The 41240-nt window shown below is 70.2% G+C and carries 21 protein-coding genes (1 of these 21 running past the window's edge); 11 read left to right on the forward strand and 10 right to left on the reverse strand.

Translation table 11 applies throughout. The annotated features are described in order from the left end of the window. The 10 genes in view from ACFWMR_RS06775 to ACFWMR_RS06820 are tightly spaced (at most 18 nt apart) and all read right to left on the reverse strand, a layout consistent with a single transcriptional unit that may run on beyond the window. Positions 1-824, reverse strand: partial view of a hypothetical protein gene (locus ACFWMR_RS06775; protein WP_378274417.1) — the 5' portion only. The gene continues 100 nt to the left of window position 1, outside the view; the window shows 824 of its 924 coding nt (coding positions 1-824); it begins with the start codon at positions 822-824; its stop codon lies off the left edge, out of view. Next, on the reverse strand, positions 824-1579 hold the full coding sequence (locus ACFWMR_RS06780; RefSeq protein WP_378377590.1) for a thioesterase II family protein: 756 nt from the start codon (positions 1577-1579) through the stop codon (positions 824-826). Before ACFWMR_RS06780 ends, ACFWMR_RS06775 begins: the two co-directional genes overlap by 1 nt. Before the next feature lie 18 nt (positions 1580-1597). Beyond that, positions 1598-2623, reverse strand: coding sequence for a C45 family autoproteolytic acyltransferase/hydolase (locus ACFWMR_RS06785; RefSeq protein ID WP_378377592.1), 1026 nt, complete (start codon positions 2621-2623; stop codon positions 1598-1600). Beyond that, positions 2620-3237 carry a GNAT family N-acetyltransferase gene (locus ACFWMR_RS06790; protein WP_378377594.1) on the reverse strand — a complete coding sequence of 206 codons (618 nt, stop codon included), beginning with the start codon at positions 3235-3237 and terminating at the stop codon, positions 2620-2622. Before ACFWMR_RS06790 ends, ACFWMR_RS06785 begins: the two co-directional genes overlap by 4 nt. Further along, a complete protein-coding gene (locus ACFWMR_RS06795; protein WP_093938961.1) occupies positions 3234-3500 on the reverse strand; it encodes an acyl carrier protein in 267 nt (88 codons plus the stop codon). Before ACFWMR_RS06795 ends, ACFWMR_RS06790 begins: the two co-directional genes overlap by 4 nt. Further along, entirely contained in the window at positions 3490-5037 is a 1548-nt protein-coding gene (locus tag ACFWMR_RS06800) for an AMP-binding protein (RefSeq protein WP_378377596.1), read from the reverse strand. The genes ACFWMR_RS06795 and ACFWMR_RS06800 overlap by 11 nt, the downstream gene beginning before the upstream one ends. Further along, the gene (locus tag ACFWMR_RS06805; RefSeq protein ID WP_378377598.1) at positions 5037-8330 is read right to left on the reverse strand and encodes a non-ribosomal peptide synthetase; all 3294 of its coding nucleotides are present in this window, start codon (positions 8328-8330) and stop codon (positions 5037-5039) included. The genes ACFWMR_RS06800 and ACFWMR_RS06805 overlap by 1 nt, the downstream gene beginning before the upstream one ends. Continuing rightward, entirely contained in the window at positions 8327-10600 is a 2274-nt protein-coding gene (locus ACFWMR_RS06810; protein ID WP_378274407.1) for a class I tRNA ligase family protein, read from the reverse strand. Before ACFWMR_RS06810 ends, ACFWMR_RS06805 begins: the two co-directional genes overlap by 4 nt. A gap of 2 nt (positions 10601-10602) precedes the next feature. Further along, positions 10603-11697: an NAD(P)/FAD-dependent oxidoreductase gene (locus ACFWMR_RS06815; protein ID WP_378377600.1), complete on the reverse strand. Its 1095-nt coding sequence runs from the start codon at positions 11695-11697 to the stop codon at positions 10603-10605. Further along, entirely contained in the window at positions 11694-13022 is a 1329-nt protein-coding gene (locus tag ACFWMR_RS06820) for a lysine N(6)-hydroxylase/L-ornithine N(5)-oxygenase family protein (RefSeq protein ID WP_378377602.1), read from the reverse strand. The genes ACFWMR_RS06815 and ACFWMR_RS06820 overlap by 4 nt, the downstream gene beginning before the upstream one ends. A 656-nt stretch (positions 13023-13678) precedes the next feature. On the opposite strand from ACFWMR_RS06820, the gene ACFWMR_RS06825 reads away from it, so the two are divergent. From ACFWMR_RS06825 to ACFWMR_RS06875, 11 genes are all read left to right on the forward strand, one after another. Then, positions 13679-15829, forward strand: a complete 2151-nt coding sequence (locus ACFWMR_RS06825; protein WP_378377604.1) for a hypothetical protein — start codon at positions 13679-13681, stop codon at positions 15827-15829. 95 nt (positions 15830-15924) lie between these two features. Continuing rightward, positions 15925-16824 (forward strand): DMT family transporter, encoded by a 900-nt coding sequence (locus tag ACFWMR_RS06830; RefSeq protein WP_378377606.1) that lies wholly within the window; start codon positions 15925-15927, stop codon positions 16822-16824. Next, positions 16821-17831, forward strand: coding sequence for a Glu/Leu/Phe/Val dehydrogenase family protein (locus ACFWMR_RS06835; RefSeq protein ID WP_378377607.1), 1011 nt, complete (start codon positions 16821-16823; stop codon positions 17829-17831). The genes ACFWMR_RS06830 and ACFWMR_RS06835 overlap by 4 nt, the downstream gene beginning before the upstream one ends. Before the next feature lie 119 nt (positions 17832-17950). Further along, positions 17951-18274: a hypothetical protein gene (locus ACFWMR_RS06840; RefSeq protein ID WP_378377609.1), complete on the forward strand. Its 324-nt coding sequence runs from the start codon at positions 17951-17953 to the stop codon at positions 18272-18274. After that, positions 18271-18672, forward strand: coding sequence for a nuclear transport factor 2 family protein (locus tag ACFWMR_RS06845; RefSeq protein WP_378377611.1), 402 nt, complete (start codon positions 18271-18273; stop codon positions 18670-18672). The genes ACFWMR_RS06840 and ACFWMR_RS06845 overlap by 4 nt, the downstream gene beginning before the upstream one ends. Positions 18673-19357: 685 nt before the next feature. Continuing rightward, positions 19358-31477 carry a non-ribosomal peptide synthetase gene (locus tag ACFWMR_RS06850; RefSeq protein WP_378377613.1) on the forward strand — a complete coding sequence of 4040 codons (12120 nt, stop codon included), beginning with the start codon at positions 19358-19360 and terminating at the stop codon, positions 31475-31477. Positions 31478-31495: 18 nt separating this feature from the next. Then, complete coding sequence (locus ACFWMR_RS06855) at positions 31496-37096, forward strand: amino acid adenylation domain-containing protein (protein ID WP_378377615.1); 5601 nt, start codon at positions 31496-31498, stop codon at positions 37094-37096. Further along, complete coding sequence (locus tag ACFWMR_RS06860) at positions 37093-37302, forward strand: MbtH family protein (protein ID WP_093934234.1); 210 nt, start codon at positions 37093-37095, stop codon at positions 37300-37302. The genes ACFWMR_RS06855 and ACFWMR_RS06860 overlap by 4 nt, the downstream gene beginning before the upstream one ends. Positions 37303-37425: 123 nt before the next feature. Then, positions 37426-38565, forward strand: coding sequence for a cytochrome P450 (locus tag ACFWMR_RS06865; protein WP_378377648.1), 1140 nt, complete (start codon positions 37426-37428; stop codon positions 38563-38565). A gap of 25 nt (positions 38566-38590) precedes the next feature. Then, positions 38591-39745, forward strand: a complete 1155-nt coding sequence (locus ACFWMR_RS06870; protein WP_093934235.1) for a cytochrome P450 — start codon at positions 38591-38593, stop codon at positions 39743-39745. Then, a complete protein-coding gene (locus ACFWMR_RS06875; protein WP_378377618.1) occupies positions 39735-40931 on the forward strand; it encodes a cytochrome P450 in 1197 nt (398 codons plus the stop codon). Before ACFWMR_RS06870 ends, ACFWMR_RS06875 begins: the two co-directional genes overlap by 11 nt. Positions 40932-41240 lie beyond the last annotated feature (309 nt).

The raw sequence follows: 41240 nt of genomic DNA on the forward strand, positions 1-41240 counted from the left end.
CGGCCCGCCGTTTCGCGGTCGGCGAGATTGATCAGCGGATCAGCGGCAAAGCAGTGCCCGACGCGGCTGATGTTCGTCGTGTCGAGCTGGCGGGGGCCGAAACCCGCTTGGCGTTCCTTCATCACCAGCAGCGGCAGGAAGATGTTGCTGTGCAGCAAGGCGTCCAGCTCACCGACGTCGATCCCTCTGGCACCGAGGAGTTGCTCGTTGACCCGTTTGGCGAGGTCGGAGCTGATCTCGGACGACCAGTCCAGCGACGCCGTCTCGTGGGCGGACGAGCACCCGAGGACTTCGTAGGCGCCGCCGTCGGCGTCGACCAGGCAGGCGGCGCCACCGTCGCTGAACAGCGCGTAGCCGGTGATCCGGGTGTCTTCGTCGAACACCCGGTCCGCCGTGACGACGAGGACGCGCCGGAACCGTCCGGCGGCGACCAGCGCGGTGGCGACGTCCAGCCCGGACAGCAGGTTGACGCACCGGCCCATGCTCGTGCCGTAGACGGGGATGTCACCGAGGCCGAGCCGGGTCAGCACGCCCCGGATGAAGGTGCCGTGTCCCTCCGGCGGTCCCGGCAGGTAGGTCGAGCAGAGCACCAGGGCCTCGACCGTTCCCGGGTCCGTACCACCGGCGCGCAGGGCTTCCGTGCCCGCGTCGACGGCGAGGTCGTCGAGTCCGCGTTCGGTGCGGAACACGCTCCCCCAGCCCCACAAGGCGGGTTCGAGAGCGAGCCCGTACTGCTCCGCCTTGGCCTCCAGGCCGGGCAGGTCCGCGTGGTCGATCTCCTGCTCGCCCAGAACGTAGCGAGGTTCGCCGAGGTAGACCGGCATCAGATCACCTCCACGTGTGTCTCGGATTCGGCGTGCGCGCTCAGCACCGCCACGACCGGGCCCGGGTCGGGATCGAAGTAGAAATGGCCACCGGGGACGCGGATGTGCTCCGGCGGCCCGGCGCATTCGCTGTCCCACGGGGCGATCTGCGCGGAGCCGACGTGCGGATCCTCGGTGCCGACGATGATCGAGACGCCGATCTCCAGCGGTGGCGCCGTCCGGTAGCGGTAACCCACGGCCAGTTCGAAATCGGCTTTGAGCCCGGGAAGCAGCAGGGCAAGGACGTCCTCGTCCGCGACGGCGTCGGGCGGGAACTGGCCGAAGAACACCAGCGCCTCGGCGAATTCGGCGCCGTCCAGCCCGGCGATGCCGAGCACCCGATCCGACGGCAGCAGCGAGGGGGCGGAGATACCGGACGCGGTCAGATGACCGATCGCGGGCACGTCCCGCAGCCTGCGGGCGACCTCGAAGGCCAGCAACCCGCCGAAACTGTGGCCGAACAGCTGAGCCGGTCGCGGATCCCGCTCGACCTCATCGACGATCGCCTCGGCGATCCGGTCGGCGAGCTCGTCGAACCCTGGCAGTGGTTCGTGCGCGCGGTGCGCCTTGCCCGGAGGACAAACCGCGACGACGTCGGCGTGGCCGTCGAGCAGCGGCTGCCAATCCAGGTAGGTACGCGGGTCTCCACCGGCGTAGGGGAAGCAGAAGACCCTGGCGGGGCGATCACCGCCGCGGGTGAGGAACCAGTCGGGCACCGGGTGTCTCCTCTCGGGTCACAGCGCGAAGGATTCGGTGGACGAGGCGGCCGGGTCGCCGGGGCGCACGTGCAGCTCCCCGCTATCCGGGCGGAGCACCACCGCGGCGACGGTCCGGTCGCGGCGGATGTCGCCGTCGCCCGCGACGCGCACAGGGTCGCGGGACAGCAACGCGAAATGGTCCTCTGTGGACGCTCGTGCCGGCAGCTCGGCCAGCCGCTCCTCGCAGGCGGCGAGCCGCCGGACGGAGAAGTTGCGCGCGAAGACGGTCAGCTCGTCCCGCGGGACGAGGTCCGGATGCAGGAAATGGTTGGTGTGCGCCACTTCCGCTCCCGTGCTCACCCGGAGGTCGTCGTCGGCGATCTCCACCCACGCGGCCGTTTCCCGGTCGCACAGGGTCAGCGACCGTGAGCTGGCGAGCCGCAGGTCACGCACCGCGTCCACGGCTTCGGTGACGCTGTCGCAGGTGTCGAGCAGATGCCGGATCGCGAGGTAGGGCGACGGCCCGTGCCGCCATTTGCCCGCCAGCACCAGATTCAGCCCGACCGCGAGCCCGGCGCTGTTGACGCCGAGGTAGCCGAGCAGGCCACCGAAACTGAGCACCAGCGACCGGCGCGGTCCAGCCCGGACGTCGAGCACCGCGATGTGGTCGTCGAGATCGCCGTTGAGATCGACCGTCTGCGCGAGCACCGGCTCGGATCCCGTCCGGGCGTAGGTCGTGCAGTCGCCCATCGTCGGCAGCTTCCGGTAGCCGAGCACCTCACGCCGCATCTGCAGCAGCACCGCTTCGTCGTGGGAGATGCCGGCACCGTCCGCCAGGCCGCGGATCTCCTCGGCCAGGTCCGGGAGCTGAGCGTCGATCGCTCGGGCGTACTCGGTGAGGTCCGGGCGTAACACGTCGAGGTCCAAAGGGTCGGGTGAGAGCGCGTTGAGCCGGGCGAAGCGGTCGCTGAGGAAGGCCCGCAGTTCCTTCCTCAGCGCCTCGCCGTGAGCGCGGCCGCGAGCGAAGGCGTCCCCGTGGGCACGGACCAAGGGGATGGTCACGAGCCTCGCTCCTTGCCCTTCTTCCCCGCCAGCAGGGTGGCCGACACCTCGGGCCATTCGGCGCGCAGGACGCTGTAGTAGACGGCGTCGCGGCGCCGGTTGCCCGGCATGGGGTTGAAGCTGCGCAGGATGCCCTCCTCGACCGCGCCGATGTTGCGCAGCCCCCGGCGGGCCTGTTCGTTCAGCGCGTCGGTCTTGAACTCGACCCGCTCGGCGCCCAGCCGTTCGAAAGCTTCGCGCAGCATGAGGTACTTGGCCCAGTGGTTGACACCCTTGCCGTGGAACTTCGTCCCGAGCCAGGACCAGCCGATCTCGAGCCGTCCGGCGTCCTGGTTGATGCTGCAGAAGCTCATGCTGCCCGCGATCAGCCCGGACGAGCGGTCGGTGATCACGTACACGACCCGTTCGCCGTTGGCCTGGTCGGCGACGGCCGCGTCGAAGAAGGCGTCGAACTGTTCGTCGGTCTCGATGAGTTGGACGAAGTAGCGCCAGATCGCCGGGTCCAGTGCCTGCGTGCGCAGCGGCTCGCGATCGGTCTCGGCGATCGGCCGCAGCAGCACGTGCTCGTCGGACAGGTCGGTGCGGGCGGCGTCCGCCCAGCGCGGCCTGGTCATCCGGCCACCGCCCCGGCGAGCGCGTCGGTGACGTCGCGGAGCGTCTTCATGGCGGCGACGTCCGGCTCGGTGAACGTCTCCAGCGCGACCCCGGTGTCGTCGCAGGCGGACATCAGGAACATCACCTTCTGCATCGAGGTCAGCCCGTAGCCCTCGGCGAGGTCACGGTCCGGGTCGAAGTCCGCCGGGTCGACCGGCTTGCTCAGCACACGGGACAGGTTGTCCCGCACCGCGTCGTCGATGGTGGACAGGTCAGCAGACATGCACGCTCCCTTGATCGTCGTGGATCTCGTCGTGATAGCGGTCGGCGATACGCGACCGCAGTGGCTTGAACTGTGAGGTGAGCAGCCCGTTGGCGGAGCTGAACGGTTCGTCGGCGACGACCACCTTGCGGATCTGCTCGTCGGCGCCGAACGCCGCGTTGGTGCGGGCGAGCTGTTCGGCGATGGCCGCTTCGTCGGCGGGGAGCGAAGCCGGGGACACCACCGCCACCAGATAACTCTGGGCAGGGCAGAACAACACGCATTCGGCGATGGCGGGACTGGTGCGCATATGGTCTTCGACCGGGCGCACCACCACCTTCCGACCGTTCTCGAGCACGATCACGTCGTCGGCCCGACCCTTGATGTAGAGGAAGCCGTCGTCGTCCACTTCCCCCAGATCACCGGTGCGAACCAGGTCTGGCTCGGGAAACACCCGTTCGGACGCGCCGGGTGGCGCGAACTCGTAGCGGTCGCACACCGGGAACCGGCTGCGGACACTCACGACGCCGTCTTCGCCGATCAGGACTTCCTTGTGCGGGAGCACCTTGCCGACGCTTCCCCGGCGGTGCGCGCCGGGATGGTTCTTGGTCACGACGCAGGTCTCGTTGAGCCCGTATCCTTCGTAGATGGGCAGCCCCGCGTCGGTGAAGAACCGCAGGACGTCTTCGGCCGCCGGCGCGGAGCCGGTCCACAGGTAGCGGACGCGGTCGCCGAACACCCGGCGGGCGCCTTGGGCCAGCGCCTCCGACGGCGGGGTCTCCGGGCCCGTCCTGGCGACCTGTCGCTCGATGAAGGCCTTGGCGGTGGCGAAGAACCCCGGCACCCCCATCACCACGGTGGGCGCGACCCGCCGCAGCGTCGGGAAGGCGGCTTCGTAGGTGCTCAGCGTGACGTCGTGTCCGTAGCGGAACGCCGAGTAGACCCAGTACCGCTGCTGCAGGACCGCCAGCGGAAGGAAGACGAACAGATCGTCGTCGGCGCCGTGCTGGAAGATCTCCTGCACGGCGGCGATCCCGGCGTCGATGCTGCCGACCGACGCGGTCATGCCCTTGGGCTCGCCGGTGCTGCCCGACGTGAGCTTCAGGGTCGTGACGTCCTCCGGCCCGTAAAGCACCGGCTCGGGCGCGACGGCGTCCTCGTCCGTGGCCAGTGCCCGGACGTCCGCCAGCGGCTGGATCCGATCGCCGTCCCCGTCGGCGAAGAGCGCCGTCAGTCCGTACCGGACGGCCAGCGCGGGATCGGCGTCGAACTTCGCCGGGTCGAACCCCACGGTCACCGCGCCGACGCGCAGGGCCGCCAGGTCCAGCAGGACCCACTCCAGGCAGTTGGGCGCGAGCACGCCGACCCGGTCGCCGCGCCGGACACCGAGGTCGACGAGGGCGCGGGCGACCCTGCCAGCCATCTCGTAGACCTCGCGCAGGTCGAACTCCTCGGTCTTGTCGAGCCGCGCGACCCGTAGTCGGTGACCGGGGCCGGGCGCGGCCGCGATGATGGCGTTCAGCAGCCCGTCCGGGATCCTCGTTCCGAGGGCGGTCATCAGCGGACTCCCTTCTTCCTCGGGGCGGCCGCGATCATCGCGGCCATACGGCGCACGGTGTCCAGTTCGGGCAACCGGTCCAAGGTGAAGCCGACGCCGAACCGTTTGCGGACACCGGCGAGGATCCGCGCCGCGACCAGCGAGTCACCGCCGAGGTCGAACAGGGTCGTGGTGGCGGCGGGCACGCCGGACTTGAGCACCTCCGCCCACAGGAGCGCGACCTCGTGCTCCAGTTCGGTGTCCGGTGGCACCTGGGCGGCGGCCGCCTGGCCGGGCTTGTGTTCCTGCAGCTTCGCGCGGTCGACCTTTCCGTTGCGGGTCAAGGGGAACGCGTCATGCCAATAGACCCCGGACGGAACCATGTACTGCGGCAGCACCTCGCGCAGCCGCTCGCCGAGGTCGTGGGCGGTGGGCCGCTCGTCCCCGGCGGGCACGAGATGCGCGACAAGGCGGTCCCCCCGTCCGGCGGACTCGCGCGCCACCACGGCGCGGCGGACCTCGTCCAGTGCGACCAGCCGGGTCTCGACCTCGCCCGCCTCGATACGGTAGCCGTTGACCTTGATCTGGAAGTCCGTGCGGCCGAGGATCTCGATCTCGCCGGTGGGCAGCCAGCGGCCCAGGTCACCGGTGCGGTAGATCCGTTCGCCGCGGACGGGATCGTCGGTGAACCGCTCGGCGGTCCGCTCCTCGTCGCTCCAGTAGCCGCGCGCCAGGCCCGTGCCGGCCGCACAGATCTCCCCGGTGACCCAGTCCGGCAGGTCACGGCCCGCCGCGTCGAGCAAGTAGGCCCGGTTGTTGGCGTTGGGCCTGCCGTAGGGGATCGACTCCGAGCCGTCCTCGTGGGTGCCGACCGGATGCGAGATGTTCCAGATGGTCGTCTCGGTCGGTCCGCCGAGCGAGACCACGTCCAGTCCGGGAAGCGTTGCCCGCAGCGCGGCCGGGAGCGCCGGGGGCAGCCGGTCGCCGCTCATCATGACCAGCCGCAGCGTCTTCAGCGCCTCGGCGCCGTCGGCCTCGGCTTGTTCGAGCAGCAGTCCGACGATGGCGGGTACCGAATTCCACACGGTCACGCCCGTCCGGCCGCACAACCGCAGCCAGTGCCCCGGATCGGCCGCTTGATCGGCGTCGGGCAGCACGACGGCCGCTCCTGCCGACAGCGCGCCGAACACGTCGTAGACGGACAAGTCGAACGAAAACATGCTGATGCCGAAGAACCGGTCGCCGGGACCGACGCCGAACCGTCCGTTGCAGTCGGCGACGACGTTGGCGACCGCGCCGTGGGTGACCATGACGCCCTTGGGCCTGCCGGTGGTGCCGGAGGTGTAGAGCACGTAGGCCAGATCGTCCGGATGGGCGTCGGGCAGGGGCTCCACGGGCGGCACCGATTCGGCGGGACGGGTGAGGTCCAGGTCCAGCACGGCGCGCTCGTCATCGGTGTGGCCGGCGTTGGTGAGGACGAACCTGGTGCCGCCGTCGGCGAGCATGAGCGCACGTCGTTCCCCGGGCAGCCCGGCGTCGACCGGCAGGTACGCCCCGCCCGCGAGCACGACGGCGAGGATCCCGGCGACATGTTCGGGCCCGCGGGTCATCACCAGCCCGACAGGCTCGTCACGACGTACTCCTCGATCCCGCAGCCAGCGCGCCGCCCGCTGGACGTGGGCGAGCAGCTCGCGATAGCTGATCTCGGCCGTTCCGGTGATCACCGCGGGGGCGTCCGGGGTGGACTCAGCCTGCGCCAGGAAGCGTTGCGGTAGAACAGGGGCCGGGATTTCGGTCGCGGTCGCGTTGACTTCCGCGCGGCGGGCGCGCTGGTCTTCCGGGCGCAGGTCGAAGAGCCGGCGCGACCAGGCGTCGGGATCGAGCAGTTCACCGAGCAGCCGCCGGAACCCGTCGACGACGGCGTCGACCAGTCCTTCGGGGAACAGTTCGTCGACACTGTCGAACTGCACCACGAGCCCGCCGTGCTGCTCGTAGGGTGACACGTCCAGCCACACCTGCGGGGTCTGGCTCTCCGTGTACACCTCAGGGCCGAACAGCTCCATCGCCGAACCGTCGGCGCCGTCGTAGCCGATGGCGCTGTTGAAGGTGTAGGGCATCCGGGCGTCCGCGCCGCCGTTCCTGGCCAGCTCGCGCAGGACGTCGATGCCGGAGAAATGCCGGTTGTCCAGGGATTCGCGCAGCGAGGCCTGGATCGCGCGGGCCCGGTCGGCGAACGCCGCGCCGGGGTCCGGTTCCACCCGCACCAGCATGGTCTCGCCGAAGTTCCCCAGCGCGGTGTGGATCCGCGGGTGGATCGGCGGCCGGTTGGCCACGGTGGTGTTGAGCGTGAACCGATCCCCCGCGCCCCAGCAAGTCAGCACTTCGCTGTAGACGGCCAGCAGCAATCCGGACGGTGTCAATCCGTATCCGGCGGCCAGCTCCTTCAGTGAACTCCATTGTGGACTGTCGAGATGGGCGAACCGTGTGGTGAACCGGGCTTCGGTGATCGAAGACGGGCTGGTGCGCAGCGGCAGATCCGGATGCGGCGCGAGGTCGTCCAGGCGAGCCAGCCAGTAGTCACGAGACCGCTTCGCCGGTGCGCGGCCGCGGGCTCGTTCCTGGGCGGAGACGAAGTCGGCGAACGCCGCTTCCTCCCCCGCTTCCGCGGGCTCGCCCAGGTACTCGGCGTGCCACTGCTGGAAGAACAGGAAGATGCTGATCGCGTCGAGGATCAGGCCGTCGTGGTCGATGTGCAGCAGCATCTCCTCGTCGGAGAGCAGGGTGACCGCGACGGCCAGCAACGGTGCCTCGTCGGCGGGCAGGCTGCGGTGGGCCCGCTCGGCACGCACCGATTCCCGGTGCTCGTCCTGCTCCTCGGCGGGTTTGCCGCGCAGGTCGTACCGGAGGATCCGGACGGGTGCGGAACGCTGCTCGATCTGGGTGCCGTCCTCGGTGAACCGGGTGCGCAGGACGCCGTGTCGTGCCACCACGGTGTTCAGCGCGCGTTCCAGCCCGTCGATGTCCCAGCAGCCCGAGATCTCGTGGTAGACGTGGCTGGCGGAGCCGATCTCCACCTGACGGTCACGGCCGATCAGGTAGCCGCGTTGCAACGCCGTCAGCGGCTCGCCGGGCGGGGTGTCCAGGTAGTCGACGAGGTCGGCCTTGTGCGCCTTGACCTTCGCGACCAGATCGGCGTCCATCCGCTCACGCGGGCCCTGCAGTTTCAGGTCGGTTCCCGAGAGGCTCACGGTGAGCCCCCGCGAGCGCAGTTCCCGCACCACCTGGGCGGGGGTTTCCCGTTCGGTCGTCGTCATCGGCCCACCTCCGCGTGCTTGCGCACCACGTCTTCAGGGAGGTCCTTCACGAGAGTGTCGGCGAGTCCGGCGACGTCGCCGCCGTTGAGCAGTGTCTCCAGTGGAACGTCGGCGTCCAGCCGGTCGGTCAGCTGGTACTGCAGCGCGACGGCCTGCATGGACTGCATGCCCAGCTCGGTCAGGGAAAGATGCGCCACCGGCTCGTCGGCGGGCAGCCTGAGCACCTCGCGGACCACCCCGGACAGCCAGGGCAGCAGCGGTGATTCGGCGGCGCTCTCGGGTTTCGCGCCGAAGAAGACACGACCGGCGAGGGTGACGGCGGTTCCCGCGGGCACCAGGTCCACGGTGTGCGGCCAGGTGCGGTCCGCGGGCAGCCCCAAAGCCTCCGCCAGGACACTCGCGAACCGCGGCATGACCGGCGTGCCACAGGTGGCCAGCAGCCGGGCCGCGGCCAGTTCCAGCGCGAGGGCGGTACGCGCCTCGTCGGCCCAGTCCCCGACGTGCGCGGCGGCCGATTCCGCGGCCGCGAACGCGCGCGTGTCCTCGACCAGGCCCAGCAGTTCGGCGGCGGCGGAGTTCAAGGAGAACCCGTCGGCGCCCAGTGACCGGGTCAGTGCGGCGAGCCGCTCGGTGAGCCGGGCCAGGAACGCGGTGTGCTCCGGGGTCCAGACACCCGCGTCAGGAACCTTGCCGCCGTGATCGCGGACGATCCGCTCTCCCAGGCCCGCGAGCCAGCCCTGCCATCGGGTTTCGAGCGTGTCCCGGGTGAAGGCGTCGAACTCGTCGGGGTCGAAGTTGGTGCGCCTGCCCTCCGGGCGGGTCAGCGCCAGGTAGAGCCGGTACGCGTCCACGGTCTCCGGGCCGAGCACGTCACGGCCCCAGACCGCGTGGCGGCGACTGGTGGAGAACTTGCTCTCCTGGAGCAGGTAGAACTCGTTGATGTGGTAGTCGATGTCGGGCGCCCAGTCCGGATGCGCGGCCCGGTAGAGCGCCGGCACGACGATCGGATGGAAGAAACTCCCGTCGGCGCCGAGGAAGTGCACGATCTTCCAGTCCGCGTCCGGCTCGTCGGCACGCCATTCCTCGCCGGTGCGCGCGCCGAGCGCGCCGACCCCGTGCAGGATGCTGTAGGCGTAGTCGATCCACGACCAGATCACCTGCCCGTCCACTGCCGACTCGGCGGGAGGAAGGCCCCAGCCGGCGGGATGGGTCAGCGGGACTTCGACCGGTCCGCGCGACAGGACTCGTGCGGCCAGTTCCTTCACCGACGACGGCACCCGGCCCTTGCGGTGGTGGTCACGCACGTGATCGGCCAGTTCGTGCAGGGAGAGCTGATAACGGCGCACAGTGCCGCGCCGGGGTGCGGCACCGGACTCCGCCGAGACCGGGTCCACCAGGTCGGCGACCGAGTTGGGTTCCTTGCAGCCCTCGCAGATGTTGCCGCCGGTGGTCTCCCCGCACGACGGGCACTTGCCGCTGACGCCGGATTCGAAGAGGTACCTTCCCGATTCCGGGTCGAACAGCGCGTCGGCCTCGGCCAGCCGGACGGAGTCGGACGCGATCAGCGTGCCGAAGAAACCCCGCAGGCCGTCCGGGTAGGTGTCGTCGGCGCTGGTCGCGGTGAATTGGTGGACCTCGATGTCCATGGCCGCGAGGGTCTCGCGGATCCGCCCGCTGTAGTGGGTCGCGGTGTCCAGGGCGGAGCGCCCTTCCTTGGCCCCCGCCGCCTCGACGTAGTTCTGGTAGTCGTCGCTGCCGCAGAGGTGCCAGGCCCGCACCCCGTTCATCCGCTGGAACCGGGTGTAGGCGTCCGCGGCGAAGAAGGGCCCGGCCAGATGTCCCAGATGCAGGTCGCCGTTGGGGGTGGGCGCGGACGAGAACACGAAGACCGGGCGCTCCCCGAAACGGCGGCGCACCGATCGGCCGGCGGCCGCGGTCGCACGGGCGGTGTCGCGCCAGAAGAACGACGCCAGCACGAGATCGGTTTCGCCGGTGTTGGTGACGTAGTGGGTTTCGAACGGGTCGAAGCGCACTACGGCCCCAGCCTCGATCCGGTGTTCGGCGCCGTCGACGACGAGGTCGCCCCCGCCGGCGACCAGCACCCACACCTCGGTCTCGTCGTGTTGATGGGTCAGCGACCGCACGCCGGGGGCCACCCTGCCCCAGGACGCGCCCACGCCCAGGTCACCGGCGGCGCCCGGATCCAGTGCGGCGACGTCGATGCCGAACGCGCGGCTCAGCCCTTCGCCGGTGAACGTACTGATGTCCACGATCAACTTCCTCCCGATTCGAGCAGGTCGGCGGCACGTGCGGCGATGGCGGGCGCGAGCCGGTAGCCGGAGCCGTTCGCCGCGCCGGCGAACACGATCCGACCGTTGCCGAGCGCGCGTACCAAGGGTTCGCCGGTGCCGCTGTAGGCGTCGCAGAAGACCCGGCCGGAGAGGCGGTCCACCGCCATCCCCGGGGCGTGACGCCGCAGGATCTCCCGGGCGTCGTCCAGGTGCCGTCCGGTCAGCCCGGACGACGGCGTGTCCGGATCGACGTCCCATTCCGGACAGGTGTAGCTGAACAGCCAGTGCCCGCGCTCGGGCAACGGCAGCAGGAAGGCGTCCTCGCGTTCGAAGATCACTGCCGCGTCGGTCGGATCCGGCCGCCCGCCCACGTGCAGCGCGACGATCTTCTTCACCCTGGCCGCCAAGGGAGCGACCAGGGAGCGCCACGCGGGAGCTCCCAGCCACGGGCCGGGCGCGAGCACGACCCGTCCCGCGGTCAGTTCCTCACCTGTGCCCAGCCGCAGCCCTACCCCGTCCGCGTCCTCGGACACCGCCTCGACCCGGACGGCCTCGCGGACCTCGATCTCGGTGCGCAGATCGGCGGTCACGGCACGGGTCACGGCGGCTACGTCGGCGTACTGGGCGCCTTGGACGGACCAGGCGATCGATCCCGTCGGCGGGCGCACCCCGTCCGGCAGGTCCTCGGCCGCGGTGAGGTCGGCTACGGGCAGGTAGTCCGAGCGCAGGCGCGGCTCGTCCGCGACGGTCCCCACCACCCGCATGGCCACGGGGTGGATGGGCAGATCGGGGCGGCTGCGCGCCAGCTCGGTGTAGTAGCGCTGGCTGAAGCCAGCCATCTCGCGCACCGCCGGAGTGGCGCCACGCGGGGTGTGCAACCCCGCCGACCGCAGCGAGGCGCCCCCGCCGACCAGATCGCGGTCGATCAGCAGGACCGAGGCGTCCGGTCTCCGGCGGGCGACCTCGCGAGCGGTGAGGCAGCCGATGATGCCGCCGCCGAGCACGGCGATGTCCGCTCTGGCCGAGGCACTCCGCGCCCGGGTGCCGGAGATTCCGGCCGTTGTCGCCGCTCTCACGTCCGGTCCAGCAGTTCGGTGGTGTGTTTGCCCGCCCAGTCGATGAACGGTTCCAGTTGTTCGTTGGAGTGCACCCCGAGCAGCCGGTCCATGATCCGCTGGCTGCGCCAGGCGACCAGGCTCAGGTTCGGGTCGGCCAGGCCGCGCTGGTCGCGGACCCCGTTCTGCAGGAACACGCAGCGATCGCGGGGACCGTCCCAGCGGATCGCGAAGTCCTTGTCCACGTTGTATTCCTCGCCTTCGCGGGCGAGCTTCGCCTCCAACGGCGACAGGAAGTCCGCCGTCGCGGGGCGATAGCCGGTGGCCCAGACGACGAAGTCGGACTCGACGTGTTCGATCAGGCCGGGGTCGTCGTTTCCCGCGACGGTCAGATCCCACGCGTCGTGGTCGGCTCTCACGTCGGTGACGGTCCGGTTGGGCAAGAGGGCGAAGAGGTCGTCGGCGCCGTCGACGAAGCGCCGGGCGTAGCAACGCTGGTAGATCTCCCGCAGGGTCGACTCGGAAATTCCGTCGCTGGTCAGCACGTTCTGCGCGTTGAGCGCCACCCGGGCGGGCCGGTCGAGGTCGAAGAAGTAGTCGGAATAGCTGGGGACGAAGTACTCGTTCGTGAACGGCGTGTCGTCGATCGGGAAATAGTTGTGCCGACGTGAAATCCAGATGACGCGGCGGGGAAGTTGTTCGATCGGGCGGGAAATCAGGTCGAGGAAGACTTCCGCGCCGGACTGCCCGCCACCGACCACCGCGACCCGCTTGCCCGCGAAGTCCCGATCGCGCGAAACGAAATCGCTCACGTGGAACTGCGATCCGCCCAATTTCCCGCGAGCCGGTTCGGGTACCCACGGCCGGGTGCCGATCCCCACCACGACGTTGTCCGCCGTGGCCGTCCGTTTACTGGTGCGCACGACGAAAGACGTCCCGTCGAAATCGACCTCTTGGACTTCCTCACCGAAGCGGACATTCGTGTTGGTCTTGCTCGCCCATTCGAGGTAGTTGCGGAACTCCTGTCGTGGCACTGCGTCGAACTGGGCGTTGATGAAGTGGTAGATCCTGCCCTGATCGTGCAGATAGGACAGGAATGAGAACCGGTTGGTCGGCTCGGACAACGTGACCAGGTCTTTCAGCAACGACACCTGCAGTGTCGCACCCGGTATCTGCTGTCCGTCGTGCCAGCCGAACCGTTCCTCCCTGTCGAGGAAGAGGTTGCTGACCTCGTTCTTGTCGTGCAACAGCGCCGCCAAGCTCAGATTGGCGGGCCCGACGCCGACTCCGAGGCACCTGTAGTGGGCTGTCTCGTGCCGTCGCTGACGCGGCAACGGAGCGGTCACCACTCGCCTCTCCCCTCGTAGGCCGTAGCCTGCTGCCGCCTTGCGGTCGGCTCGTTCTTCTCGCACATCGGGATCCCTTCCCGTACCTCCGCCACCTGTCACGGCCATGTATGCCCCAGGACGAATCACCCGGCGGACGATCGATGCCCGCCAGTGCGATTAATCAGGACTTCAACTTGAGGACACGCCGAATTCGCACTGTGTCCGAAATCCGGCTGAATGCGCTCACTTGAGCGACGTTCCCCAGGACCTGCTGTCGCGATTAATCCATCGAGAACCAGGACCGGACACCATCAGCGCGAGGCGCGCACATCCATTTCGACGCCTTCTCCGGCGTCCTCATCGACGCTAGCACGCGATTCACCGACACCGCACGCCGAACGGTGATTTTCCGTTATTCCACAAGGGAAAACCTGCGGAAATGCCCGTCCGGTACACCGTCCGCCGCCCTCCACGCCGCCACATGGCCGACGAATACCGCACCCATTTCGACTACATTCCGTCCAATATGGACGAAATAGCGAAACATCTCACCGGCATTCGTCGTACGCCGAACGCGTGAAGATACTTTCCCGGGTTGTCAGTTCCTCACGACCTGACAAGCTGGATCGGTGAGGAAACCGGAGGAGAGTATCGATAGCGTGACAGAAACTCGGATGACGACAATCACGGGACTATCACCGTCCGACCGGGCGGACGCGCTCGACCAGGCGATCCAGGCCGCGGGAAGCATCACCTCCGACATCACGGTGATCACAACCGGTCATCTCCCGGGCACGTTTCCGCAGACCGCCGCGGCGGCGCTGAACGTCGTGGAACGACCCGCCGATCCCCTGGCCGAGGCGCTGCGCACACGGCTGCGACAGGGCAGGCCGCTGCTCGTCGTCCGAGGTGGCAGGCGCAGCAACGCGGACGTCGCCGGGACCATCGACGACCTTCTCCGTCATTGCCCGGGCTTGACCGTGCTCGCCGAGGCGCCGGCCCCGCTCGGTGTGCCCGGAGAGCAGGTCGTCGCGCTGCCCTCGGCACCCGGTCCTTTCGACGCGGAGAGGGTCACGCGGGTGGCGAGGTTCTCCCTTCACAGCCGTACTTTCGACACCCGGATGGCCGCGGCGCTCGCCGGAACCACCCAGGAAGACGCCGAGACCCTCCTGACCGGGCTCACGGCGGAAGGCCTGATCCAGCGGGATGAGGACGGCTGGCGTCTCCCGCCGGATATCGTGGAACTCCTCCCCCAGCCGGACAGCGACGCCCTGGAGCGACGCGTCCGCTGGGCTGCCAAGGAAGCCGCCGAGCTCCGCGCCCTCGTCGAAACCGGTGGTGCCTGGCGTGATCGCTTCGACTTCGTCGCCGATGACCTCCGGGCCACGGTGCGCGACCGGACCGGGCCGGACGCGGACGTCCGTCAGCACGAGATCGCCCGCACACTGGCCGGACTTCTGTACGCGCGGCAACTGCTCGCGGAAGCGCGCAGCGCCTTTGAACTGGCGGCCACACTGGCCCCCGACGACCGCACCGCGGCCCGTGACCTGCGCTCGGCCGCCGACGTCGCCATGGCCGAGCACCGGGGCGAGCCGGCGTTCGCGCTGCTCCAGCAAGCCGCGGCACGCGCGGAGCGGGGCGGGGACCCGGCGGGGGCGGCGATCGCACTCGCGTACGCGGTCTGCGTCGGGAACCGGTTTCCCGCCACGTTCACCGAACTGGTCCCGCATGAGCGGCTGGTCGAGCTGATGCACGAGGCCGAACGGGTCGCACCGGAGGGTGATCCCATCGCGGAGGCCTACCTCGCGGCCGCGAGGGCCTGGAACGCCACCGGTGAGAAGACCACACCCGACCTGGACCTGACCGCGATCGCGCTGGACGCCGCGCGCGCCACCGATCAGCCGGTGCTGATATCGGCCGCGCTGGACGCGGTGGCCAGTGCGGACGTCACCGCCGGCCGCTTCGCCCGCGCGCACCATTCGTGCGGGGAACGGCTGTCACTTCTGGAAAGGCTTCCCCGGCACGAGCCGAACATCGGCGTCGAGATCGTGGACACGCTGCACGTGGTGCCGCTGGTCGCGCTCGCGGCGGGGCGACTGCCGGAGGCGGTACTCGCGGCGGAGGAGTCCTGGAAGGACCCCTTTCGTGGTCTTTACATGCGGGCAGGCAAACTCGTCGTCCCGCTGGTCCTCAGCGGCCACCTCGACAGGGCTCTGGAATACGCGGAGATCGCCTGGGACGCCTGGCAGCGCCTCGGCGGGCCTCCCGCGCGCTGGATGGCCCCCGCCGCCCTGGCCGCGGGCATGGCGAACGCCCTTCGCGGGAATGTCTCCCAGTACGACGCTTGGGCCAGGCGGGCGCTGACGTTGTCGGAACCCGGTGTGCACAGCGGGCTCAGGGAAAGCTTCGAGGCTTTCGTCCGACCCCGGGTCGCCCTGCACCAGGGCGATGTCGAATCGGCGATGTCCACTTCGCTGACCCCGAAGGTCGGTTGGTACGACAGCACTCACCAGTTCTACGACGCCTATGCCTGGGCTGTGGCCGCGGAGAGCGCGATCGTCGCGGGAGATCCCCGGGCCGGGGAGCTGCTGTCCGCCGCGGAACCCGCCGCGGCGGAGAACCTCTGGGCGGCGGCCTGTCTCGCCCGCGCTCGCGGCAGACTGCACGACGACCGCGCGGCCCTGGAGGAAGCCGTCAACGGCTGGCGGGCGATCGGCGCCCGTTTCGAACTGGCCTGCACCCTCAGCCTGCTCCCGGACCGGCGGGACGAGGCCACCTCGCGGCTGGCCGCGCTGGGCTGCCGACTCCCCGGCTCGCCGTTATGATCGAAAACCGGGCCGCGAGCGCGGTCGGAAGCAGGTCGTCGGAGCGCGACGAGAAGCGACGGCCCAATAAGGGCACGAGGGGACCGAAGTCGGACGTGGCCAGCACACGCCAGGAGACCGACTATCGAGCACTAGCCGCGGCAGGCATCACGATCGTTCTGTGGGCATCGGCGTTCGTGGTGATCCGGGACGCCGGGGAGCACATTTCCGCAGGAGCGCTCGCCTTGGGCAGGCTCGTGACCGGGGCGCTCGTCCTGGGCACGTTCCTGTTGGTACGCAAGCAAGGCATCCCACCCAAAGCGGCATGGCCGGGCATTCTGGTCTCGGGCGTGGCGTGGTTCGGCGTGTACATGGTCGCGCTCAACGCCGGTGAACAACGCATCGACGCGGGTACCGCCTCACTCGTGATCAACCTTGGCCCGATCCTGATGGCCGCGTTGGGAGGCTGGCTGCTCAAGGAAGGTTTCCCGCCGCAGCTGATGGCGGGCCTGGCCTTGGGTTTCGCCGGCGCGGTCCTGGTCGGCTTCGCGTCGTCCGACGGAGGAAGCGCCAGCCTGATCGGTGTGTTGTTGTGCGGCCTCGCCGCGGCGGGCAGCGCCGTCGGGGTGATCGCCCAGAAGCCGGCACTGCGCCACGCGACGGCCTTGCAGGTGACGACCTTCGGAAACGCGATCGGGGCGCTGGTGTGTCTGCCCTTCGCCGGATCGCTGATACGGGAAGTGGCGGCGGCTCCCTCGAGCGCCCTGCTGGAGATCGTGTATCTGGGCGTGTTCCCGACCGCTCTGGCCTTCTCCACTTGGGCCTACGCGCTCTCCCGGACGACGGCCGGGAAACTGGGCGCCACGACCTACCTGGTCCCGGTGCTGGTGGTCGTCGTGAGCTGGGTCGTGCTCGACGAGGTCCCCGCGGCACTTTCGTTAGCCGGTGGCGCGCTGTGCCTGATCGGCGTGGCCGTGTCCCGGCGCAGATCGCGAGAAAAGGTGGAGGAAACGTGACCGTGGAAGAGGTTTCCGTCGACGGCTTCGAACGGGTCGTGATCGACCGGGGTCCAGCAGGCGAAGCACGCTCGATCATCGCGGTGCACGACACCCGTCTCGGCCCTGCCCTCGGCGGCGTGCGGATGCGCCCGTACCCGAACGAGAGCGATGCCGTCTCGGAATGCCTCGCCCTGGCTCGCGCGATGACGGTGAAAGCCGCCGCGGCCGGACTGGACCTCGGTGGCGGCTGGAGCATCATTCCCGCGGACAAAGCCGAGAAGACACCGGAAAGGCTGCTGTCCCACGGCCGGGCGATCGCCACCTTCGACGGCCGGTTCATCCCGGTGAACGACGTGGGCACCGATCAAGCCGACCTGCGCGAGATCGGCAAGGTGACTTCGCCGGTATGCGCGCAGGACGACCCGTCACCCTGGACCGCGCTGGGCGTCGCGGCGGGCATCAAGGCCTGCGCCGAGTTTTCCGGCCGCGCCGACCTCAAAGGCGCACGAATCGGAGTGCAAGGCGCCGGGCATGTGGGCAGCGCGCTGGTACGACTGCTCATCCGGGAAGGCGCGGACGTCACGGTGAGCGACGTGGACGAGGAACGCGCCGTCTCGCTCGCCGCCGAGACCGGTGCGACGGCGGTCGACCCCGATACCCTGCCCACGAGCGAGCTGGATGTTTTCGCGCCTTGCGCACTGGGCGGAGTGGTCACACCGGACGTGGTGCCCGCGCTTCGTTGCCGGATCATCGCCGGTGGCGCCAACAACGTCCTGGCCACCCCGGAGCTCGCGGACGAACTACGGAAGCGGCGCATCATCTACGCACCGGATTTCTGTGTGAACTCAGGCGGCGTGATCTTCCTTCAGTCCCAGCTTCGGGGTCTCAGTGAGGAAACCGCACGAGACCAGGTTCAGGGCGTCGGCACGACGATCTCCGAACTGCTCGCACACGCCGAAACCAACCGGGTCACGACGAGCCAGGCAGCGAACGATCTCGCTCAGAACCGGCTCGACACCGCCTGAATCACTTACAAGACCGGGCCTCGTCTCCAGCCGCTCACCCGCCGAGTTCGACAGACGATCCGAGGGCCCTTCCTGCGTCCCACTTGATGTGCAAAAGTTGCTGTGTGGGGAAGCGCGGGATGGACGACGAGCAGCGCGAGCGGATGCACGACCTCAAGCGGACGACCTGGCGGGGAGTACTGACCGGTGGCGCTGTCCTCGTCTTCACGATTGTTGCCGGGGTGGTCCTGTCCGACGACTGGAAGGCATACCTGGTCGTGGGCTCGTCTGGCCTCGCGCTGACGATCCTCGTGTTTCTCTCGCAGTGGCGCTACATCCGGCGCGGGCCGTTCCCTCGGCTGCCCGCCGGCATGCGTGATGGCACCTCTCCTTCATCCGGCGAGAAACCAGCCGACGCTGATCACGCCGGACAGAACCAAACGAATGGACAGGAGCACGCATGACCGACGACGTGGCCGACCAAGTGATCAAGGCCGAGAAGGACCGGATCCAATGTCTCCTCGACGTGGATCGCGACACCTACGACCGCTTGCACGCCACGGAGTACCGGTTGTGCAACCCGACCGGCACCGTGTGGACGAAGGCCGAATACCTTGAGCTCCTCACCACTGGGCGGGTCGCCTACCGGGAACTGGGACTGACCGGCGACATGGACGCCATCGTCGGCACCGACGTCGTCGTCCTCCGCTACCGGTGCGTCATCGAACTCACCGTCGACGGCGCGGACATCCCGAAGCACGACGCCTGGCACACCGACGTCTACACCAATGCCGACGGCACCTGGCGTTGTGCCTGGTCGCAAGCCACCGGCATCTTGGACCTTCCGCCGGCCGCACCCTGACCCATCACGAGGAAGGCGCGGCCCGAAGAAGACTTCTGGACGCAACGCCATATTCCCGACGACATAGCCAGTGTGATCAGTGACGTAATTTCTCCACACAAGACGACAACGCCGTGCTATTCGTATCCGGCCACGGTTTACACCTCGGCAAGCGTGGATGAGCACTCGCTGGCCGGTTGGGGCCGTGGAACACAATGCTGTTGTGCGATCTTGCACGCTGCACCTGTTCGGCGGCAGGGTTCCCAATGTCGCATTTGTGACGCTCAGCGACTCGAATGCGACATTGGGAACAGGACGGAGCAGCCGGCCCGGCGGATCGCGGACGTCATCTGTCCATGACCATCCTTGCCGCTCACGACCCGTACGACCCAGTGCTGTCCGGCGCCCAGTGTTGCGAAAGCCACTTTCGCAACCTTCAACGTTGTGAAAGTGGCTTTCGCAACACCGCCTCCCGCTGCCACGCGGGTTTCGGATGTCGCGAAAGCCACTTCGGGACTTCAGGTGTCGCGAAAGTGGCTTTCGCGACACGAGGCACAGCGCTTTTCCTTGTATCCCAACCCATGCCCGTTCCTCGCCGACCTGCGGAAAACCACAGGGTCGAAATGCGGTTGGACGGATTGTCCGGGCCCGCCCGCCCGGCGGATGATTCTTTTCGCGGATCCCGCAGATGATCGAGGGGAAATTGATGGCTCAGTCGCGGATCGAGGACTTCTGGCCGCTGTCGCCGCTCCAGGAAGGGCTGCTCTTCCACACGGTCTACGACGACGAAGGGCCCGGCGTTTACGTCGGCCACTGGATCCTGGAGCTCGACGGCGCGGTGGAGGCCGCCAGGCTGCGCGCGGCCTGGGAGGCACTGCTGGCCCGGCATGCCGCGCTGCGGGCCTGTTTCCGGCAGCGCAAGTCGGGCGAGACGGTGCAGCTCATCGCGCGGGAGGTGGAACTGCCGTGGCGCGAGGCCGACCTTTCCCACCTCGACGACCCCGCGGAAGCCGTGCGGGAGCTGGCCGAAGAGGATCGGACGGCGAAATTCGACCTCGCGAACGCGCCGTTGCTGCGGCTGACGTTGATCCGCCTCGCCGAAGACGACCACCGCCTCGTCGTGACCTGCCATCACGCGATCATGGACGGCTGGTCGATGCCCATCGTGTTCGACGAGCTGTCGATGCTGTACGCGGCCGACGGCGGTCCCCTGGACCTGCCCGAGGCGCGGTCCTATCGGGAATATCTCGCGTGGCTCGACAGGCAGGACAAGGAAAAGACGCTGTCGGCGTGGTCCGCGGAGCTGCGTGGCGCCGAGGAGCCGACGCTGGTCGCGCCCGCCGGACAGGGAAGCGCGCCCAGTCTGCCCGACAACATCATGATCGAGCTGCCGGAAGACCTCACGCGATCGGTGGCGGAACTGGCCCGCGCCAACGGGTTGACGCTCAACACGGTGGTGCAGGGTGCCTGGGGATTCGTACTGGCACAGCTGTCCGGCCGGACCGACGTCGTGTTCGGCGCGGTGGTCTCGGCGCGCCCGCCGGATCTGCCCGGCGTCGAGGCAATGGTGGGGCTGTTCCTCAACACCGTCCCGGTGCGCGTGCGGCTGGACGGCTCGAAGCCGGTCCTCGGCCTGTTGGCGGAGCTGCAGAAGCGGCAGTCTGCGCTCATCTCCGACCATTACATCGGACTGGCGGACATCCAGAAGACGGCCGGTCCCGGCGCGCTCTTCGACACCCTGCTCGTCGTCCAGAACTTCCCGCGTGAGCTCGGCGAAGCGGACTCCGGGGAGAACTTCCGCATCACCATCACGCAAGGCAAGGAAGCCGCCCACTACCCACTGACGCTGGTCGCCGTCCCCGGCGAGTCGATGCTGCTCAACCTCGACTACGTGACCGAGCGGTTCAGCCGGGACGACGCACTGGCCATCCTCGACCGGTTCACCGGGGTGCTGCGCCAGCTCACCGAGGCGCGCGGGATCACGGTGGCCGAACTCGACCTGACGAGCGCGGCCGACAGGCGATTGGTACTGAAGGACTGGGGTACGGCGACCCAAGCGGCGCCGAACCGCCTCGCGCCGGAGCTGTTCGACGGCCAGGTGGAACGCCGTCCCGGCGGGATCGCGGTCGACGACGGCGAGCGGGCGTTGTCCTACGGGGAGTTGGCCGAGTACGCGGAAAGGCTCGCCGGGTACCTGAGCGACCGCGGGGTCCGGCGCGGCGACCGGGTCGCCGTGGTGATGGAGCGATCCCCCGACCTGATCGCGACGTTGCTCGCGGTGTGGAAGGCGGGCGCGGCGTACGTGCCGGTGGATCCCGCGTACCCGATGGAACGCGTGAAGTTCATGCTGGCGGACGCCGAACCGGCGGCGGTGGTGTGCGCGGAGGCGTACCGGGAGGCCGTGCTGGACGGCGGGATCGCCCCGATCGTCCTCGATCCGCGGACCCGGCAGGCGGTGTCGGAGCAGGCACGCCTCTCTGTCGGTGTCGTCGCCGCAGACGTCGCCTACGTGATGTACACGTCGGGTTCCACGGGGACGCCGAAGGGGGTCGCGGTCTCGCACGGCGACGTCGCCGCACTGGTCGGCGAGCCGGGCTGGCGCGTGGGCCCCGAAGACACCGTGTTGATGCACGCTTCGCACGCTTTCGACATCTCGCTGTTCGAGCTGTGGGTGCCGCTGGTCTCGGGCGCCCGGGTGCGGCTCGCCGGATCGGGCGTGGTGGACGGCGCGGCGCTGGCAGGCTACGTGGCCGACGGGGTCACGGCCGCCCACCTCACCGCCGGTGCCTTCCGGGTGCTGGCCGAGGAGGCGCCGGAGTCGGTCGCCGGGCTGCGCGAGGTGCTGACCGGTGGCGACGCGGTACCGCCGTCGGCGGTGGACCGGGTCCGGCGAACCTGTCCGGACGTGCGGGTGCGGCATCTCTACGGCCCGACGGAGGCCACGCTGTGCGCGACGTGGTGGGTGCTCGAACCCGGTGATCCGGCGGGTTCCGTGCTGCCGATCGGCCGTCCCCTGTCCGGGCGGCGGGTCTACGTCCTCGACGCGTTCTTGCGGCCGCTGCCCCCGGGGATCGCCGGCGAGCTGTACCTCGCCGGAGCCGGTGTGGCGCAAGGCTATCTGGGCCGTCCGGTGCTGACGGCCGAACGATTCGTCGCCGATCCCTTCGCCCCCGGCGAGCGCATGTACCGGACCGGGGACCTCGCCTGCTGGACGGATCAGGGCGCGCTGGCGTTCGCCGGACGGGCCGACGACCAGGTCAAGATCCGCGGCTACCGGGTGGAGCCCGGCGAGATCGAGGTGGCGCTCGCCGAGCTCCCCGGGGTCGGCCAGGCCGTGGTGATCCCGCGGGACGGGCATCTGATCGGTTACGTGGTCGCCGAGGCGGGAAAGACGCTCGACCCGGAACGGCTGCGCGGTGAGCTTTCCGAGACGCTGCCCGAGTTCATGGTGCCCGCCGCGGTGCTGGTGCTGGACGACCTGCCGTTGACGGTCAACGGGAAGGTGGACCGCCAAGCGCTGCCGGAGCCGGACTTCGCCTCGAAATCGGCGAGCCGGGAGCCCGCCACCGAGGCCGAGCGGATCCTGCGCGGCGTGTTCGCCGAAGTCCTCGGCCTGGACGAGGTCGGCCTGGAGGACAGCTTCTTCGAGCTCGGCGGGGACTCGATCTCGTCGATGCAGGTGGCCGCCCGTGCCCGCCGCGAAGGAATCCCGCTCACCCCGCGGCTCGTGTTCGAGCACCGGACTCCCGAGCGGCTCGCGGCGCTGGCCCCGGAAGCACGGAAGTCCACAGTGGACACGGGAATCGGTGAAGTCCCTTGGACGCCGGTGATGCTCGCCCTCGGGGAAGACGCTCTGCGACCCGGCTTCGCGCAGGCGCGAGTCGTCGTAACCCCGCAAGGCTTCGATCAGGACGCCTTCGTGAGCGCGCTGCGCGCCGTGCTGGACACCCACGATCTCCTACGGGCGCGAGTGGAGTCCGTCGGCCGGTTGACCGTGCCTGAAAAGGGATCCGCGGCCGCCTTGGTGACCCGCGCGGCGGCCGGGGACGTCGACGAGATCGCGGAACGCGAGGCCGCCGCGCTGGATCCCTCGGCGGGAACCATGGTGCGGGCCGTATGGCTGGACGCCGAGCCGGGCCGGTTGGTGCTGGTGGCGCATCACCTGGTCGTCGACGCGGTCTCGTGGGCGATCCTGCTGCCCGATCTGCGCTCGGCGTACGACGCCGTGAAATCCGGCGAGACTCCCGCGCTCGAACCCGCGACGACGTCGTTCCGGCAGTGGGCCCGGCGGCTGGCCGAGCAGGCGCTCAGCGCGAGCACGGTCGCCGAGACCGAGTACTGGGCCGCCGTGCTGGACGGCGTGGAACCGTTGCCGGAGCGGGGAACCGGGCAGGCGCATTCGTGGTCGGGGACGGTGTCCGGCGGCGTGGCGCGCGATCTGGTGGCCCGGGTGCCGGGCGCGTTCCATTGCGGGATCCAGGAAATCCTGCTGGCGGGCATCGCGGGGGCCGTCGCGCGGTGGCGCGGTGACGACGCCGCTGTCCTGGTGGACGTGGAAGGCCACGGCCGCTATGCCGCCGACGACGAAGACCTGTTGCGCACCGTCGGCTGGTTCACCGGCGTTCATCCGGTCCGCCTCGACGTCTCCGGTGCCGACCCGGCGTCCGGGGAGCTGCTGAAAGCCGTGAAGGACCAGGTCCGCGCCGTTCCCGGCGACGGTCTCGGCTTCGGGCTGCTCCGTTACCTCAACCCCGTGACAGGGGCGAGGCTGGCGGCGCTGCCGTCCGCGCAGATCGGGTTCAACTACCTCGGCCGGGCGGGCGCCGTCGCCGAGGCCACCGCTTGGCAGACGACCGGAGGGTCGCTGGGTGGCGGGCGGAACGCCGTCCAGGCCCACGCGCTGGAGATCGGCGCGGACGTCCAGGACACGCCGGAAGGTCCCCACCTGCGGCTCGTGATCGACGGCCGGGATCTCGAGCCCGCCGCCGTGGAGCGGCTCGGCGAGGCGTGGCTGGAGACGTTGACCGGGCTCGCGGCCCTGGCGGACGGTCCTGGCGGGCACACCCCGTCCGACTTCGGGCTCGTGAAGCTGACGCAGCGGGACGTTTCGGAGCTGGAAGCCGCCGCGCCGGGGCTGGCGGACATCTGGTCGCTGTCGCCGTTGCAGGAAGGAATGCTCTTCGAGCGAGCCTTCGACGAGGGCGGCGTCGACGTCTATCAGACCCAGCGGATCCTCGACCTGGACGGACCCCTCGACGCGGGACGGCTGCGCGCGGCGTGGAGCGACCTGGTCGAGCGGCACGCGTCGCTGCGGGCGAGCTTCCACGACCTCGGTGCCGGTGAGACGGTGCAGGTCGTCGTCGACGAGGTCGAAATCCCTTGGCGTGAAAAGGATCTGTCGCACCTCGGTGAGACGGCCGCGAACGCGGAGGTCGAACGCCTGCTCACGGAGGACTCGGCAGCACGCTTCGACGTCACCAAACCTCCCTTGCTGCGGCTCCTGCTGATCCGGCTCGGCGCGGACAGGCACCGCCTCGTGCTGACTGCCCACCACCTGCTTCTCGACGGCTGGTCCACGCCGCTCGTCCTCGGCGAGACGGCGACCGGCTACGCGGGCGGGCAGGCCAAGCCGGCACCGTCCTATCGGGACTATCTGACGTGGCTGAGCCGCCAGGACGAGGAAGCGACCCGTGCGGCTTGGCGGGCCGAACTCGCGGGCGCGGACGAACCGACCCTGGTGGACGCCGACGCGGGCAAGACGATGGTGCTGCCGGACGAGTGTTCCGAATGGCTGCCCGAGGAACCGACCAGGGCCCTCACGGAGTTCGCCCGCGGACACGGCCTGACGCTGAGCACGATCGTGCAGGGCGCGTGGGCGCTGGTGCTGGCGCGGCTGGCGCGCCGGACGGACGTGGTGTTCGGGACGGTGGTGTCCGGGCGGCCGGCCGAGGTGCCGGACGTCGAGCGGATGGTGGGGATGTTCATCAACACCGTCCCGGTCCGCGTCCGGCTCGACGGCGGTGCGCCGGTGCTGGACCTGCTCCAGGATCTGCAACGGCGTCAGTCTGCGCTGACGGAGCACCAGTACATGGGGCTTCAGGAGATCCAGAAGGCGGCGGGGACGGGCGCGGTCTTCGACACCGTCCTGATGACCGTCAACTTCCCGCTGGACGCCGCCGGTCTCGGTGACGACGGCGGTGTCTCGATCAGCTCGATCCGCACCCGGACCGGCACCACTTTCCCGTTGTCCCTGAGCGTAATGCCCGGCGAACGCCTTCAGATCCACCTGTCCTACCGGCCGGACCGGATCGCCGGGGAGACCGCCGCCGAGATCGCCAGGCAGGTCGTCCGGGTGATCGAGCAGGTGGTGGCGGAGCCGTCGCTTCCCGTCGGCCGCCTGACCGTGACGAGCGAACCGGCGCGCGCGTCGGTGGTCGAGCGCTGGAACGCGACCGGCGAACCGGCGGACAAGTCGTCCGTGCTGGAGCTCTTCCGCCGCCAGGCAAGCCTTTCCCCGGACACGGTCGCGGTCGAGGAGGGCGGGCGGACCCTGTCCTACACCGGACTCGACCGGGAATCGGATCGGCTCGCCGGGTACCTGGCCGGGATCGGCGTGCGGCGCGGTGACCGCGTCGGTGTCGTGCTGGAACGCGGCGTGGACCTGGTGGTCGCCCTGCTCGCGGTCTGGAAGGCGGGAGCCGCGCAGGTGCCGGTGAACGTGGACCATCCCGCGGACCGGATCGAGCGGATGCTCACCGACGCCGGCGCGTCGGTGGCGCTCTGCGCCGAAGCGACCCGCGACGGAGTGCCGGACGGGATCGAGCCGGTGGTCGTCGGCGCACCCGGGATCGGGGATGCGAAAGCGCCCGAGGTCACGGTGTCGGCGCACGACGTGGCCTACCTGATGTACACATCGGGGTCGACAGGGGTGCCCAAGGGCGTCGCTGTCCCGCACGCGAGTGTGGCGGCGCTGGCGAGTGACCCGGGCTGGTCACAAGGCCCGGACGATCACGTGCTGCTGCACGCGTCGCACGCTTTCGACGCGTCGCTGGTCGAGCTCTGGGTGCCGCTGGTCAGCGGTGCCCGCGTGGTGGTCGCGGAGCCGGGCACGGTCGACGCGGGCAGGCTGCGTGAAGCGATCGCCCGCGGCGTGACCACCGTCCACCTGACGGCGGGCGCTTTCCGTGCCGTGGCGGAGGAATCCCCGGAGTCCTTCCTCGGTCTGCGCGAGATCCTGACCGGCGGGGACGCGGTGCCGCTCGCGTCCGTCGTGCGGATGCGCCAGGCCTGCCCGGACGTCCGGTTCCGGCAGCTCTACGGCCCCACCGAGATCACCCTCTGCGCCACCTGGCTCGTGCTCGAACCGGGCGCCGTGACGGGCGACGTCCTGCCGGTCGGCAAGCCGCTGGACGGCAGGCAGGCCTACGTGCTCGACGCGTTCCTCCAGCCGGTGGCCCCGAACGTGACCGGCGAGCTGTACCTCGCGGGGGCCGGTCTGGCGCACGGCTATGCGGGCGCGCACGCGCTGACCGCGGAACGGTTCGTCGCGAATCCGTTCACCGCGGGGGAACGGATGTACCGCACGGGCGACCTGGCGCGCTGGACGGATCAGGGTGAGCTGGTGTTCGGCGGCCGGGCCGATTCGCAGGTGAAGATCCGCGGCTACCGCGTCGAGCCGGGGGAGATCGAGGCCGCGCTGACCGGCGTCCCCCGGGTCGCGCAGGCGATCGTGGTGGCGCGGGAAGAACGACCCGGCGAGAAGCGGCTGATCGCGTACGTGACCGCGGAAGACGCGCCGGGGCTGGATTCCGGCGCGGTCCGCGAGCACCTCGCGGCGCGGCTGCCGGAGTACATGGTGCCCGCGGTGGTGCTGGTGATGGACGCCTTCCCGTTGACGCTCAACGGGAAGATCGACCGTGCGGCCCTGCCCGCCCCGGAGTTCACCGCCAAACGCGCCGGCCGCGAGCCCCGCACCGGGACCGAGCGGCTGCTGTGCGGACTGTTCGCCGAGATCCTCGGGCTGGACGAGGTCGGCGCCGACGACGGCTTCTTCGAACTCGGCGGTGACTCGATCCTTTCGATGCGGCTGGCCGCCCGTGCGCGGCGTGAGGACCTCGTCTTCGGTGCCAAGCAGGTCTTCGAGCAGAAGACGCCCGCGGGGATCGCGGCCGTGGCCGAGCGCGGCGGACGGCTCCCGGCCGTCGCCGAGGACGGTGTCGGCGAGGTCCCGTGGACGCCGGTGGTGCGGGAACTGATCGAACACGATTCGGGTGCGCTGAACGGTGGCGCGCTCGCGCAGTGGGTGACCGTCGGCGCTCCCGGCGACCTGTCCGCGGACGCCCTGACGGCCGGGCTGGCCGCCGTGATCGACACGCACGACCTGCTGCGGAGCCGGATCGTCGAGACCGAGGGCGAGCAGCCCCGGCTGGTGGTGTCCGAGCGTGGGGCCGTGGACGTGATCGGTCTGGTCGAGCGGGTCGAAGTGGGTGCCGGTGACCTCGACGAGGTCGCGGAGCGTCACGCCGGTGCGGCGGCCGCACGCCTGGATCCCGTCGGCGGGGTGATGGTCCGGGCGGTGTGGGTCGACGCGGGACCGGGCCGCGTCGGACGGCTGGCCGTGGTGGCGCATCACCTGGTGGCCGACGTGGTGTCGTGGCGGATCCTGCTGCCGGACCTGCAGACGGCCACCGAAGCCGTGGCGGCGGGCCGGGAACCGGGACTCGACCCGGTGGACGTCTCGTTCCGGCGCTGGGCACGGACCTTGACCGAGCAGGCGGCCGCCCGCGACGCCGAACTGGCGACCTGGACGGAGATCCTCGACGGCGCGCAAACGCGGTTGGGCGAGCTGGATCCGAAGCGCGACACCATTTCCACGTCGGGCCGCAAGACCTGGACCCTGCCGGGGGAACGCGCGAGCGTGCTCGTGGAGAAGGCCACCTCGGCGTTCCATTGCGGTGTCCACGAAGTCCTGCTGGCGACCCTGGCGGGCGCGGTGGCCGGTTGGCGTGGCGGCACCGCCGTCGTGGTGGACGTCGAAGGTCACGGCCGCCAGGCCCTCGAAGACCTCGACCTGTCGCGGACGATCGGCTGGTTCACCGATGTCCATCCGCTCCGGTTGGACACCGCGGGGATCGACCCGGCGGAAGCGATCGCGGGAGGCGCCGCGGCCGGACGGCTTCTCAAGGGAGTCAAGGAGAACGTGCGATCCGTGCCGGACGGCGGGCTCGGCTACGGGATGCTGCGTCACCTCAACGAGGAGACGGGGAAGGCCCTGTCGGTGCTGCCGAAGGCGGAGATCGGCTTCAACTACCTCGGCCGTTTCTCGTCCCGGCCCGAGGGCGACGCGGAGCCCTGGCAGATGGTCGGGACCATCGGCGGCGCGGCGGGGCAGGACCTGCCGCTGCGGCACGTCGTCGAGATCGACGCGGCGGTGCTGGACGGCGACGGCGGACCCGAGCTCACGCTCACCGTGACGTGGGCCGGGCGGATCCTCACCGAGGCCGAGGCGGAGTCACTCGGGAAGACGTGGCTGGACATGCTGACCGGCCTCGCCACGCACGTCGGCTCGGGCGGCCAGGGCGGGCACACGCCGTCCGACTTCCCGCTCGTTTCGCTGGCACAGAACGAAGTCGAGGAGATCGAGGCCGCCGTACCGGAGCTGCTCGACATCTGGCCGTTCTCCCCGCTCCAGGAAGGCCTGCTGTTCCACAGCATCGACGAGCGCGGCCCGGACGTCTACGCGGGCATGCGGGTCCTCACCCTCGACGGCCCGCTGGACGCCGCCCGCTTCCGCTCGTCCTGGCAGACCCTGGTCGACAGGCACGACGCTTTGCGGGCGAGCTTCCATCAGCTCGGGTCCGGCACCGGTGTGCAGGCGGTCGCCCGCCGGGTGACGCTGCCGTGGCGGGAGACCGACCTGTCCCAGCTGTCCGAGGCCGAGGCGCTGGCGGAGTTCGAGCTCCTCGCGGCCGAGGCGCACGCCGACCGGTTCGACCTGACCAAGGCTCCGCAGCTGCGCCTGCACCTGGTGCGTTTCGCGGAACGCCGGCACCGGCTGATCCTTTCGTCGCACCACATCTCGGCCGACGGCTGGTCGCTTCCGGTCTTCCTGGTCGAGGTCATGGCGGCGTACGAGTCCGGCGGTGACGGCCGGACCCTGCCGGTCCCGACGTCGTACCGCGAGTACCTCGCGTGGATCGCCCGCCAGGACAACGCGGCCGCGAGGGAGGCGTGGCGGACCGCGCTCGCGGGGCTCGACGAGGCGACCCGGGTCGTACCGCCGGAGTCGATCGCCACGCCCATCGAGCCCGACCGCGTGCGGTTCGCGCTCGACGACGAGCTGAGCGGGCGGCTGACCGAGTTCACCCGGCGGCACGGGGTCACGATGAACACGCTGTTCCAAGGGGTCTGGGCGCTGTTGCTGGCGCGGCTGACCGGGCGTGAGGACGTCGTCTTCGGCACCACGGTGGCCGGGCGACCGTTGGAGATTCCCGGCGTCGAGTCCGCGGTCGGCCTGTTCATGAACATGCTGCCGGTCCGGGCCCGCCTCACCGGCGCCGAGAAGTTCGCCGACATGCTGGCGGACCTGCAAGAACGCCAGGTCGCGCTGATGCCGCATCAGCATCTCGGGCTGACCGAGCTCACCCAGGTCGCGGGTCCCGGCGCGGCGTTCGACACGATCGTCGTCTTCGAAAACTACCCGCCGCCGCCGGAGCCGTCGGACGATCCCGGCGTCCTCGCCATGCGCCCGGCGGGGATCCCGGACGACAACGGGCACTATCCGCTGTCCCTGCGCGCGTCCGAAGGCGGTGGCGTCCACGGCGAGGTCATCTACCGGCCGGACGTGTTCGATCGGACACGCGCCGAGGAGTTCCTCGCGTCGATCGTCCGGGCGCTGGAGCAGGTGGTCGCCGATCCGCTGGTCCCGGTCGGGCGGGTCGGCCTGATCGGGCCGGAGCACCGTCGTCTGGTCGTGGACGAATGGAACCGGACCGACGCGCCGCTCGTGACGGACACGCTGCCGTCGCTGGTCCGCACCCAGGCGGACCGGACGCCGGACGCGGTGGCGGTCGAGGACTCGGCGCGGAGCCTGACCTACAGCGGGCTGGTGGACGAGGTCGAGGCGCTGGCCCGGCTGCTCGTCGGCGCGGGAGTGCGGCGCGAGGTCCGGGTGGGCGTGCTGGTCGAGCGTTCGGCCGAGCTGGCGGTGACCCTGCTGGGGGTCACGTTCGCCGGTGGGGCGTTCGTCCCGGTCGATCCGGACTATCCGCGTGACCGCGTCGAGTTCATGCTCGCGAACTCGGCACCCGAGGTGCTGGTGTGCACGAAGACGACGCGGGCGTTCGTGCCCGCCGCCTTCGCGGGAACGGTGCTGCTGCTCGACGAGCTGCCCGACGCCGATCCGAACGTGGTGCTGCCGTCGGTGGCACCGGAAGACGCGGCGTACGTGATCTACACGTCGGGGTCGACGGGGGTGCCGAAGGGCGTCCAGGTCACCCACTCCGGCCTCGTCAACCTGGGGTACGCGCATATCGAGCGGATGGCCGTGACGGCGTCCTCGCGGATCCTGCAGTTGTCCGCGATCGGTTTCGACGCCATGGTTTCCGAGCTGTACATGGCCCTGCTGGCAGGGGCGACCCTGGTGCTGCCCGACGCCGCGAACATGCCGCCCAAGGTGACACTGGGCGACGCGATCCGCCGGGCGGGCATCACGCACCTGACCGTGTCGCCGAGTGTGCTGGCGAGCGAGGACGACCTGCCCGACACCCTGCGGACCGTGCTGACCGGCGGCGAGGCGCTGACGGCCGCGCTGGTGGACCGCTGGTCGCCGGGGCGTCGGGTGATCCAGGCCTACGGGCCGACGGAGACGACCATCTGCTCGACGATGAGCGCCCCGCTGTCCCCGGGGCACGACGTCGTCCCGCTCGGCGGCCCGATCCACAACGTGCGGCACTACCTGCTCGACGCTTTCCTGCAGCCGGTGCCGCCCGGGGTGACGGGGGAGCTCTACATCACCGGCGTCGGGCTCGCCCGCGGCTACCTCGGGCGTCCGGGCCTGACGGCGGAACGGTTCGTCGCCAGTCCGTTCGCGCCCGGCGAGCGCATGTACCGCTCCGGCGACCTGTTCCGCTGGGACCCCGACGGCCGGCTGAAGTTCGTCGGCCGGGTCGACGCGCAGGTCAAGGTGCGCGGCTACCGGGTCGAGCCCGCCGAGATCGAGGCCGTGCTCTCGGAACATCCGGGGGCCGGTCAGGTCGCGGTGTCCGTCCGCACCGACGGGCCGGGCGAGAAACGTCTGGTGGCCTACGTCGTCCCTGCCGGGTCCGATGTGGACGGTCTGACGGCCGCGTTGCGGGCACTGGCGGCCGAACGGCTGCCGGAGTACATGATGCCCGCCGCGTTCGTGACGCTGGAGAAGATGCCGCTCACCCCGAACGGCAAGCTCGACCACAAGGCGTTGCAAGCCCCCGATTTCGCCGCGATGGCTTCGAAACGGGAGCCGAGCACACCGATGGAGGCCCTGGTGTGCGGGCTGTTCGCGGAGGTGCTCGGCCTGGACCGGGTGGGGGCCGACGACAGCTTCTTCGAACTCGGCGGGGACTCGATCACCTCGATGCAGGTGTCCGCGATGGCCCGGCGGGAAGGGCTGGCGCTGACCCCGGGCCAGGTGTTCGCCGAGAAGACGCCGGAACGGCTGGCGGCGCTGGTCAAACCGCTGCCTGTCGAAGACGAGACCGCCCCGGAGCCGGAACCGGACGGGGGCACGCTCGTCGCTCTTTCCCTTGATCAGTTGGAACAACTCGAGGCTGGACTGTCCGGCGACTAACGCTTTAAGGAGCAGATCGTGACCGTTGACGACACCCGCGCGAAGCCGCGTTCGAGCGTGGAGGACGTCTGGCCTCTTTCGCCGCTACAGGAAGGAATGCTCTACCACACCGTCTTGGACGACGACGGGCCCGACACCTACACCGTGCAGACCGTCTACGGCATCGACGGACCCCTGGACGCCGGGCTGCTGAAGGCGTCGTGGCAGGCCCTTGTCGACCGCCACGCCGCGCTGCGGGCCTGTTTCCGTTACGTCAGCGGCGCTCAGATGGTCCAGGTGATCAAGCGGGACGCCGAGATCCCTTGGCGCGAAACGGATCTCACCGGACTGCCCGAGGACATCCTCGACGGCGAGGTGGACAGGCTGGCCGCGGACGAGCTGGCCGAAAGGCTGAGCATCGACGCGGCGCCGCTGATGAAGCTGCACCTGATCCGGCTCGGCCCGGAGCGTCACCGGCTCGTGCACACGCTGCATCACGTCCTGGTCGACGGCTGGTCGATGCCGATCCTGCACCGCGAACTCGCGGCGATCTACGCCGCGGGCGGCGACGCTTCCGGCCTGCCCGCCACCGTGTCCTATCGGGACTATCTCGCCTGGCTCGGCAAGCAGGACAAGGAAATCGCCCGGGCGGCCTGGCGGAAAGAGCTCTCCGGACTGGACATGCCCACCACGGTCGCCCCGGCCGATCCGGGTCGCGTGCCGGACATCCACACGACGGTGGTCGAGCTGTCCGAGGAACTCACGGACGGTCTCGCGCGGCTGGCGCGCGGCCACGACCTCACGTTGAACACCGTCGTGCAGGGTGCCTGGGCCGTCGTGCTCTCGCAGCTCTCCGGTCGTGACGACGTCGTGTTCGGCGCGACAGCCTCGGGGCGGCCCGCCGATCTGGCCGGCGTGGAGTCGATGGTCGGCCAGCTGCTCAACACCCTGCCGGTGCGGGTCCGCCTCGACGGCGCGCGACCGGCCGTCGAGCTGTTCGGCGACCTGCAGCGCGACCAGGCGGCACTCATGACCCACCAGCACCTCGGCCTGCAGGACGTGCAGGCCGTCGTCGGGGCGGGCGCGGTCTTCGACACGCTCGTCATCTACGAGAACTTCCCCCGCAAGGGACTCGGGCGGTCGGCGGACGGCGGCCTGAGCCTGATCCCGGTGAAGCGCGGCCGGAACTCGTCGCACTACCCGTTCACGCTGATCACCGGTCCCGGCGAGCGGATGCCGCTGATCCTCGACTACGACCAGGGTCTCTTCGACGAGACGGCCGCCGAATCGGTCGTCGGCGCGCTGTCGCGGGTGTTGGAGCGGCTCGTCGCCGAACCCGAGGTCCTCGTCGGCCGCCTGGCGCTGGCCAGCGACGCCGAGCGCGCCCTGGTGGTGGACACCTTCAACGCGACCGACGGCCCGGTGCCGGGGGAGTCCGTGGTCGAACTGTTCGCGCGGCGGGTGGCCACGGCGGCGGACGCGGTGGCGATCACCGACGCGGCGGGCGCGAACCTGACCTACGCCGAGGTCGACCAGGCGTCGAACCGGCTGGCCCGGTATCTCGCCGAGCGTGGTGTCGGCCGCGGCGACCGGGTCGGGGTGGCCATGGAACGGTCGCCGGAACTGCTGATCGCGTTCCTGGCGATCTGGAAGGCGGGCGCCGCGTACGTCCCGGTCGACGTGGAGTACCCGGCCGAGCGGATCGCGTTCATCCTCGGCGACTCCGGCGTCTCGACCGTGCTGTGCACCCAGGCCACCGCCGGAGTCGTTCCGGACGACGCGATCGTCCTCGACGCCCCGGAAACGCGGACGGCCGTCGACGCTCTTCCCGCCACGGCACCGGGATTCCGGCCGAGCGCGGACGATCTCGCGTACGTCATGTACACCTCGGGATCCACCGGTCTGCCCAAGGGCGTGGCGATCCCGCACGGCGCCGTCGCCGGTCTGGCGGGCGACGCGGGCTGGCAGCTCGGTCCCGACGACGGCGTGCTGATGCACGCGACGCACGTCTTCGACCCTTCGCTCTACGCGATGTGGGTCCCGCTCGTCACCGGCGGCCGGGTCCTGCTCACCGAACCGGGCGTACTGGACGCGGCCGGGGTGCGCCAGGCGGTGGCACGCGGCGCGACCGCCGTCCACCTCACCGCCGGCAGTTTCCGCGCCCTGGCGGAGACCTCGCCGGAATGCTTCGCGGGCCTGACCGAGATCGGCACCGGCGGCGACGTCGTCCCCGCGCAGTCCGTCGAGAACCTGCGGCGCGCTCAGCCCGGTCTGCGGGTGCGGAACACCTACGGGCCGACCGAGACCACGCTGTGCGCGACGTGGCTGCCGATCGAACCCGGCGACGTGATCGACCGGGAGCTGCCGATCGGCCACCCGATGACCAACCGGAAGATCTACCTCCTCGACGCCTTCCTGCGCCCGGTCGCGCCGGGAGTGGCCGGTGAGCTGTACATCGCGGGCACCGGCCTGGCACGCGGATACCTCGACAGCCCGGGCCTGACGTCCGACCGGTTCGTGGCTTGCCCGTTCCTCCCCGGTGAGCGCATGTACCGCACCGGGGACCGGGCGCGCTGGACCCGCGACGGCGAGGTCGTGTTCCTCGGCCGCGGCGACGAGCAGGTGAAGATCCGCGGCTACCGGGTCGAGCTGGGCGAGGTGGAGGCCGTGCTGGCTGTCCAGCCGGGCGTGGTCGAAGCGGTCGTCATGGCGCGGGAAGACCAGCCGGGCGAAAAGCGCCTGGTGGGCTACTTCGTCTCCGACGGCAAGGACGCGGGGCCGGAGGAGATCCGGCGGCAGATGGGGCTCGTCCTGCCCGCGTACATGGTCCCGCTCGCGGTCATCGCCCTGCCCGGGCTGCCCGTCACGCCCAACGGCAAGGTGGACCGCCGGGCCCTGCCCGCCCCGGATCTCGCGGGGCAGGCGGCGGAGAAGGCGCCGGAGAACGAGACCGAGAAGGTCCTGTGCGCGCTGTTCTCCGAGATCCTCGGTGTCCCGCAGGTGAGTGTCGACGACGCTTTCCACGACCTGGGCGGCAGTTCGGCGCTGGCCATGCGGCTCATCGCGCGCATCCGCGAGGAACTCGGCGCGGATCTGCCCATCCGGCAGCTGTTCTCCTCGCCGACGCCCGCGGGTGTCGCCCGCGCGCTCGCCGCGAAGTCGCGTCCCCCGCTGGAAGCCGTCGAGCGGCCGGACCGCGTGCCGCTGACCGCGCGTCAGCTCCGCGCCTGGCTGCTGGCCAGCCCGGGAGACGAGGCCGCCGGACTGCACATCTCGGTCGCGCTTCGCTTGCGAGGCAGGCTGAACGTGCCCGCGCTGGCGGAGGCTTTCGGCGACGTCGCGGCCCGGCACGAGATCCTCCGGACCACCTTCCCCGGCGACGCGCAGAGCGTTCGCCAGCACATCCACGACGCCTTGGCGGTCGAGCTGACCCCGGTCCCGGCGACCGAGGAGGAGCTTCCCGGGCTTCTCGCGGAGCTTCGCGAGCGGCACTTCGACCTGACCGAAGAAGTGCCGTGGCGCTGCGACCTTTTCGAGCTCGCGGAGAACGCGCACGTGCTGCACCTCAAGGTGCACCGGATCCTGGCCGACGACGAGTCGCTCGACGTGCTCTTCCGCGACCTGGCCGCCGCGTACGGCGCGCGGCGTTCGGGCCGGGTCCCGGAGCGCGCGCCGCTGGCGCTGCAGTTCGCGGACTACGCGATCTGGGAGCGGCGGCTGCTCGACGACGAGCGCGGACAGGACAGCCTCATCAACGAGCAGATCACCTTCTGGAAGGCCAATCTGGCCGGGATCGACGGCGAGACGGTGCTCCCGCTCGACCGTCCCCGGCCGGTCGTCCCGTCGCGGCGGGCCGGCACGGTCGCGGTGCGGCTGGAGGCCGGGCCGCACGCCCGGCTGACCAAGGCGGTCGCGCCGGTCGGCGCGCACGTCCTCCAGGTGGTGCAGGCCGCGCTCGCGGTCCTGCTGGTCAAATCCGGCGCGAGCGACGACGTCGTGATCGGCACGTCGCTGCCGAAGGACGACGACCTCATCGACCTCGAGCCGATGGTCGGGCCGTTCGCCCGGCCGCTCGCCCTGCGGACGAACCTCTCGGGCGACCCCTCCTTCCTGGAGGTCGTCACCCGGGCGCAGGAGGCGGCCCGGACCGCGCGCCTGTACCTGGACCTGCCGTTCGAAAAGATCGTCGAGCTGCTGGACCTGCCGGGTTCGCTCGCCCGCCATCCCGTGTTCCAGGTGGCACTGGAGGTGGGCGAGGAGGACCTCGGCGCGTGGGACGCGACGGAACTGCCCGCGCTGCGCACCGAAGCCGAGCCGGTCGGGCCGGACGCGTTCGAACTCGACCTGTCGTTCAAGCTCACCGAGCGCCTCGACGAGGAGGACGAACAGGACGGCATCGACGGCACCCTGCACTACGCCACCGATCTCTTCGACGAGGCCACGGCCGAATCGCTGGCACGGCGGCTGGTCCGCGTCCTCGAACAGGTCGCGGAAGACCCGCGGCTGCGCATCAGCGAAGTCGACCTCGCTCTCGACGACACCGAACGGGACCGTCCGGCCGAGGCACCGGCGAAGTGGGCCGGCGCCGTGCCCACGGTGGCCGCCGAACTGGCCGAGGGCGGCCCGCTCGGCGCGCTCGTGCTCGACGACGAGCTGCGGCCCGTCGTCGCGGGCGCCGTCGGCGACCTGTACCTCACCGGGGCAGTGGTGGACGCGAGTCCTGCCGAGAAGACTGTCGTCTGCCCGTTCGGTACAGAGGGGAGGCGGATGGTGCGCACGGATCTGCTCGCCCGCTGGAACGCCTCCGACGCACTGGCCGTGGTGGGCGAGCGGCGGCTGCCGGGTGCCGCGGCGGCGACCGGCACGGGTGACTTCGAAGTGCTGCTTCCGTTGCGGGAAGGCGGAAACCGGCCGCCGCTGTTCTGCGTCCACGCGAGTGGCGGGCTGAGCTGGAACTACGCGCCGCTGCTGCGGAGCCTTCCGCAGAACCAGCCGGTGTACGGCCTCCAGGCGCGCGGCCTGGCCCGTACCGAACCGCTGCCGTCCACTGTGGAGGAGATGGCGGCCGATTACGTCGAGCAGATCCGCACCGTGCAGCCGTCCGGGCCGTACCACCTGCTCGGCTGGTCGCTCGGCGGCCGGATCTCGCAGGCGATGGCCACTTTGCTTGAAGCGCAAGGGGAAGAGGTCGGCCTGGTCGCCCTCCTCGACGCCTACCCCACCGACGTCGGAAGGCTGCCGCGCGCGCAGCGCGGCACCGAAGCCGACGAGGAGGCCGACGCCTTCGACAAGCAACAGGACCAGCAACTGGCGCTCGCCGCCGGAGTCGCCCGCGACGCCGGTGCCCGGACGAACCTGGAGGAGGTCATGGGGCACCTCCGCCGGATCGGGCCGGAGCACACCGCCCGGAGCTTCACCAGCGACATCCTGCTGTTCGTCGCGACGGAGAACCGGCCCTCGCATCTGCCCACCGAGGTCGCGATCGCCAGCTGGAAGCCCCTCACCAGCGGGACCGTCGAACCGCACGAGATCGCGACCGGTCACATGGAAATGCTGCAACCCGCGGCGCTGGCCCAGATCGGGGCCGTCGTCGCCGAGAAGCTCCGGCCCCGGCCGGAGCGCGAAAGGACGCAACGATGAGCAATCCCTTCGACAACGAAGACGGCTCCTTCTTCGTGCTCGTCAACGACGAGGGCCAGCACTCGCTGTGGCCGACCTTCGCCGAGGTGCCCGCCGGCTGGACCCGCGTGCACGGCGAGGCGCCCCGGCAGGAATGCCTCGCCTACGTCGAGGAGAACTGGACGGACCTCCGCCCGAAGAGCCTCATCCAGGAAGTCGGTAGCTGAGCGGCGCTGTCCAGCCGTTCGATGCGGTCAGTTGGACGAGCCCCGCGCTCGTCCGACTGACCCCGGGAAAGGACCTGTGCAGTGGAAGCGTTCGAGGAGCTCAACGTCGTCCTGCCGACGGAGATGCACTGGCGGGACCGGTTCGACCCGGTTCCGCTGCTGCTGGACTTCATGGCCAAGGGCCCGATGACCGAACTGGGCACCGAGGAGGACGGCGAGGGCCGGACGGCCTGGCTGGCCACCGGTTTCGACGAGGTCCGCCACGTGCTCGGCTCGGACAAGTTCAGTTCCCGGCTCCTCTACGGCGGGACGGCGTCCGGCATCACCTTCCCCGGCTTCATCACCCAGTACGACCCGCCGGAGCACACGCGACTGCGCCGGGTGCTGTCGCCCGCGTTCTCCGTCCGGCGGATGGAACGGTTCCGGTCTCAGGTCGAGCAGGTCGTCGAGGACACCCTGGACGCCATCGACTCCATCGGCGGCCCGCTGGACTTCGTCCCGCATTTCGGGTGGGCCATCGCGACCACGGCGACCTGCGACTTCCTCGGCATCCCCCGGGACGACCAGACGGAGTTGTCCCGCAGCCTGCACGCCAGCCGGGCCGAGCGGTCGGGCAGCAGGCGCGTGGCGGCCGGGAACCGGTACATGACGTACATGAGCCAGAACACGGCTCGCACGCGTCGCGACCCCGGCGACGACATGCTCGGCGTCGTCGTGCGCGAGCACGGGGACGAGATCACCGACTCGGAACTGACCGGGCTGGCCGCGTTCGTCATGGGCGCGGGCGGGGATCAGGTGGCCCGGTTCCTCGCGGCGGGCGCGTGGCTGATGGTCGAGGCGCCCGAGCAGTTCGATCTGCTCCGGGAGAAGCCGGACGTCATCCCGGACTGGCTCGAAGAGATGGTCCGGTATCTCAGCACCTCCGAGAAACTCACCCCGCGCATCGCGACCGAAGACGTTCGCATCGGCGATTTCCTCGTCAAGGCAGGGGACACCGTCACCTGCTCCTTGATCGGTGTGAACCGCCGGGACTTCCCCGCACCGGAGGATCGGTTCGACATCAGCCGGCCGAAGACGCCGCATGTCGCGTGGGGGCACGGCATCCATCACTGCCTCGGCAGGCCGCTGGCCGATCTGATCTTCCGGGTGGCGATCCCGGCGCTGGCGACCCGCTTCCCGAAACTCCGGCTGGCCGAGCCGGACCGCGAGATCAAACTGGGGCCGCCGCCGTTCGACGTGAAAGCCCTGCCGCTCGACTGGTGACACCGCGAAAGCTTTGAGGAGAATCATGGTAGTTCCGCTGCCACATCAGCGGTTCGGTCTCGATCCGGTGCCGGAGCTCAGCGATCTGCAGAAGAACGGGCCGCTGCACGAATACGACACCGAGCCGGGACTGGACGGCCGCAAGCAATGGCTGGTCACCGGCTACGACGAAATCCGGGAGATCCTTTCCGACGTCACCCGGTTCAGTTCGATGCGCCCGGTCGACGACGAGTCGGAACGGGCCTGGCTGCCGGGGATCCTCCAGTCCTACGACCCGCCGGACCACACCCGGTTGCGGGGGACCGTGACGAGGGCGAACACCGTCCGGCGGATCGAGGTCCTGCGGCCGGTCGCCGAGGAGATCGTCGAGGAATGCCTGGACGATCTGGAGGACATGGGGTCGCCGGTCGACTTCGTCCGCAACGCCGCCTGGCCCATCCCCGCGCTGATCGCCTGCGACCTCCTCGGCGTCCCGCGTGACGACCAGTACGAGTTGTCGCGGATGTTCCGGGAAAGCCGGGAGAGCCGGATCCCCCGGCAGCGCAACCTGTCGGGACTGGGCATCGTCAACTACGCCCGGAAACTGACCGCCCGCAACCGCGTCGAACCCGGCGACGGGATGATCGGCGGCATCGTGCGCGATCACGGGGACGACGTCACCGACGACGAACTCGCGGGCCTCGCCGAGGGGATCATGATCGGGGCGGTCGAGCAGCTGGCCTCCCAGCTGGCGATCGCGGCGCTGCTCCTGGTGACCCACCCCGCCCAGATGGCGCTGCTGCGTGAGCGTCCGGAGCTCGCGAACTCCGCGGCCGAGGAAGTGCTCCGGTACGCGTCCATCGTGGAGACTCCCTCGCCCAGGACCGCACTTGTCGACGTGTCGATCGGCGGGCGCACCATTCGCGCCGGTGACGTCCTGACCTGTTCGCTGCTGGCGGTGAACCGCGCCCGGGGCGAAGGATTCGACATCACCAGGGAGAACACCGAGCACATCGCGTTCGGGCACGGCATCCACCACTGCATCGGGGCGCCGCTGACCAGGCTCCAGCTGCGGGTGGCGCTGCCCGCGCTGGTCCGCCGCTTCCCGACGCTGCGGCTGGCCGTCCCCGAGGAGGAGCTGCGGTTCAAGCCGGGCAGGCCCGCTCCCTTCGCCGTAGAGGAGCTTCCCGTTGAGTGGTGACGACTCGCGGCCGCTGCACATCCGGCGGGACGGTTTCGGCCCCGCGGAGGACCTGCGTTCCGCCGGTCCTCTGACGAAGATCACCATCGGCGAGGGAGCGGGCGCCGAGACCAGCTGGCTGGCCGCGAACCACTCGGTCGTCCGGCAGGTCCTCGGCGACCACCAGCGGTTCAGCAACCGGCGGCGCTGGCACGATCAGGACGAGGTCGGCGGGAAGGGCATCTTCCGGCCGCGGGAACTGGTCGGCAACCTGATGGACTACGACCTGCCCGAGCACCCCCGGATGCGGCAGAAGCTGTTGCCGGGCTTCACTTTGCGCCGGATCCGGCGGCTGCGGCCGTACATCGAGCAGATCGTCGAGGAGCGTCTCGACGCGCTGGAGGACGAGGGTTCACCCGCGGATCTGATCGAGGTCGTCGCCGACGAGGTGCCCGGGGCCGTGCTGTGCGAGCTGATCGGGGTGCCCCGGGACGACCGCGCCACGTTCATCCAGCTGTGCCACCGGCACCTCGATCCTTCGCTGAGTCAACGGAAACGGGCGGCCGCCGGCGAGGCGTTCTCCCGCTACCTGCTGACCATGATCGCCAGGCAGCGCGAAGAACCGGGCGAGGGGCTGATCGGCGCCGTCGTCGCCGAACACGGCGACGCGGCGACGGACGAGGAACTTCGCGGTTTCTGCGTGCAGGTGATGCTGGCCGGGGACGACAACATCTCCGGCATGATCGGGCTCGGTGTGCTGGCACTGCTGCGACATCCCGAGCAGATCGCCGCTTTCCAGGGCGAGGATCAGGCGGCGGACCGGGCTGTCGACGAGATGATCCGGTACCTGACCGTCCCTTACGCCCCGACACCGCGGACAGCCATGCAGGACGTGACCATCGCGGGCCAGACGATCAAGGAGGGCGAGACGGTCACCTGCTCGCTCCCCATGGCCAACCGTGACCCCGCCCTGCTGCCGGACCCGGACCGTCTCGACGTCACGCGGGATCCGGTCCCGCACGTCGCGTTCGGGCACGGAGTCCATCACTGCCTGGGCGCGGCGCTCGCACGCCTCGAACTGCGGGTCGTGTATTCCGCGCTGTGGCAACGCTTTCCGAAGCTGAGACTGGCGGACCCCGAGGGGGAGACCGCGTACCGGCTGACGACGCCGGCGTACGGGCTGACGAGCCTGATGGTCGAGTGGTGAGCGGCGATCACGCGTGATCAAAGGCGGAACTCGCGTGATTGGACAGCGATCTCGCGTGCTTGGAGGCGGATCTCGCGTGCTTGGACGACGCACACCCGAGTTCCGTCTCCAAACACGCGAGTTCCGCCTCTGATCACGTGAGTTCCGCCTCCAAGCACGCATGTTCGCCGTCTGATCACGCGAGTCCCGTCTTGGGTCGTGATCGCGGATCCGGCCGATGCCGCCCGCGCTTTGGCCACGTGGAGTTGGGGGTACGCCAGGTGGGACCGGGGGTGGGTGGGGGGAGGGGTTTGGGTCTCGGGGTTTGGG

Origin of the sequence: Amycolatopsis thailandensis, assembly GCF_042723255.1 — a bacterium.
In the GTDB taxonomy this organism is placed as follows: Bacteria; Actinomycetota; Actinomycetes; order Mycobacteriales; family Pseudonocardiaceae; genus Amycolatopsis; species Amycolatopsis thailandensis.

Coding starts and splice junctions, on each gene's coding strand:
- ACFWMR_RS06790 (WP_378377594.1), bottom strand. CDS start 3,237: ATGACCAGGCCGCGCTGGGCGGACGCCGCCCGCACCGACCTGTCCGAC.
- ACFWMR_RS06795 (WP_093938961.1), bottom strand. CDS start 3,500: ATGTCTGCTGACCTGTCCACCATCGACGACGCGGTGCGGGACAACCTG.
- ACFWMR_RS06800 (WP_378377596.1), bottom strand. CDS start 5,037: ATGACCGCCCTCGGAACGAGGATCCCGGACGGGCTGCTGAACGCCATC.
- ACFWMR_RS06805 (WP_378377598.1), bottom strand. CDS start 8,330: ATGACGACGACCGAACGGGAAACCCCCGCCCAGGTGGTGCGGGAACTG.
- ACFWMR_RS06825 (WP_378377604.1), top strand. CDS start 13,679: ATGACGACAATCACGGGACTATCACCGTCCGACCGGGCGGACGCGCTC.
- ACFWMR_RS06840 (WP_378377609.1), top strand. CDS start 17,951: ATGGACGACGAGCAGCGCGAGCGGATGCACGACCTCAAGCGGACGACC.
- ACFWMR_RS06845 (WP_378377611.1), top strand. CDS start 18,271: ATGACCGACGACGTGGCCGACCAAGTGATCAAGGCCGAGAAGGACCGG.
- ACFWMR_RS06850 (WP_378377613.1), top strand. CDS start 19,358: ATGGCTCAGTCGCGGATCGAGGACTTCTGGCCGCTGTCGCCGCTCCAG.
- ACFWMR_RS06860 (WP_093934234.1), top strand. CDS start 37,093: ATGAGCAATCCCTTCGACAACGAAGACGGCTCCTTCTTCGTGCTCGTC.
- ACFWMR_RS06865 (WP_378377648.1), top strand. CDS start 37,426: ATGCACTGGCGGGACCGGTTCGACCCGGTTCCGCTGCTGCTGGACTTC.
- ACFWMR_RS06870 (WP_093934235.1), top strand. CDS start 38,591: ATGGTAGTTCCGCTGCCACATCAGCGGTTCGGTCTCGATCCGGTGCCG.